50 protein-coding genes and 1 riboswitch (2 of these 51 only partly in view) are annotated in these 56,116 nt (G+C 71.6%); of the genes, 20 read left to right on the forward strand and 30 right to left on the reverse strand.

The genetic code is table 11. The annotated features are described in order from the left end of the window. From AB0I49_RS03840 to AB0I49_RS03850, 3 genes are all read right to left on the reverse strand, one after another. Positions 1–477, reverse strand: partial view of a hypothetical protein gene (locus tag AB0I49_RS03840; protein WP_363225204.1) — the 5' portion only. 105 nt of this gene lie to the left of the window's left edge; the window shows 477 of its 582 coding nt (coding positions 1–477); the start codon lies at positions 475–477; its stop codon lies beyond the left edge, outside the window. 39 nt (positions 478–516) lie between these two features. Then, a complete protein-coding gene (gene htpX / locus AB0I49_RS03845; RefSeq protein WP_363225205.1) occupies positions 517–1,422 on the reverse strand; it encodes a zinc metalloprotease HtpX in 906 nt (301 codons plus the stop codon). 179 nt (positions 1,423–1,601) lie between these two features. Next, on the reverse strand, positions 1,602–2,492 hold the full coding sequence (locus AB0I49_RS03850; protein ID WP_363225206.1) for an LLM class flavin-dependent oxidoreductase: 891 nt from the start codon (positions 2,490–2,492) through the stop codon (positions 1,602–1,604). Positions 2,493–2,611: 119 nt separating this feature from the next. Here AB0I49_RS03850 and AB0I49_RS03855 point away from each other — a divergent pair, with 119 nt between their 5' ends. Next, the gene (locus AB0I49_RS03855; protein WP_363225207.1) at positions 2,612–3,481 is read left to right on the forward strand and encodes an HAD-IIB family hydrolase; all 870 of its coding nucleotides are present in this window, start codon (positions 2,612–2,614) and stop codon (positions 3,479–3,481) included. A 25-nt stretch (positions 3,482–3,506) separates the two neighbouring features. Here the strand turns inward: AB0I49_RS03855 and AB0I49_RS03860 are convergent, their stop codons facing one another. From AB0I49_RS03860 to hisC, 8 genes are all read right to left on the reverse strand, one after another. Beyond that, positions 3,507–4,718, reverse strand: coding sequence for an amidohydrolase family protein (locus AB0I49_RS03860; protein WP_363225209.1), 1,212 nt, complete (start codon positions 4,716–4,718; stop codon positions 3,507–3,509). Further along, positions 4,718–6,109, reverse strand: coding sequence for a glutamine synthetase family protein (locus AB0I49_RS03865; RefSeq protein WP_363225210.1), 1,392 nt, complete (start codon positions 6,107–6,109; stop codon positions 4,718–4,720). The genes AB0I49_RS03860 and AB0I49_RS03865 overlap by 1 nt, the downstream gene beginning before the upstream one ends. A gap of 206 nt (positions 6,110–6,315) precedes the next feature. Then, the gene (locus AB0I49_RS03870; RefSeq protein WP_363225211.1) at positions 6,316–7,434 is read right to left on the reverse strand and encodes a M23 family metallopeptidase; all 1,119 of its coding nucleotides are present in this window, start codon (positions 7,432–7,434) and stop codon (positions 6,316–6,318) included. A gap of 200 nt (positions 7,435–7,634) precedes the next feature. Then, positions 7,635–9,380 carry a GAF domain-containing protein gene (locus AB0I49_RS03875; RefSeq protein ID WP_363225212.1) on the reverse strand — a complete coding sequence of 582 codons (1,746 nt, stop codon included), beginning with the start codon at positions 9,378–9,380 and terminating at the stop codon, positions 7,635–7,637. A gap of 10 nt (positions 9,381–9,390) precedes the next feature. After that, positions 9,391–12,999 carry a thiol reductant ABC exporter subunit CydD gene (gene cydD / locus AB0I49_RS03880; RefSeq protein WP_363225213.1) on the reverse strand — a complete coding sequence of 1,203 codons (3,609 nt, stop codon included), beginning with the start codon at positions 12,997–12,999 and terminating at the stop codon, positions 9,391–9,393. A gap of 30 nt (positions 13,000–13,029) precedes the next feature. Continuing rightward, positions 13,030–14,037: a cytochrome d ubiquinol oxidase subunit II gene (cydB, locus tag AB0I49_RS03885; protein WP_363225214.1), complete on the reverse strand. Its 1,008-nt coding sequence runs from the start codon at positions 14,035–14,037 to the stop codon at positions 13,030–13,032. Positions 14,038–14,059: 22 nt separating this feature from the next. After that, complete coding sequence (locus AB0I49_RS03890) at positions 14,060–15,646, reverse strand: cytochrome ubiquinol oxidase subunit I (RefSeq protein WP_363225215.1); 1,587 nt, start codon at positions 15,644–15,646, stop codon at positions 14,060–14,062. Positions 15,647–15,933: 287 nt separating this feature from the next. Further along, entirely contained in the window at positions 15,934–17,013 is a 1,080-nt protein-coding gene (gene hisC, locus AB0I49_RS03895) for a histidinol-phosphate transaminase (protein ID WP_363225216.1), read from the reverse strand. Between the two features lie 471 nt (positions 17,014–17,484). Between hisC and AB0I49_RS03900 the strand changes: the two genes are divergently transcribed. From AB0I49_RS03900 to AB0I49_RS03910, 3 genes are all read left to right on the forward strand, one after another. Then, entirely contained in the window at positions 17,485–18,594 is a 1,110-nt protein-coding gene (locus AB0I49_RS03900; RefSeq protein WP_363128632.1) for a LacI family DNA-binding transcriptional regulator, read from the forward strand. Positions 18,595–18,962: 368 nt separating this feature from the next. Further along, a complete protein-coding gene (locus tag AB0I49_RS03905; RefSeq protein WP_363225435.1) occupies positions 18,963–20,039 on the forward strand; it encodes a metallophosphoesterase in 1,077 nt (358 codons plus the stop codon). A gap of 183 nt (positions 20,040–20,222) precedes the next feature. Then, a complete protein-coding gene (locus AB0I49_RS03910; protein WP_363225217.1) occupies positions 20,223–21,110 on the forward strand; it encodes a hypothetical protein in 888 nt (295 codons plus the stop codon). A 141-nt stretch (positions 21,111–21,251) separates the two neighbouring features. On the opposite strand, the gene AB0I49_RS03915 is transcribed toward AB0I49_RS03910, so the two are convergent. Continuing rightward, entirely contained in the window at positions 21,252–22,472 is a 1,221-nt protein-coding gene (locus AB0I49_RS03915; protein ID WP_363225218.1) for an alpha/beta fold hydrolase, read from the reverse strand. Positions 22,473–22,574: 102 nt separating this feature from the next. Between AB0I49_RS03915 and AB0I49_RS03920 the strand changes: the two genes are divergently transcribed. Beyond that, a complete protein-coding gene (locus AB0I49_RS03920) occupies positions 22,575–23,159 on the forward strand; it encodes a TetR/AcrR family transcriptional regulator (RefSeq protein ID WP_363225219.1) in 585 nt (194 codons plus the stop codon). Positions 23,160–23,346: 187 nt separating this feature from the next. Here AB0I49_RS03920 and thiC read toward each other — a convergent pair whose 3' ends face one another. Further along, positions 23,347–25,140, reverse strand: a complete 1,794-nt coding sequence (thiC, locus tag AB0I49_RS03925) for a phosphomethylpyrimidine synthase ThiC (protein ID WP_363225220.1) — start codon at positions 25,138–25,140, stop codon at positions 23,347–23,349. Further along, positions 25,134–25,268, reverse strand: a riboswitch (TPP riboswitch). (Overlaps the previous gene by 7 nt.) Before the next feature lie 61 nt (positions 25,269–25,329). On the opposite strand from thiC, the gene AB0I49_RS03930 reads away from it, so the two are divergent. The 3 genes from AB0I49_RS03930 (at position 25,330) to AB0I49_RS03940 (ending at position 28,770) form a co-directional block, all read left to right on the forward strand. Then, positions 25,330–26,802, forward strand: a complete 1,473-nt coding sequence (locus AB0I49_RS03930; protein WP_363225221.1) for a YibE/F family protein — start codon at positions 25,330–25,332, stop codon at positions 26,800–26,802. Between the two features lie 92 nt (positions 26,803–26,894). Next, positions 26,895–27,095, forward strand: a complete 201-nt coding sequence (locus AB0I49_RS03935; RefSeq protein ID WP_362163545.1) for a hypothetical protein — start codon at positions 26,895–26,897, stop codon at positions 27,093–27,095. A gap of 112 nt (positions 27,096–27,207) precedes the next feature. Next, on the forward strand, positions 27,208–28,770 hold the full coding sequence (locus AB0I49_RS03940; RefSeq protein WP_363225222.1) for an SPFH domain-containing protein: 1,563 nt from the start codon (positions 27,208–27,210) through the stop codon (positions 28,768–28,770). Here the strand turns inward: AB0I49_RS03940 and AB0I49_RS03945 are convergent. The 4 genes from AB0I49_RS03945 to AB0I49_RS03960 all read right to left on the reverse strand — a co-directional run bounded on the left by AB0I49_RS03945 (position 28,767) and on the right by AB0I49_RS03960 (position 31,122). After that, positions 28,767–29,213, reverse strand: coding sequence for an SsgA family sporulation/cell division regulator (locus AB0I49_RS03945; RefSeq protein WP_030882293.1), 447 nt, complete (start codon positions 29,211–29,213; stop codon positions 28,767–28,769). The two genes, AB0I49_RS03940 and AB0I49_RS03945, sit on opposite strands and share 4 nt — an antisense overlap. A 103-nt stretch (positions 29,214–29,316) precedes the next feature. Next, positions 29,317–30,093 carry a helix-turn-helix domain-containing protein gene (locus AB0I49_RS03950; protein ID WP_363225223.1) on the reverse strand — a complete coding sequence of 259 codons (777 nt, stop codon included), beginning with the start codon at positions 30,091–30,093 and terminating at the stop codon, positions 29,317–29,319. 282 nt (positions 30,094–30,375) lie between these two features. Further along, positions 30,376–30,594 (reverse strand): DUF5326 family protein, encoded by a 219-nt coding sequence (locus tag AB0I49_RS03955; RefSeq protein WP_363128623.1) that lies wholly within the window; start codon positions 30,592–30,594, stop codon positions 30,376–30,378. Between the two features lie 210 nt (positions 30,595–30,804). Beyond that, positions 30,805–31,122, reverse strand: a complete 318-nt coding sequence (locus AB0I49_RS03960; RefSeq protein WP_363225224.1) for a cupin domain-containing protein — start codon at positions 31,120–31,122, stop codon at positions 30,805–30,807. A 62-nt stretch (positions 31,123–31,184) separates the two neighbouring features. On the opposite strand from AB0I49_RS03960, the gene AB0I49_RS03965 reads away from it, so the two are divergent. The 4 genes from AB0I49_RS03965 to AB0I49_RS03980 all read left to right on the forward strand — a co-directional run bounded on the left by AB0I49_RS03965 (position 31,185) and on the right by AB0I49_RS03980 (position 34,703). After that, a complete protein-coding gene (locus AB0I49_RS03965) occupies positions 31,185–31,565 on the forward strand; it encodes a phage holin family protein (protein ID WP_363225225.1) in 381 nt (126 codons plus the stop codon). Positions 31,566–31,692: 127 nt separating this feature from the next. After that, positions 31,693–32,856, forward strand: a complete 1,164-nt coding sequence (locus AB0I49_RS03970; protein ID WP_363225226.1) for a cystathionine gamma-lyase — start codon at positions 31,693–31,695, stop codon at positions 32,854–32,856. Between the two features lie 327 nt (positions 32,857–33,183). Continuing rightward, on the forward strand, positions 33,184–34,080 hold the full coding sequence (locus AB0I49_RS03975; protein WP_363225227.1) for a LysR family transcriptional regulator: 897 nt from the start codon (positions 33,184–33,186) through the stop codon (positions 34,078–34,080). Between the two features lie 98 nt (positions 34,081–34,178). Beyond that, entirely contained in the window at positions 34,179–34,703 is a 525-nt protein-coding gene (locus AB0I49_RS03980) for an NUDIX hydrolase (protein WP_363225228.1), read from the forward strand. A gap of 36 nt (positions 34,704–34,739) precedes the next feature. Here AB0I49_RS03980 and AB0I49_RS03985 read toward each other — a convergent pair whose 3' ends face one another. The 3 genes from AB0I49_RS03985 to AB0I49_RS03995 form a co-directional block, all read right to left on the reverse strand. Continuing rightward, positions 34,740–35,591, reverse strand: a complete 852-nt coding sequence (locus AB0I49_RS03985; protein ID WP_363225436.1) for a pyridoxamine 5'-phosphate oxidase family protein — start codon at positions 35,589–35,591, stop codon at positions 34,740–34,742. Positions 35,592–35,677: 86 nt separating this feature from the next. Continuing rightward, on the reverse strand, positions 35,678–37,492 hold the full coding sequence (locus AB0I49_RS03990) for a globin domain-containing protein (protein ID WP_363225229.1): 1,815 nt from the start codon (positions 37,490–37,492) through the stop codon (positions 35,678–35,680). Between the two features lie 430 nt (positions 37,493–37,922). Beyond that, entirely contained in the window at positions 37,923–38,555 is a 633-nt protein-coding gene (locus AB0I49_RS03995; RefSeq protein WP_363225230.1) for an HAD-IB family phosphatase, read from the reverse strand. Between the two features lie 297 nt (positions 38,556–38,852). Between AB0I49_RS03995 and AB0I49_RS04000 the strand changes: the two genes are divergently transcribed. Together AB0I49_RS04000 and AB0I49_RS04005 are read left to right on the forward strand one after the other, a co-directional pair. Further along, complete coding sequence (locus tag AB0I49_RS04000) at positions 38,853–39,350, forward strand: MarR family transcriptional regulator (RefSeq protein WP_363225231.1); 498 nt, start codon at positions 38,853–38,855, stop codon at positions 39,348–39,350. 56 nt (positions 39,351–39,406) lie between these two features. After that, positions 39,407–39,859: a GNAT family N-acetyltransferase gene (locus AB0I49_RS04005; protein WP_363225232.1), complete on the forward strand. Its 453-nt coding sequence runs from the start codon at positions 39,407–39,409 to the stop codon at positions 39,857–39,859. A 55-nt stretch (positions 39,860–39,914) separates the two neighbouring features. Here AB0I49_RS04005 and AB0I49_RS04010 read toward each other — a convergent pair whose 3' ends face one another. The 3 genes from AB0I49_RS04010 to AB0I49_RS04020 form a co-directional block, all read right to left on the reverse strand. After that, a complete protein-coding gene (locus AB0I49_RS04010) occupies positions 39,915–40,715 on the reverse strand; it encodes a helix-turn-helix domain-containing protein (protein ID WP_363225233.1) in 801 nt (266 codons plus the stop codon). 238 nt (positions 40,716–40,953) lie between these two features. Then, entirely contained in the window at positions 40,954–42,081 is a 1,128-nt protein-coding gene (locus AB0I49_RS04015) for an aminotransferase class V-fold PLP-dependent enzyme (RefSeq protein WP_363225234.1), read from the reverse strand. Between the two features lie 125 nt (positions 42,082–42,206). Continuing rightward, on the reverse strand, positions 42,207–43,610 hold the full coding sequence (locus AB0I49_RS04020; protein ID WP_363225235.1) for a serine hydrolase domain-containing protein: 1,404 nt from the start codon (positions 43,608–43,610) through the stop codon (positions 42,207–42,209). A 217-nt stretch (positions 43,611–43,827) separates the two neighbouring features. Here AB0I49_RS04020 and AB0I49_RS04025 point away from each other — a divergent pair, with 217 nt between their 5' ends. Next, positions 43,828–44,553, forward strand: coding sequence for a dienelactone hydrolase family protein (locus tag AB0I49_RS04025; RefSeq protein ID WP_363225236.1), 726 nt, complete (start codon positions 43,828–43,830; stop codon positions 44,551–44,553). An 85-nt stretch (positions 44,554–44,638) separates the two neighbouring features. Here AB0I49_RS04025 and AB0I49_RS04030 read toward each other — a convergent pair whose 3' ends face one another. Next, complete coding sequence (locus AB0I49_RS04030) at positions 44,639–45,631, reverse strand: AraC family transcriptional regulator (protein ID WP_363225237.1); 993 nt, start codon at positions 45,629–45,631, stop codon at positions 44,639–44,641. Positions 45,632–45,773: 142 nt separating this feature from the next. Beyond that, a complete protein-coding gene (locus AB0I49_RS04035) occupies positions 45,774–46,907 on the reverse strand; it encodes an FAD-dependent monooxygenase (protein WP_363225238.1) in 1,134 nt (377 codons plus the stop codon). A 539-nt stretch (positions 46,908–47,446) separates the two neighbouring features. Here AB0I49_RS04035 and AB0I49_RS04040 point away from each other — a divergent pair. Beyond that, positions 47,447–48,013 (forward strand): dihydrofolate reductase family protein, encoded by a 567-nt coding sequence (locus AB0I49_RS04040; RefSeq protein WP_363225239.1) that lies wholly within the window; start codon positions 47,447–47,449, stop codon positions 48,011–48,013. 56 nt (positions 48,014–48,069) lie between these two features. On the opposite strand, the gene dnaB is transcribed toward AB0I49_RS04040, so the two are convergent. Beyond that, the gene (gene dnaB, locus AB0I49_RS04045) at positions 48,070–49,524 is read right to left on the reverse strand and encodes a replicative DNA helicase (RefSeq protein ID WP_363225437.1); all 1,455 of its coding nucleotides are present in this window, start codon (positions 49,522–49,524) and stop codon (positions 48,070–48,072) included. Positions 49,525–50,008: 484 nt separating this feature from the next. Between dnaB and AB0I49_RS04050 the strand changes: the two genes are divergently transcribed. Then, positions 50,009–51,346, forward strand: coding sequence for an MATE family efflux transporter (locus AB0I49_RS04050; protein ID WP_363225241.1), 1,338 nt, complete (start codon positions 50,009–50,011; stop codon positions 51,344–51,346). Between the two features lie 195 nt (positions 51,347–51,541). On the opposite strand, the gene rplI is transcribed toward AB0I49_RS04050, so the two are convergent. The 4 genes from rplI to rpsF form a co-directional block, all read right to left on the reverse strand. Continuing rightward, positions 51,542–51,988: a 50S ribosomal protein L9 gene (gene rplI / locus AB0I49_RS04055; RefSeq protein ID WP_363225243.1), complete on the reverse strand. Its 447-nt coding sequence runs from the start codon at positions 51,986–51,988 to the stop codon at positions 51,542–51,544. Between the two features lie 18 nt (positions 51,989–52,006). After that, positions 52,007–52,243, reverse strand: a complete 237-nt coding sequence (gene rpsR, locus AB0I49_RS04060) for a 30S ribosomal protein S18 (protein WP_004950692.1) — start codon at positions 52,241–52,243, stop codon at positions 52,007–52,009. A gap of 41 nt (positions 52,244–52,284) precedes the next feature. Continuing rightward, positions 52,285–52,878: a single-stranded DNA-binding protein gene (locus AB0I49_RS04065; RefSeq protein WP_363225244.1), complete on the reverse strand. Its 594-nt coding sequence runs from the start codon at positions 52,876–52,878 to the stop codon at positions 52,285–52,287. Between the two features lie 81 nt (positions 52,879–52,959). After that, a complete protein-coding gene (gene rpsF / locus AB0I49_RS04070; RefSeq protein WP_003978891.1) occupies positions 52,960–53,250 on the reverse strand; it encodes a 30S ribosomal protein S6 in 291 nt (96 codons plus the stop codon). Between the two features lie 305 nt (positions 53,251–53,555). Here rpsF and AB0I49_RS04075 point away from each other — a divergent pair, with 305 nt between their 5' ends. From AB0I49_RS04075 to AB0I49_RS04085, 3 genes are all read left to right on the forward strand, one after another. Continuing rightward, the gene (locus tag AB0I49_RS04075) at positions 53,556–53,885 is read left to right on the forward strand and encodes a hypothetical protein (protein ID WP_363225245.1); all 330 of its coding nucleotides are present in this window, start codon (positions 53,556–53,558) and stop codon (positions 53,883–53,885) included. A gap of 250 nt (positions 53,886–54,135) precedes the next feature. Beyond that, positions 54,136–55,254 carry a peptidoglycan bridge formation glycyltransferase FemA/FemB family protein gene (locus tag AB0I49_RS04080; protein WP_363225246.1) on the forward strand — a complete coding sequence of 373 codons (1,119 nt, stop codon included), beginning with the start codon at positions 54,136–54,138 and terminating at the stop codon, positions 55,252–55,254. Between the two features lie 107 nt (positions 55,255–55,361). Beyond that, positions 55,362–56,116: the 5' portion of an alanine racemase gene (locus AB0I49_RS04085; protein ID WP_363225247.1), read on the forward strand. The gene runs 277 nt beyond the window's last position; 755 of the gene's 1,032 nt are visible here — the first part of the coding sequence; its start codon is at positions 55,362–55,364; its stop codon lies off the right edge, out of view.

Below are 56,116 nucleotides of genomic sequence, written 5' to 3' on the forward strand. Positions count from 1 at the left end.
CCGCTTGTCGCCGCCGGTCAGCGGCGCGAAGGGGTAGAACGTGCCCCGCTTGTAGAGGTAGACGAGCGCGAGCGAGCGCTGCCGCGCGTCCCGGAAACCCAGCAGGGAGCAGAGCAGCTGCGGCCCGAAGCCGCCGTCCTGGAGCAGCGTATTGACCGCGTGCAGGTCGTTGACCAGCCCCGCCACGTCGTCGGCCGGCTGCCGCGCGAGCAGCCACGTATAGCCGTACGAGTCCTGGCTGAACTCCACGGGCACCCCGCCGCGCTCCGTGTCCGCGTCGAGGAGCGCCCGTACGTCCTGCTGGAGCTGGGTGAAGGCGCCGCCCTCGACACTCGCGAAGCACACCGAGCCGAGCCCGGTGGGGGTGAATCCGGCCCCCGCCTCCAGCGTGATGGCGGCGGACGGCAGGGCGAAGAGCTGGTCGAGATCCGGCCGGACCGGCTTGCTGCGGCCGAGGATGGCGTCGAGAAAGCCCACAGGCGGTGGCTCCTGTCGAAGAGGGTGGGGGTGGGCGGGTTACGGGCGGCCGAGCTGGGCCGAGATCCGGCCGAGCTGGTCGAGCCGCTGCTCCAGCGTCGGGTGGGAGGAGAGCAGCCGGCTCAGGCTCTCCTTGGAGGAGAACGCGGGCGCGAAGTAGAACGCGTTGAACGGCTCGGCCTGCCGCAGGTCGCGGGTGGGGATCTGGGACATCTGCCCGGTGACCTTGGTCAGGGCGGAGGCCAGCGCCGAGGGCCGCCCGGTGAGCAGCGCGGCCGCGCGGTCGGCGGACAGCTCGCGGTAGCGCGACAGCAGCCGGGTCAGCAGAAAGCTGATGGCGTAGACGACGGCGCTGATCAGGGGGATCAGCAGCATCGCGATGGCCGCGTTGTTGTCCCGGCCGCCGGCCCGCCGGAAGCCGCCCCACAGCCCGATGCGGGTGATGACGCCCGCCAGCACGCCCAGGAAGGAGGCGATCGTCATGACCGCCACGTCCCGGTGGGCGACGTGCGACAGCTCGTGCGCGAGCACGCCCTCCAGCTCCTCCGGCTCCAGCCGCCGCAGCAGCCCGGTCGTCGCGCAGACCAGGGCCTTCTTCTGGCTGCGGCCCGTGGCGAAGGCGTTTGGCACGTCGCTGTCAGCTATCGCGACCCGCGGCTTCTCCATGTCGGCGAGCGCGCACAGCCGGTCCACGGCCCCGTGCAGCTCGGGGGCCTCCTCCGGGGTCACCTCGCGGGCGCCCATGCTGAAGGCCGCGATCCGGTCGCTGAACCAGAACTGCGCGATGAACAGCCCGCCCGCGATCACCAGGATGATCGGCCAGGCCCCGCGCAGCACCACCAGCAGCACGCCGACGAACACCACATAGAGCAGTCCGATGAAGAACATGGTGCTCACCATGCGGGTCGTCAGCCCCCGGTCGGGGGCGAATCGTGAGCGTTGCATGGGGAACCTCCAAGGCTCTGTGGACCGTGCCCCCCGCCGTGCCTCTCCCTCGATTGTCCCCCTGGAACGGCTATCAGCGGGATAAGGGACGGTGCGGGGAGCACCGCGAACCGTAAAAGGACGTCTCCGGAGAGGCTCGTGAAGACGCGTCTCGCACAGCCTCGTAGGAGAGACGCCGCTCAGGACAGCTGCGCCACCGCCTCCGTCGCGATCTTCTCGAAGACGGCGGTGTCCGCCTCGAAGACCGAGTCCGCGATCGGCCAGTGCACCACGATCTCGTCGAAGCCCAGCTCTCCGTGCGCCCCCGCGAAGTCCACGAAGGCCTCGAAGGACTCCAGCGGCCGGTCCGGGGTGAAGCCGGTCAGCAGGATCTTCCGCGGGGCGGCGCCCTCGCGGCCCACGGACTCGCAGGCCGCGTCCAGCCGCTCGGCCTGCCGGGCGATCGCCGCCCGCGACTCGGCCGGCGTGCCCGTCTCGAAGAGCTTCGGGTCCCCGGTGGTCACCCACGCCTGCCCGTACCGCGCGGCGAGCTCCAGGCCGCGCGGGCCGGTCGCGGCGACGGCGAAGGGCAGCCGCGGCCGCTGGAGGCAGCCGGGGATGTTGCGCACCTCGTGCGCCGAGTAGAACGTGCCCTCATACGTCACGACGTCCTGGCTGAGCAGGGAGTCGAGCAGCGGCACGAACTCGCCGAAGCGGTCCGCCCGCTCCTGCGGCGTCCAGGCCTCCTGGCCCAGCGCGGTCGCGTCGAAGCCGGAGCCGCCCGCCCCGATGCCCAGCGTGATACGGCCGCCCGAGACGTCGTCGAGGGAGATGAGCTCCTTGGCGAGGGTGACCGGGTGGCGGAAGTTGGGGGAGGTGACCAGGGTGCCCAGCCGCATGCGGGAGGTGACGGCGGCGGCCGCGGTCAGCGTCGGGATCGCGCCGAACCACGGCCCGTCGCGGAAGGTGCGCCACGAAAGGTGGTCGTAGGTGTACGCGGTGTCGAAGCCGAGCTCCTCGGCTCGCTGCCACGTCTGTCGGCCCCCGTCGGCCCAGCGTCGGTGAGGAAGGATCACAGTGCTCAGTCGCATGCCTGCGAGCGTAGGCGGTGGCACTGACAACACGCAGTGACCTGCGGTGACGCACAGCACGCGGACCTGCGCGGTGCACGTGGGCGCTGTGGCGCCCGCAGGCGCACGCGTATACGAGAATGGGCACCGTGACTTCAGCAACCGAGCAGCCAGGGCCCCCCTTCTCCCGGCGGCCGGCGGCCGCGCCCCGGCTGATCGCGACCGATCTCGACGGCACCCTGCTCCACGACGACAAATCCGTCTCGGACCGCACGGTCGCGGCCCTCGCCGCCGCCGAGCGGGCGGGCATCGAGGTCTTCTTCGTCACCGGGCGGCCGGCCCGCTGGATGGACGTCGTCCGTGATCATGTGCACGGCCACGGCCTGGCGATCTGCGCCAACGGCGCCGCCGTCGTCGATCTGCACGGCGGCGGCCGGTTCATCGACGTCCGCCCCCTGGGGACCACCGACGCCGCGGCCGTCGTGGAGACGCTGCGCGACGCCGCCCCCGGCACCACCTTCGCCATCGAGCGCACCAGCGGCATCGACTACGAGCCGAGCTATCCGCCCTTCCACCTCGACCCGGGCGCGGTGATCGCCCCGGCCGAGGAGCTCCTCGCCGAGGGCCGCGGCTCCACGGGGCCGATCCTCAAGCTCCTCGCCCACCACCCCGGGCTGGCGCCCGACGACTTCCTCGCCCTCGCCCGTACGGCCGGCGGGGAGCGCGCCTCGTTCACCCGCTCCAGCCCGACCGCGCTGCTGGAGATCAGCGGCCTGGGCGTCAGCAAGGCCAGCACCCTGGCCCGCTGCTGCGCCGAGCGCGGCATCGCGCCGCAGGAGGTGGTGGCGTTCGGGGACATGCCCAACGACCTGGAAATGCTCAGTTGGGCGGGGACCGGGTACGCGATGGCCAACGCGCACCCCGAGGTGCTGGCCGCCACGCCGCGCCACACCGCCGCGAACAACGAGGACGGCGTCGCGGCCGTCATAGAGAGCATCATCGCCGCCTGAGGGCCCGAGCCGCGCCGCCTTCTTCTCAACCCCGCGCGGCCCCGAGGCCGTACACCCGGTGCGCGTTGCGGGCGGCGATGAGCGCGGCGACCCGCTCGGCGTCCGGGGCCGACCACGCGCCCTCCTCGACCCAGCGGCCCAGCAGCGCGCGCAGCGCCGTACGGAACAGCTCGGCGCCGACGACGTACAGCTCCGGCAGGCCGTAGCCGTCGGTGGAGAAGAGGAGCTTGCCGAACGGCGCCAGCTCCAGGAACTCGGCCAGGACCGCCTCGGCGCGCGTCCCCGTGTGGGTGAGGGACAGGCCGACGTCGGCGTACACGTGCGGGAAGACGCTGGCGAGGTAGGCGGCTTGGCGGTGGTACGGATAGCCGTGCAGCAGCACCAGGGAGACGTCCGAACCGGCCGTCGCCCGTATGAAGTCCGTGAGCAGTATCGGGTCCGCGCGGTCGAGCCGCAGGTCGGGGTCGCCGAAACCGGTGTGCAGCTGAAGCGGCAGCCCGGTGGCCGCGGCCAGCCACAGCAGATGGCGCAGGAGCACCGGATCGGCGACCCGGCCGCCCGCGCGGCGGCCCGCGAGCCAGTCCGCGGCGGCGGCGTGGACCTCGTGCGGGGCGGGCGGTTCAGGGGCGAGGGCCAGCCCGTGGCGGTAGGCGGCGATCGATTTGAAGCCCACGGCCGTACGGGCCGCCGCGCGCACGGCCTCCTCGACGCCCGCGACGAAGGCGTCGGCGGCGAACGCGTCGGCGGCAAACGCGTCGGCGGCGCCGGAAGAGCGTCCCCTTGAGGAGCCCCCGGACGAGCTCCTGGACGACCCTTCAGGCATCAGCCCGTCCGCGATCCGCTCCGCCAGCGTCTCCAGGCGGACGATCTCGCGGGCCGTGCCGCCCCCGGCGCCCGCCAGCTCGTCCAGGTCCGTGAGGTCGCCGGGCAGCCCGGTGTCGACGAGATAGGCGCCTATCCCGGTGCCCCGCAGCAGCGCCCGGCGGCTCTTGTACGGGCCCAGTTCGCGGCGGCGCGCCAGGTAGGCGGCGGGCGGGCAGTGCGGCTCCAGGCCGAGCAGCGGCGGGCACCAGCGCCGCACCGCGAAGCCCGCCTGGGTGTCGAAGAAGGTGGTCCCCGGCGCGGCGGGGACGTCCGACTCCGTGAGGTACCCCTCGAAGGAACGGGCGTCCAGCTCGCCCCGGACCACTCCGTGGCAGTGGTGGTCCACCAGCGGCGGCAGCGGGAGCCAGGCCATCAGTACCGCCAGCGGGTCGCGGCCACGATCTCCTCCGGGCTGCGGCCCGCGCTGCGTTCCGCTTCCGCCCGCCGCACCGCGACGAGCGCCCCATGGAGGACTTCTCCCATCGCGTCGCGCAGTACTTCCTGTCGCTCGAAAAGGTCGGTGGCTTCGGAGAGCGTCGTCGGCAGCCGGTCGATGGCGCGCTCCCGGCGTTCCGTTTCGCCGAGCGCCCCCGGATCGCCGACGACCGGCGGGGGCAGTTTCGCGCCGGTGGAGATGCCGTTCAGGCCTTCGGCGATGACGGAGCCGACGAGCAGGTACGGGTTGGCCGCGGCGTCCACGCACTTGATCTCCGCGTTGCCGCCGTCCGGGTCGTCCCAGTCGCCGGTCACCAGCCGCAGCGCCGCCTCCCGGTTCTCCACGCCCCAGCAGCGGTAGGCGCCCGCCCACTGGGAGGGGATCAGCCGCAGGTAACTGGCGGGCGAGGGCGCGCCGACGGCGGACAGGGCCGGCAGGGCTTCGAGGACGCCCCCGAGGAACGCGACGGCCGCCGGGTCGAGCCCGTACGGGGCCCCGGTCTCGCGGTGCAGGCTCCGCCCGTCCCGGCCGAGGCTGAGGTGCAGATGGCAGCCGTTGCCGACGTCCCCGGCGACCACGGCGGGCGCGAACGCCGCGCGCAGCCCGTGCCGCGCGGTGACGGCCCGTACGGTCTCGCGGACGAGCACCGCCTCGTCCGCGGCCCGCACCGGGTCGGCGGGCGCGGTGGACACCTCGAACTGGCCCGCCGCGTACTCGGGGTGGATCTGGAGCACCTCGATGCCCTGGGCGTCGAGGGCCTCGGCGACGGCGCGGACGTAGTCGGACAGCTCGACGACGCGCGTCATGCCGTAGGCCGGGCCCGCGCAGGCGGCGTCGAACGCGTCGCCGGGCGCGGGCCGCGACACCGCCCACTCCGTCTCGAACCCCATGCGCACCTCGAAGCCCTCCGCGGCGGCCCGGTCCGCCATCCGGCGGGCGAACTGTCGCTGGCACGCGGCGTACGGCGCGCCGCCCTGTTCGTAGCGGTCCACGGGGGCCCAGGCCCAGCCGGGCTGGGCGGCGAGCACGGTCAGCCGGTCGAGGTCGGGGAAGAGCCGCAGATCGCCGTCGGGGCCGCCGAGGTGCGGGGAGGCGGTGATGAAGTCGTCGAAGGTGTAGACGTCGAAGACGGGCGACATGCCCACGCCCCGCTGCGCGACGGCCGCGAGCCGGGCGGTCGGCACGGCCTTGACGCGGGCGATGCCCGCGTTGTCGACCCAGGTGAGCGCGATGACGCGGACGCCCTCCGCGGTGAGCCGCGCCGCCTCCTCGCGGGCGGTCCGCCGTTGTTCCCCGATGCGTGCCGCCGTGGTGCTGCCGTCAGCCATGCGGTCTCCTCGTCCGGCCGGGCGCGTGCCGCCGGCCGTGCCTCGTCCGATGCGTGCCCGGCGTCCGTGGCGCGCCGTACCGGTGTCCTTGTCCCGATCGCACGCCTCTGACGCTCATTCGATCGGACGAACCGCCGCTTCGGCCATACGCGGTACCGCCCCCCTCACGGCGGTCGCCGCTGCCGGAGCCGCACGCCCGGCCGCCGTCACAGCCGCACGCCGCGCTCCTTCAGCCACGCCACCGGATCGACGGCCGACCCGTAGCCGGGCGTCTTGCGCACCTCGAAGTGCAGATGGGGGCCGGTGGAGTTGCCGGTGGAGCCGGACAGCGCGATCCACTCGCCGGTGCGCACCCGCCCGCCCGGCGCCACGTAGAGCGCCGACAGGTGGGCGTACTGCGAGTACCAGCCCCCTGGGTGCCGAATCACCGCGCTGATGCCGAAGGCGTCGCCACAGCCGACCGCGACGACGGTGCCCGCGCCGATGGACCGTACGGGCGTGCCGACCGGCACCGCGAAGTCCTGCCCGGTGTGCCCGTTCGCCCAGTGCGCGCCCGCGCCGCCGAAGCCCGCGGACAGCTCGTACGACGCCACGGGACGCGTCCAGCGCGAGTCCGCGGCGAGCGTGACGGCGTCCTCGTCCGCCGCCGGCGGGCGGGGCAGCGCGCCGCACCGGCCGCCGGAGGCCGCCGCCTCCGCCATCCACCGCAGCGAGCCGCGCGCCGTCTCCAGCCGCCGCTCCGCGCCCCGCTCCCGGCCGCGCAGCCGCGCGGTCCGCTGGGACAGCGCGTGCCAGGCGGCGGTCGCCGACCGCTCCTCGGCGGCCAGCTTGACGCTCGTGCGGCTCGTCTCGCCCGTCAGGCGCGCCAGGCGGTCCGCGCGGCGCCGCACCGCCGCCTGACGGTGCAGCAGCCCCCAGGGGCCGTTCCAGGCCGGTGTGCGGCCGGCGTCGGTGTTCAGGGCCGCCATGCGGCGGCGCTCCCGCGCGAGCGCCGCCGTGTCGGCGCGCAGCTCGGCCGCCGCGGTGCGGCGCCCCCGCAGCATGGCCGCGAGCCGCGCGGCCCGCAGGCGCTGCGCCCGCTCGGCGCGCCGCCCCTGCTCGTAGACGGCCTTGGCCCGCTGCGCCGCCGCGCCCAGCCGCAGCACTTCGGAGCTGGCCCGCGCCATCAGCTGAGGGGCGCTCATGGCGGCGGTGGGGCCGGAGCCGCTGAGCGAGATGAGCCCGGCGAGTACGAGGCCGAGCGAGCACAGGATGCCCAGGGGGCGCGGTGAACGGCGGCACGCCCGGCAGGGAGGGCGGTAGGGACGACGGTGGGAGCATCGCATGCTTGGGATCGTGGCCCGGCACGCGCGCGGCCGCCCGTGCAGAGGACCGATTGGCGCAACGGCCGCTCCACGGACGCGCCCAGCGTCTTCTTCTGACGCGGGCCCTCTTCAAAACCTGGCGCGGCTCCTCTTTAAGACCTGACGCGGGTCCTCTTTTAAAGAGGACCCGCGGTTCGCCCCTGAAGGGAAACCTCGCGTCCCTAGAGCGGCGCTTCCCACACCACCCGCGAGCCGCCCCCGTCCTCCCCGAGCCCCGGTCCGTGCGTGCTGGACCCGCCCAGCGACTCCGCGCGCTTGGCGAGGTTCTTCAGGCCGCTGCGCCGGCCGTTCTCGGGGATGCCCACCCCGTCGTCGGCGACCGTCAGCCGCACGCCGTCGCGCCCGTCCGGCAGCTTGGCGGTCGCGTCGACGACCACCTCGATCCGCGACGCCTGGGCGTGCCGGAACGCGTTCGACAGCGCCTCCCGGAGCGCGGCGATGAGGTTCTTGCCGGTCAGCTCGCCGACCTTCGAGTCGACCGGCCCGACGAAGGCCGCCGAGGGCTGGAAGCCGAGCGGCACGGCGGCCGTCCCGATCTCCCGCAGGACGCGGGTGCGCAGCCCGGCCGGGGCCTCCGTGGGCCCCTGCTGCAACGCGAAGATCGCCGTACGGATCTCCTGGATCGTCACGTCCAGCTCGTCCACGGCCTGCCCGACCTTCACCCGCACATCGGGCACGACCGCCTTGCGCTGCGCGCTCTCCAGCATCAGCCCGGTGGCGAACAGCCGCTGGATGACCAGGTCGTGCAGGTCGCGGGCGATCCGGTCGCGGTCCTCGTAGACGGCCAGCCGCTCCCGGTCGCGCTGCGCGTCGGCCAGTACGAGAGCGAGCGCGGCCTGCGCGGCGAACTGGGCGGCGAGCGTGCGCTCGGTGTCGGTGAACTTGCGGTCGCCGCGGCTTCTGGGCGTGGCGAGGGTGCCCAGCACCCGGTCGCCGTTCTTGAGCGGCAGCAGCATGCTCGGGCCGAAGAGCGGCGCGGCGTCCGTGATCATGCGGTCGTCGGTGGCGGAGTCGTCCACGTACACCGGCTCCCCGGCGAGGAGCTGGGAGACGACCGGGCTGTGCGGCGGTATCACCGTCCCGAGGAGCCCGGCGGAGTTCTCGGCGCTGACCGCCACCATCTCCAGGCCGCCCTCGTCGTCGGGCAGCAGCACGATGCCGGCGGCCGAGTCGGCGAGGCGGCGGGCCTGTTCGGCGACGACGGCGAGCGCGTCCTCGGCGTCGCTGCCGGAGAGCAGCGCCGTGGTCACGGCCACCGAGCCGTCGATCCAGCGCATCCGCTGGCGGCCCTCCTCGTAGACGCGCGCGTTGCCGATGGCGATGCCCGCCTCGGTGGCGAGCACCCGCACCATGTTCAGGTCGGCGTCGCTGAACAGCCCGCCGCCGCGCTTCTCGGCGAGGTAGAGGTTGCCGAAGGTCTCGCCCTGCACCTTGATCGGTACGCCCAGGAAGGTGTGCATCGGCGGGTGGTTCGGGGGGAATCCGGCGTAGCGCGGGTCGGCGGTCAGATCGGCGAGTATGACCGTCTCGGGCCGCCGGATGAGGGCGCCGAGGAGCCCGCGGCGCCCGTCGGGCAGGTCCCCGATCAGCGCCTGCTGCTCCTCGGACACGCCGTGCGTGATGAACTCCGACAGGCCCTCGCCGGCGGCGTCGATGACGCCGATCGCCGCGTACTCGGCGTCGGCCAGCTCCGCGGCGGTCTCCGCGATCCGGTCGAGCGTGGTGCGCAGTTCGAGCCCGTTGCCGACCGACCGCATGGCCTCCAGCAGCCGCGGCACGCGGGCGGTCAGCTCCGTGGACAGGCCCTGGAGGCTGCGGTTCGCCTCGGTGGCGATGTCCAGCGGGTCCGGGGGGCCCACCGGACCCTGAGAGTCCGGTGAGTCCTGTGGTGCTGACGTGGCTGCCATGGACCTGAGACTAGTAAGTCCCATTTGCAAGTGAAAGTCGTCTATGGCTGGTGTCCGGACCTTCCGTCTCCCGCTCGCGCTCCAGCATCCCCCGGAACGGCCCGTCCGCCGCCGCCAGCTCCGCGTACGCGCCGCGCTGCACGACCCGGCCCCGCTCCAGCACGACCACCTCATCGACCGCGTCGAGCCCCGCCAGCCGGTGCGTGATCAGCACGGTCGTACGGCCCTCGGTGGCCGCCAGCAGATCCGCCGTCAGCGCGTCCGCCGTGGGCAGGTCCAGATGCTCGGCGGGCTCGTCCAGGAGCAGCACCGGGAAGTCGGCCAGCAGCGCCCGCGCCAGCGCGAGCCGCTGCCGCTGGCCGCCGGACATCCGCGCGCCGTGCTCCCCGACCAGCGTGCCGAGCCCCTCGGGAAGGCCGTCCACCCACTCCAGAAGCCGGGCGGCGCGCAGCGCCTCCCGCAGCTCGGCGTCGCTCGCGCCCGTACGGGCCAGGCGCAGGTTCTCGCGCACCGAACTGTCGAAGATGTGCGCGTCCTGCGCGCACAGCCCGACCAGCCGGCGCACCGCGTCGCCGTCCACCGACGCCGCGTCCCGGCCCTCCGCGCCCAGCGTGTACGAGCCGGACTCGGCGTCCAGGAAGCGCAGCAGCACCTGCGCGAGCGTCGTCTTGCCCGCGCCCGAGACGCCCACCACGGCGACCCGCCGCCCGGCCGTCAGCTCCAGCGAGAAGCCGTCCAGCGCGGGCTCCGGCTGCCCCGCGTGGCGCGCCGTCAGGTCCTGTACGCGCAGGGGGAACGGGGACGCCGGAGCGGGCAGCGGCGCCGCGGGCTCGGCCACCGGCTCGGGCGCGTCCAGCACCTCGTACACCCGCTCCGCGGAGCGCCGCACCCGCTGCCGGTACTGCACCGCCAGGGGCAGCCCCGCGACCGCCTCGAACGCCGCCAGCGGCAGCAGCACCACCACCGCCAGCCACACCCCGCCCAGCCGGCCGTCGTGCAGCGCCTGCACGCCCGCCCAGGCCGCACCCGCCACGGTCAGCCCGGCCGCCAGCGCGGACAGCCCGGCGCCCAGCGCCGTCGCGGCCGAGGCGCGCCGGGCGATGCCGGTCAGCTCGGCGTCGGCGGCGCGCACCGCCGCGACCCGGCCCGGCAGGGCGCCCGCGACCGTCAGCTCCGCCGTGCCGCTGAGCAGGTCGACCACCCGCGTCGACAGCGCGCCGCGCGCCGGGGACAGCCGCCGCTCCGCGCGCCGGGCCACCGCGCCGGAGACCAGCGGCACCGCCACGCCCGCCGTCAGCAGCCCGGCGGCCAGCACCGCGCCCGCCTCCGGCAGCAGCCACCCGAGGAAGCCGACCGAGGCCGCGCCGACCAGGACCGCCGACCCGACGGGCAGCAGCCAGCGCAGGAAGTAGTCCTGCAACGCGTCCACATCGGCGACCAGGCGGGAGAGCAGGTCGCCGCGGCGCGCCTCGCGCAGCCCGGCCGGCGCGAGCCGTTCCAGTCGCCCGTACACGGCCACCCGCAGCCCGGCCAGCACCCGCAGGACGGCGTCGTGCGAGACCAGCCGCTCGGCGTAGCGGAAGACGGCGCGGCCGATGCCGAAGGTCCGCGTGGCGGTGACGGCCACCATCAGATAGAGCACGGGCGGCTCCTGGGAGGCCCGCGAGATCAGCCAGCCGGAGACGGCCATCAGCCCCACCGCGCTGCCGAGCGCGAGCGCCCCGAGCAGCAGCGCGAGCGCGAACCGCCACCGCAGGGGGCGGCCCGCCGCCCGTACGGAAGCGAGCACACCGCCTCGCCGTTCCTTCGGAACGGCCCAAGGGTCAGGTCGAGCGCCTTCCTGGGCGGCTTCCTCCACGACCCCGGCGACGGCGCCTGTACGCGTGTCATCAGCCCCCGTCCGTACGGCGGCAGCACCCGCGTCCGTACGTGCCGCGGCGTCCTCGTCCGTCCTGCCGCCCGGCACCGCCGCGCGCTCGGGCCGCTCCAGGCGCACCACGCGGTCGGCGAGCGCGAGCAGGGCCGGGCGGTGCACGACGAGCAGCACCGTGCGGCCCACCGCCAGCCTGCGGACCGCGTCGACGACCGACGCCTCCGTCTCGCCATCCAGGTTCGCCGTCGGCTCGTCGAGCAGCAGTACCGGCCGGTCCGCGAGGAACGCCCGCGCCAGCGCGACGCGTTGCCGCTGCCCGGCGGAGAGCCCCGCTCCGTCCTCGCCGAGCCAGGTGTCAGTGCCGTGCGGCAGCATGGACACGAAGTCGAGGGCACCGGCCTCGCGCAGCGCGTCCCGCACCTGCGCGTCGTCGGCGTCCGGCCGCGCCAGCCGTACGTTCTCGCCGACCGTCCCGGCGAAGAGGTACGGCCGCTGCGGCACCCAGGCCACCTGGTCGTGCCAGCTTTCGGGGGAGAGCGATGAGAGGTCACTGCCGCCGACGAGCACCCGCCCGCCCGCGGGCCGCTCGAAGCCCAGCACCGCGTTCAGCAGCGTGGTCTTGCCGACCCCGCTCGGGCCCACGACCGCGACCGTCTCGCCGGGCGCGACCTCCAGCGAGGTCTCGGCCAACGAGGCCCGCGCGCGCCCTTCGTGCCGGACCACGAGCCGTTCCACCGTCAGTGCGGCCTCGCCCGCCCGCGGCGCGGGAGCGGTGCCGGGCGCGACGGCCGGCTCGCTCTCCAGGACCGCGAAGACCTCATCGGCGGCCGACAGCCCCTCCGCCGCCGCGTGATACTGCGCGCCGACCTGCCGCAGCGGCAGATACGCCTCGGGCGCGAGCACCAGCACCATGAGGCCCGTATAGAGGTCGAGTTCGCCGCGTACGAGCCGCAGTCCGATGCCGACGGCGACCAGGGCGACGGACACCGTGGCGAGCAGTTCCAGCGCGAAGGAGGAGATGAAGGCGATCCGCAGGGTCCGCAGCGTCGCCCGCCGGTAGTCGTTCGTGATCGAACGGATCGACTCGGCCTGCGCCTTGGCGCGCCCGAAGACCTTGAGCGTGGGCAGCCCGGCGACGACGTCGAGGAAGTGCCCGGACAGCCGGGACAGCAGCCGCCACTGCCGGTCCATGGTGGACTGCGTGGCCCAGCCGATGAGGATCATGAACAGGGGGATGAGCGGCAGCGTGATGACGATGATCAGCGCCGAGACCCAGTCGGCGGTGACGATGCGGGCCAGGACGGCGACGGGCACCACGATCGCGAGCCCCAACTGGGGCAGATAGCGGGCGAAGTAGTCGTCCAGGGCGTCGATGCCGCGGGTGGCGAGGGTGGTCAGTTCGCCCGTACGTTGCTTGCTGAGCCACCCCGGGCCCAGCTTCGCGGCGTGGGCGAGCAGCCGCACCCGCAGTTCGGACTTGACCGAGGCGCTCGTCCGGTGCGCGGCCAGTTCCGTCAGCCAGGAGACGACGGCCCGGCCCACCGCGACCGCGCCGAGCAGCAGCAGCCGCCCGACGAGGTCGCCGGCGGTGCGGCCGTGCTGGAAGGCACCGACCACGATGTCGGCGATGAGCATCGCCTGGGCGATGACGAGCCCGGCCCCCGCCAACCCGAGGGCCACGGTCGCGACCAGGAACAGGCGGGTCGCCTTCGCGTAGGTGAGCAGGCGGGGGTCGACAGGTTTCACGTGGAACCGTCCCTCGTCAGTGCGCGGCCGTCAGTGCGCGGCCGGGTCGGGAATGTGCTGGGTGCCGATCCGCTTGCGGAACACCCAGTACGTCCATGCCTGGTAGGCCATGACCAGCGGCGTCATGATGACCGCCACCCACGTCATGATCTTCAACGTGTACGGCTTGGACGCCGCGTTGGCGGCCGTCAGGCTCCATTCCGGGTTGGTGGACGACGGCATCACATCGGGGAACAGGGCGAGGAAGAGCATCGCGACCGCCGCCGCGATGGTCACCCCGGACAGGGCGAACGCCCAGCCCTCGCGCCCCAGCCGGTTCATGACCAGCGCCACCACCAGCGCCACGACCGCGACGATCATGGCGGCCAGGCTGCGCACGTTGCCGGTGTGCACCTGTGTCCAGATCAGGAAGACCAGCGCCAGCACCGCGGCGGCCAACCCCAGCACGGTCGCCATCCGCCGCGCCCGTACCCGGATGTCGCCGACGGTCTTGAGCGCGGCGAACACCGCGCCGTGGAAGGTGAAGAGCACCAGCGTGACGACGCCGCCGAGCAGGGCATACGGGTTGAGCAGGTCGAGCACGTTGCCGGTGAAGTTCTTGTCCGGGCCGATCGGCACGCCCCGCACGATGTTGCCGAAGGCGACGCCCCACAGGAAGGCGGGGAGCAGGGAGCACCAGAAGATGGCGTGTTCCCAGTTGCGCTGCCAACGCTCCTCGGGCCGCTTCTGCCGGTACTCGAAGGCGACGCCGCGCACGATGAGGCAGACCAGGATGGCGAGCAGCGGCAGATAGAAGCCGCTGAAGAGAGTCGCGTACCAGTCGGGGAAGGCGGCGAACGTCGCGCCGCCGGCGGACAGCAGCCAGACCTCGTTGCCGTCCCAGACCGGGCCGATCGTGTTGATCAGCACCCGGCGCTCCTTGCGGTCCTTGGCGAGGATCTTGGTCAGGACGCCGATGCCGAAGTCGAAGCCTTCGAGGAAGAAGTAGCCGATCCACAGGACGGCGATCAGCAGGAACCAGAAGTCGTGAAGATGCATGGTCGTTCTCTCCCTTCCCGTGTCAGTAGGCGAATGTCATCGGCTTGTCGGCGTCCTCGGGCTCGGCGCCGTCACCGCCGCTCCCGCCGGACGGGGGCCGCAGCCGGGGGTCCTTGGCCGGCGGCTGTTCGCCGAAGTCCGGGCCGGCCTTGATGTACTTGATGAGCAGCCTGGCCTCGACGACCGCGAGGATCCCGTAGAGCAGGGTGAAGATCACCATCGAGGTGATGACCTCGCCGGTGCTCACGCCGGGCGACACCGCGTCCTTGGTCTTCATCAGCCCGTAGACGACCCAGGGCTGGCGGCCCATCTCCGTGAAGATCCAGCCAAAGGAGATCCCGACGATCGGGAAGAGCATGGTGAGCATGCCGATCCGCCAGGACCACTTGGTGAAGAAGGTGCTCATCTCGGTCCGCTTGGTGAGCATCAGCCGTGGCACCTCTTCGTCGCCCGTCCGGAACTCCGGGGCGAGCCAGCGCTTCTTGCGGGTCGTCCACAGCCCGATCAGGCCCGCGACGAACGAGGTCATACCGACGCCGATCATCAGCCGGAAGCCCCAGAACGCCACGAAGATGTTGGGGATGTAGTCGTCCGGCTCGCCGCCGTACTTCTCCGCCTCGGCCTTGGCGGTGTCGTGGATGCCGGGGACCGAGTCGGTGAAGTTGTCATGGGCGAGGAAGGACAGCACGCCGGGGATCGACAGCTCGACGGTGTTGTGGCCCTTGTTGACGTTGCCGACCGCGAAGATGGAGAAGGGCGCGGGCTCCTTGGTCTCCCACAGCGCCTCGGCCGCCGCCATCTTCATCGGCTGCTGCTCGAACATGACCTTGCCGAGGGTGTCGCCGCTGATGGCGGTGCCGAGACCGGCGATGACCGTGACGATCAGGCCGACCCGCAGCGAGCTGCGCATCGCGCCGATCTTCTTGCGCTCCTTCTCCCCCGGCGCCTGTCCGGCGGCCTGCCGCCGCTTGGCCTTCCACAGGTGGTACGAGGCGACGCCGATGACGAACGCGCCGCCCGCGAGGAAGGCCGCGGTGAGGGTGTGGAAGAACTGCGTCAGCGTCGTGTTCTGGGTCAGAACGCGCCAGATGTCGGTGAGCTGCGCCTTGCCCGTCGACTTGTCGATCGTGTAGCCGGTCGGGTGCTGCATCCACGAGTTGGCGGCGAGGATGAAGTACGCCGAGAGGACCGTGCCGATCGCGACGATCCACATACAGGCGCAGTGGATCTTCTTCGGCAGCTTGTCCCAGCCGAAGATCCACAGCCCGATGAAGGTCGACTCGAAGAAGAAGGCGATCAGCGCCTCCATCGCGAGCGGCGCGCCGAAGACGTCACCGACGAAGCGCGAGTAGTCGGACCAGTTCATGCCGAACTGGAACTCCTGGACGATGCCGGTCACGACGCCCATCGCGATGTTGATGAGGAAGAGCTTTCCCCAGAACTTGGTCGCGTGGAAGTACTTCTCCTTGCCCGTACGGACCCACGCCGTCTCCAGTCCGGCGGTGATCGCCGCGAGACTGATCGTGAGTGGGACGAAGAGGAAGTGGTAGACGGTGGTGATGCCGAACTGCCATCGCGCCAGGGTCTCCGGCGCCAAAGCAAGGTTCACGTCGGACTCTCCTTCACCTTTCGTACCGCTCTCGCTCAGCCGCAGTGTGCCCTTTTTGTCTGATCGCAAGTGGGACGCAAGGCAGACATAACGGGACACGCTTGTGAACGCGTTCACATTCACAAGCAATTATGACGCACACACCCGCGCGACCGTCGAGCGGGGGGCCGAAAAGCGACGTCCCGCGCCGGAAAGCGGCGCGGGACGTCTGGAGGGAAGCCTGTGAGTCTGCTAGAGGGGGCTACCGAAAAGCCTCAACAAGCGGATAAAAGGCAACAAAAGGGGCGTCACAGCTCCTTGCGGAACGTCGCGGCCGCCTGGAGGAAGAGGTCGTTCGCCTCGGTCTCGCCGATCGTCGCCCGCATGCCCTCGCCCGGGAACGGCCGGACGACCACGCCCGCCCGCTCGCACGCCGCGGCGAACTCCGCCGTACGGTCCCCCAGCCGCAGCCACACGAAGTTGGCCTGCGACTCCGCGACCGTCCAGCCCTGGCCGACCAGCGCGTCCACCACCCGGCGCCGCTCCGCCACCAGCGCGTCGACCCGCTCCTTGAGCGCGTCCTCGCTGCGCAGCGAGGCGACCGCCGCGTCCTGCGCGAGCTGGCTGACGCCGAACGGCACCGCCGTCTTGCGCAGCGCGGCCGCGACCGGCTCGTGCGCGACGGCGAAGCCGATACGGAGCCCGGCCAGCCCGTACGCCTTGGAGAACGTGCGCAGCACGCAGACGTTGGGGCGGTCGCGGTAGAGGTCGATCCCGTCCGGCACGTCCTCGTCGCGGTTGAACTCGCGGTACGCCTCGTCCAGCACGATCAGTACGTCGGACGGGACCCGGTCCAGGAAGGACTCCAGCTCGGCCCGGTGCAGCACGGTGCCCGTGGGGTTGTTGGGGATACAGACGAAGATCAGCCGGGTCCGGTCGGTGACCGCCGCCAGCATCGCCTCCAGGTCGTGGCCCTCGTCCTCGGTCAGCGGCACCTGCACCGACGTCGCGCCCGAGACCTGGGTGATGATCGGGTACGCCTCGAAGGACCGCCAGGCGTATATGACCTCGTCGCCGGGGCCGGCCGTCGACTGCACCAGCTGCTGCGCGACGCCGACCGAGCCGGTGCCGGTGGCCAGGTGCTCCACGGGGACGTCGAAGCGCTCCGACAGCTCCGTCAAGAGTTCCGTACAGGCCATGTCCGGGTAGCGGTTGAACGCTCCGGCCGCCGTGACCGCGCTCTCCAGGACACCGGGCAGCGGCGGGTAGGGGTTCTCGTTGGAGGACAGCTTGTAGGCGACCGGACCGTCGGCCGCGGCCCGCTTGCCCGGCTTGTACGTCGGCAGGCTGTCCAACGCCGCGCGCAGCCTAGGGGTCTTCTCAGTCACCGCAGGTCCTCCTCGACGTCCCGTGCCACTCAATACTCCATACCTTATGAGGATTGCCCCCGGTCCCGTCCAGAGCTGCCGACCCCGTCCAACGGCCCCGCCCCCCTCCCCGAGCCGTCGCCCCCGCTCAGCGGCCCCGGCCCGGCACGGCGCCGCCGGCTCTCCACAGCATCACCGGTTCCGGCGGCCCCAGGCGGCTCGCACCGATGGGGGGAGCGCTCTCCGCCCTGGCGCACGCCGGTGGCGAGCGCCGTGGCGCGCATCGCCCGTACAGGTGAGTTGAGACCTCTTCGAGACCTGGACCATTCGGCGGGCGTGGATATGCCAGATGCCTACGGGCCACTGTCACAACCCCCAACCGCCTTGGCTTCCATGGTCATTGATCGGGCGCACACATGCAGAAACGTGCCTGTCAACAGCCAAATAACGAGCCCTGCCATCCAACCAATCGCGCCCTACTATCGGCACGCCATGACAGCAGCAGGGAAGCATCAGGTGAGCCGGTCAACCGGCCGTCGGCTGGGGCGGGCGGGCATCCGCGACGTGGCCGCCGCGGCCGGCGTCTCCATCACGACCGTCTCCGACGCGCTCAACGGCAAGGGCCGGCTACCGGACGCGACCCGCCGCCACGTCCGCGAGGTCGCCGATCGGCTGGGCTACCGCCCTTCCGCGGCGGCCCGCACGCTCCGTACCGGCAAGTCCGGCCTCATCGGCCTGACCGTGACCACGTACGGGAATGAACCTTTCACCTTCACCGAATTCGCCTACTTCGCCGAGATGGCCAGGGCCGCCACCTCCGCCGCTTTAGCGCGCGGCTACGCCCTCGTCATCCTCCCCGCCACCTCCCGCCACGACGTCTGGTCCAACGTCGCGCTCGACGGCACCGTCGTCGTCGACCCCTCCGACCACGACCCCGTCGTCTCCGAACTCGTCCACCACGGCATCCCCGTCGTCTCCGACGGCCGCCCCGCGGGCGCGCTGCCCGTGACCGCCTGGGTCGACAACGACCACGAGGCCGCCGTCCTCGACATCCTCGACCACCTCGCCGCCGCCGGCGCCCGCCGCATCGGCCTGCTCACCGGCACCACCACCGACACGTACACCCGCCTGTCCACCACCGCCTATCTGCACTGGTGCGAGCGGGTCGGCCAGGACCCGGTGTACGAGGAGTACCCCGCCCACGACCCGTGCGCGGGCGCCGTGGCCGCCGACCGGCTGCTCGCCCGACCCGACCGGCCCGACGCCGTCTACGGGCTCTTCGACCCCAACGGCACCGACCTGCTCGCCGCCGCCCGCCGCTACGGGCTGCGGGTCCCCGACGACCTGCTCCTGGTGTGCTGCAGCGAGTCCATGGTCTACGCCACCACCGAGCCGCCCATCACCACGCTCTCCCTCAAACCCCGCCGCATCGGCACCGCGGTGGTCCAGCTCCTCATCGACGCCATCGAGGGGCTCGACACGGGACGCCCTGTGGAACAGGTCATACCAACCGAACTGATCGTGCGCACGTCGTCACAGCGCCGCCCGCCGCGCACCACGGTCAGCCCTCCCCGCAGCCCCCGCAGCAGCGGCCCGGCGTAGCGGCAGCCCGGCGCAGCCCCCGTAAAACCCATGGCCCCGTCGACCCGACGACCCGCGGCCCCGTAAAAAGGGCCGCGGAGCGGGAGAAGCGGAAGGTCCGGTCCGGGCTTCCGTGCGCCGCCCGGCCCTTCCGCGCGCTCCCCGCCCCTGTGCATGAAGCCCCTGACGCAGGCAACAACCGGGCTGGGGCAGAATTAAGGGGAGGGAGCGAACGGTTCAATTGGGGAGAAAAGCACGGAGAAGTCCTGCCGTCCCCGATTGACAGCCCCCTGGTGCGTCGCACGCCGCGACGGTCATTCCTATGATGGGCGCACGACACCACGGACCGCCATCGACCAGGCAAGGTCCACAAGGTGCACGGCGGCGCGATGGTGGAGGGGTCGATGACTCAGGGGGCCGGTCTGGGACCCACGGCACGGACCACGGCGGCACTGTCGCCCTTCCCTGCGTACGCGCAGCCCGCGCCGCACGAGAATCCCCCCGCACCACCCGTACCGGGAGACGCGATGACCCCCGGCTACACGCCCACCGAGCGGGACCTGCCGGTCATCGTCGCGGACCCGGACGTGCCCACCGTCGAGCTCACCCCGCTCGCCGACCCCGAGGCCCCCGTCCCCACGAACGGGCCGGGCCCCCTGTACGTCGTCGGCGACGTCCACGGCTACCTCGACGAACTCCACGAGGCCCTGGCCGCCCAGGGGCTGATCGACGCCGACGGCCACTGGGCCGCCGGCAACGCCCGCCTCTGGTTCCTCGGCGACTTCACCGACCGCGGCCCGGACGGCATCGGCGTGATCGACCTCGTGATGCGGCTCTCCGCCGAGGCCGCGGCGGCCGGCGGCTACTGCAAGGCGCTCATGGGCAACCACGAGCTCCTCCTCCTCGGCGCCAAGCGGTTCTACGACACCCCCGTCAACTCCGGCGCGGGCACCGCCTCCTTCCAGGCCGCCTGGCTCATCAACGGCGGCCAGCGCACCGACATGGAGCGCCTCCAGGACCACCACCTGCAGTGGATGGCCCGGCTCGACGCGATGGCGGAGGAGGACGGCCATCTGCTGGTGCACTCCGACACCACCGCCTATCTCGACTACGGCGACTCGATCGAGGCGGTCAACGACGCCATCACCGAGGCGTTGCAGCGCAGCGATGCCGACGAGTGCTGGGATCTGTTCCGGAAATTCACCAAGCGCTTCGCGTTCCGCGACGAAGCCGGCCCGACGGCCGCCCGGGAACTGCTGACCGCCTTCGGCGGCTCCCGTGTCGTCCACGGCCACAGCCCCATTCCGTACCTCCTCGGGGAGGTGGGGTCCGAGGACGGCGAGGACAACGGCGCGGCGGCCGTGGACGGTCCGCATGTGTACGCCGACGGCCTGGCGGTCGCGATGGACGGCGGCGTCACGATGGCCGGAAAGCTACTGGTGGTTCAACTTCCTCTGTCTGTCTGACGATTCATTGGGCAGGGGTAGGGGCAGGTAGGAAATTCCACCGCGCGGGGGGAATTCGGGAAACAGACTGTCACCCCGTGCCAGAACGGCTCTACCATCGGCCTTATCCGTAGCAGGCTCTCCTCCGTTTCCGCCCAACTGCCCGGTGTAGGCCGGCTACAAGGCCCTACGGAGCATCGGGGGATGCACATGAACAGCGCTCCGCACCTGCTGACCGAGGATCGCCCGGAATTCGAGCGAGTCCTCGATGAGGCGCTGCGTACCGCAGACCATGACCCGGAACTGGCCGCCCTAGGCCGGCGGCTCAACACTGAACAGCTGCGCACCATGGCGTTGGGCGCCGTGGCCGCCATCACGGCATGCGCGGCAGCCGAGTACCGCACCTACGTACAGGCGCGCGACGAACTGCGCGCGCCCGCGAACGTCGCCCGGCCGCAGCCGGTCGGCGGCGGAAGCGGCGGCGGTGATCAGGGCGACGACCATTCGGCCGCCGTCGGGATCGCCACCGCCATGAGCGAGGCCGCCGAGGCCGGAGCGGGTGCGGGAGCGGTGCTCGCCGTGCTCGCCCCGGTCCTCGCGGGCATCGCGGCTCTGCTCTTCCTCGTGATCGGATATGTACTGCGCACCGTCAGCTCCGACGCCTCGGTCGCCGACCCGATGATCACCATCGGCTGGTGGTTCGGCGGTCTCACCGCCGCGGGAATCCTCGTCGCCATGGGCGCCATGCTGCTGACCGCACTGCGCAACAACGGCCCCGCGGGCCGCACGGGACGTGCGGCGAACAAGCAGGTCGAGGTGGTGGCACAGGCCAGGGAAGCCTGGCGGCAGGCGCTGCTGCACCAGGGCGTACTGCCCTTCCTGCGCGAAGCGCTCGCCACCGCGGGTCCGCCGGCACCGCAGCCGACGTCCGTGCCGAGGGCTTCGGGGGTCCACCGGACACCCCACCTCGGCTACTCCCGTCCGGGCTTCTCCAGCCCGGACGCCAACAATGAGCACGCCTCCCGGCCCCGGTTCTCCAGCCCGGACTTCACCAGCCCGGACTACGGAGGCCCGGACCACCGGCCCGAGTAGCGCCGGAAGGCCGGCCCCGACGGGGCCGGCCCTCACCGGTCGCGAGCACTCGGCGCCGTCCGGCACACCGCCCGTGCCGGACGGCGCCGCTCGTGAACGGGTACGTACGCACGTACCGACAGGCTCGGCGCCCGGCGCTGCTCAGTTGCTGTGCCCCAGGGTGTCGTCCAGCCAGTCGTAGACCTCGGCGTAGGCGAACCGCTGGCCGCCGGCCTGGCAGTGGCCGTCGGCGCCCATGTCGGCGGTGAACTCGAGGAAGGTCTTCGGGCCGGTCAGGTGCTCGAAGAGCTCCTCCGGCTGGCCCTTGAAGAACACGTCGGTGGCTCCGGAGCAGATCAGGGCGGGGGAGGTGATCTTCTCGGCGACGCCGTCGCCCAGGTTGTAGTCGAGGAAGGTGGCGGCGAACTTGCGCGGGGTGTCGGCGCCCATGACGTACATGCCCTGTTCCATGGCCCAGCGCATCTTGGGGCTGACTGCCATGGCCTGCGCCAGCCCGGCGTCGACCTCGGGGTCCTCGTCGGCGCGGAGCCGCCGTGCGATCTCCTCGCGGTCGCCGGGGAATGCCTCGAGCACTGCGGCGGCCATGTCGTAGACGCCGTCGAAGGCGATGACGGCGGCGATGCGGTGTTCGAAGGCGGCGGCGCGCGGCGCGAGCAGCCCGCCCATGCTGTTGCCGAACAGGGCGATCCGGTCCGGGTCCACCTCGGTGCGGGTGAGGGCGTAGTCGATGACGGGGGTGACGACCGCTTCCCAGTCGGGGCGGAAGACCATGCCGTGGCGGTGGCGGGTGCCCGGCTGCCCCGGCCCGTCGAAGGTCAGCACGTTGTAGCCGCGCTCGACGGCCGCGGCGGCACCGCCGAAGTGCATCTCCTCGGCCGTGCCGTCGAACCCGTTGAACATGAGCACGGTCGGCCGGACGGCGCCCGAGTCGTCGGGCCGGTAGAAGTAGCCGGGCAGGACGGTGTCCTCGTACGGGATCTCGACCAGTTCGATGGGCGGGGTGAACAGGGCGGCGGCCTCGCGGAAGCAGGCGACCGAGGCGTCGTACGCGGCCAGGATGCGGGGGTCGTCGGGGTTGCCGTGCAGGAAGAACTCGGCGCTGCGGTAGTAGTTCGAGGCCCGCAGGAAGGCGTCGCGGGCGCTGATCCGGTGCCCGCCGGCCTTGGCCTTGCGTGCGACGGCCGCCACGCGCTCGCCCATGGCGAACCACTCGTCGTGCCAGCTGTCGTAGTCACCGGGGGTGATGCGCTCGGCGACGACCGCCGCCTCGCCGAAGTCGCCGCCTCCGTAGGCGCTGTGCCCGAAGACTCGCAGCGTCTCGAACCAGAACTGGCTGTTCTCCGGGAAGAAGACGGGCTTCATGACCCCTCCTAAAAGTGGTTGGTGACTGCGTTAACGACGACGTTAGACCCATGCGGATGACAAACGCAAGTCTCAGCTGCCTTAAGGGCTAGAATGGGGACCATGAAGGAAGAGGAAGAACAGGAGCGGGCCCGCCGACCGGGCGGCCGCAGCGCCCGCGTCCGCGCGGCAGTGCACCAGGCCGTCATCGCCCTGGTCGCCGAGCGCGGCTACGGCAACTTCACCGTCGGCGAGGTCGCGGCCCGCGCGGGCGTGGCCGACACGAGCGTCTACCGCCGCTGGGGCAATCTCGAAGCCCTGACCACGGACGTGGCGATCTCCTGGCTGACCGCCCAGTCACCGATCCCCGACACCGGCAACCTCAGGGACGACCTGCGCACCTACGCGGCCCACGTCGCGCGCGACGTCACCGGCCCCGACGGCCTGGCGGTCCTGCGCCTGGTCGTCTCCCTCTCCGTGGGCGGCCAGAGCGGCGAGCGGGCCCGCGACGACTTCCTCCTGGAGCGCAAGCGCCAGATGGACACCATGCTCGAGCGGGCCCGAGCCCGCGGCGAACGCGCGCCGGAGTTCATGGACGTCGTCGACCACATCCTGGCCCCCATATACGTCCGCGTCCTCTTCGGGGTCTCCCCCTACGACCCGGAATACGTCGACGAACTGGTCGACCACTTGCTGCTCCGCCTCTGAGGGGCGTGACCCGACGGGGAGGGGGCGGGCACGGCCGGGAGGGGGCGGGCACGGCCGAAGGGCCCGCAGCCGCGAGAGAAGGTCGCGGCTACGGGCCCGGCTGTACGTACGTCCGTATTCCGTATGGAAGCGGACGTACAGCGATGGACGTACGGCAAGGAACGTACGGCCGTGGCCGTACGGTGCGTCAGTCCGCGATCGGCAGGTACACGCGGTTGCCCGCCGCCGCGAACTCCCGTGACTTCTCCGCCATCCCCGCCTCGGCCTCGGCGTCGAGGGCCAGCTCCCCACCGTGTTCACGGCGGATGTCCTGGGAGATCTTCATCGAGCAGAACTTGGGACCGCACATGGAGCAGAAGTGCGCGGTCTTCGCCGGCTCGGCCGGGAGGGTCTGGTCGTGGAACTCCCGCGCGGTGACCGGGTCGAGGGCCAGGTTGAACTGGTCCTCCCAGCGGAACTCGAAGCGCGCGTCGGAGAGCGCGTCGTCCCATTCCTGGGCGCCGGGGTGCCCCTTGGCCAGGTCCGCCGCATGGGCAGCGATCTTGTACGTGATCACGCCGGTCTTCACGTCGTCCCGGTCCGGGAGGCCGAGGTGCTCCTTGGGGGTCACGTAGCAGAGCATCGCGGTGCCCCACCAGGCAATCATCGCCGCGCCGATGCCCGAGGTGATGTGGTCGTAGGCGGGGGCGACGTCCGTGGTCAGCGGGCCGAGCGTGTAGAACGGGGCCTCCTCGCAGATCTCCTGCTGGAGGTCGATGTTCTCCTTGATCTTGTGCATCGGGACGTGCCCCGGGCCCTCGATCATGGTCTGCACGCCGTGCCGCTTGGCGATGGAGTTCAGCTCGCCGAGCGTACGCAACTCCGCGAACTGCGCCTCGTCGTTGGCGTCCGCGATGCAGCCGGGGCGCAGCCCGTCCCCGAGCGAGTACGTGACGTCGTACGAGGCGAGGATCGAGCACAGTTCCTCGAAGTTCTCGTACAGGAACGACTCCTTGTGGTGCGCCAGGCACCACGCGGCCATGATCGAGCCGCCGCGCGAGACGATGCCGGTCTTGCGGCGCGCGGTCAGCGGCACGTACCGCAGCAGCACGCCCGCGTGGACGGTCATGTAGTCCACGCCCTGCTCGGCCTGTTCGATGACCGTGTCCTTGTAGATCTCCCAGGTCAGCTCCTCGGCCTTGCCGTCGACCTTCTCCAGCGCCTGGTAGAGCGGCACGGTGCCGATCGGCACGGGGGAGTTGCGCAGCACCCACTCGCGGGTGGTGTGGATGTTGCGGCCGGTGGAGAGGTCCATGACCGTGTCGGCGCCCCAGCGGGTCGCCCAGGTCATCTTCTCCACCTCCTCCTCGATGGAGGAGGTGACGGCGGAGTTGCCGATGTTGGCGTTGACCTTGACCAGGAACTTCTTGCCGATGATCATCGGCTCGATCTCCGGGTGGTTCACGTTGGCCGGCAGTACGGCCCGGCCCGCCGCGATCTCCTCCCGTACGGTCTCGGGGTCGACGTTCTCGCGGATCGCGACGTACTCCATCTCCGCCGTGATCTCGCCGCGCCGGGCGTACGCGAGCTGCGTGACGGCCCGTCCGCCGTGGCCCCGACGGGGCTGGCGCGGGCGGCCGGGGAAGACCGCGTCGAGGTTCTTGAGGCCACCGCGCGGGGTGGTGTGCTTGAGGCCGTCGTCCTCCGGGCGCAGCGGGCGCCCGGCGTACTCCTCGGTGTCGCCGCGGCCGATGATCCAGTTCTCCCGGAGCGGCGCGAGGCCGCGCCGGACGTCCGTCTCGACGGCCGGGTCGGTGTACGGGCCGGACGTGTCGTACAGCCGCACGTCCCGGCCATTGGTGAGGTGCACCCGGCGCACCGGAACCCGCAGGTCCGGGCGCGATCCGGTCACGTGGTCCTTGTGCCAGCCGAGCTCGGCGGAGCCGCCGCTCCCCTCGGAGCCGCTGGTTTCAGGCGTGCGTGCATCCTGCTGCGAGGTCATAAGACCCAACTCCCTACGCCGGCATTACCCGGTAACAGGTTCGGCGGTCGACGCAGCGGCTTCCGTACGTCCCGTACGGAGTTCAGCGCCCTCTCAGCCCGGTGCTCCGAGCTCCCGCGATTGCAAAGGTGTCACTACGCTAACGGTTCGCCGCCCCCGGCGGCCAGGGGGCCTTGCGATGATCGGGCGGTGACACGCACCCAGCCCGATCCCCCGGCGCACCCGCAGGATCCGGCGCATCCTCAGGATCCCGCACACCCGCAGGTCCCCGCGCCTCAGCAAGCCCAGGGGCACCCGCAGCCCCACAGCCACAGCCACAGCCACGGGCACTCGCACGGCCACGGGCCGGCCGCTCCCGTCTCCGGCCGGCTGCGCAAGGTCATCGCCGCCGTGCTCATCCCCTTCGCCGTCGCCGTCGTGGCCGGGCTCGTGGTGCTGTGGCCCGGCGGGACCCCGCCGCACCAGCACAGCGGGCTGGGGTTCGACCAGCAGACGGAATCGGGCCGCGTGGTGAAGATCGAGGAGGTGAGCTGCGCGGATGTGGGCGCGCAGGCGCAGGCGCCGCCGCCCGGCGGCGGAAACGGACAGCCGCCTCCGGGGACGGGACCGGAGACGGGGCCGGAGGCGGCTGGCAGCGGGGCCGCATCCGGGAAGAAGTGCGAGAAGGCCACCCTCGAAGTCACCTCCGGCAAGGACAAGGGCCGCCCCTTCACCGAGATCGTCCAGCCGAGCGCCTCGCGCCGCTACTCGGTCGGCCAGGAGGTCGTCCTCGCGTACGCGCCGAAGGCCCCGAAGGATCTCCAGTACTCCGTCACCGACGTGGACCGCACCCTGCCGATGGCGCTGCTCGGCGCCGTCTTCGCGCTCGCCGTCGTGGTCGTCGGACGGCTCCGCGGCCTCTTCGCGCTCGTGGCGCTGGCCATCAGCTTCGGTGTGCTGACGCTGTTCATCCTGCCCGCGATTCTGCAAGGGTCGAACCCGCTGCTCGTCGCGGTGGTCGGCGGCAGCGCGATCATGCTGATCGCGCTCTACCTGTGCCACGGCCTGACGGCCCGTACGTCCGTGGCGGTCCTCGGCACCCTGCTGTCCCTGATGGTCATCGGCCTGCTCGGCTCGGTCTTCATCGACTGGGCGCAGCTGACGGGGGACACCGACGACCAGACGGGGCTGGTGCACGGCCTCTATCCGCACATCGAGATCCGCGGGCTGCTGCTGGCCGGGGTCATCATCGGCTCGCTGGGCGTGCTCGACGATGTGACGGTCACTCAGACCTCCGCGGTGTGGGAGCTGAAGGAGGCGGACCCGGCGGCGAGTTGGCGCAAGCTGTACGGGGCCGGGATGCGCATCGGGCGGGACCACATCGCGTCCGTCGTCAACACGCTCGTACTGGCCTACGCGGGCGCCTCGCTGCCGTTGCTGCTGCTGTTCTCGATCGCGGACAGCGGGGTGGGAACGGTCGCGACCAGCGAGATCGTCTCGGAGGAGATCGTACGGACCCTGGTGGGCTCCATCGGGCTGGTGGCCTCGGTTCCCGTCACCACCGCGCTGGCCGCCCTCGTTGTCAGTGCCGACCGGCACAATACGAGTACTGGGGTGAGGGCCGGGGCGAGGACAGGGGCAAGGTCCGCGACGCGGGGCGGCAGGCGACGCCGCGCCAAGTGACCGTGGGGACGGGGACAGCGGGGACGGCGGGGACAGCGGTTTGGCCAGGGGAGCGGGCGTGGCCGCCGCACCAAGCGATCGGGGGGCTGCCGGTGGTCGGCGAGCAGGGCAGGGTGACGGGGACGGTCGGGCCGGGGCTGGTCGGCGAGGTGATGGTGCGGGTGCGGGGCGGCTCCGAAGCCTTTCTCGCGTACGCGGTGGAGCCGGGCGAGCGGCTGGAGCGGGGCACGGTGGTGCTGGTCGTGGAGTATCAACCACCGCGCACGGTCTACGTCATGGCCGCTTATGGGTGATGTATCAAAAGCGCACCAAGGATGCGGATGCGCCTGCACCGGGGCGCCGGGCGGGAGCAGACTTTTGTGATCGCGGGTCCCTTCAGGGACCCGGCAAAGGGGGCGTGAGCGCATGCTGATCGGCATCGTGGCGGGGATCGTCGTCGCCGCAGTGGTCATCCTGATCGGTCTCTTCAAACTCATGTGGCGGGTCGCCGAGCCGAACGAGGCGCTCGTCATCTCCGGCTCCAAACACCGCACGGAGGGCCTTGAGGAGGGCATGGGTTTCCGGATCGTCACCGGGCGCGGGACGCTGGTGATGCCCGGGGTCCAGGTGGTGCGGAAGCTGTCGCTCGACCTCAACGAGGCCGAGCTGAATGTGGACTGCGTGACCCAGCAGGGCATTCCGCTGCGGGTGCACGGCGTGGTGATCTTCAAGGTGGGCGACGACTTCGTGTCGATCGCCAACGCGGCGCGCCGCTTCCTGGACCAGCAGAAGTTCATGGGCGAGCGGGTGCACAACGTCTTCGCCGGCCATCTGCGGTCGATCGTCGGCGGGTTGACGGTCGAGAACATGATCCGGGACCGGGAGCGGCTGACGGGCGAGACGCGGGCCGCTTCGGGCACCGAGATGGAGAAGCTCGGTCTGATCATCGACTCGTTGCAGATCCACGAGATCCAGGACCCGACCGGGTACATCAAGAACCTCTCCGCGCCGCACGCGGCGGCCGTGCACCGGGACGCGCGGATCGCCCAGGCGGAGGCGGACCGGCTGGCCACGGAGGCCGAGCAGCAGGCGTCGGCCCGGATGGCGCAGGCGACCCGTGACAGCGAGATCCTCCAGGCCGGCTATCAGGCGGAGCGGGACAGCGCCGCCGCCAAGGCCCGGCAGGCGGGCCCGCTGGCGGAGGCCGCGGCCCAGCAGGAGGTCGTGGTCCAGGAGACGCGAGTGGCGGAGCTGGAGGCGCAGCGCCGCGAGCAGATGCTCCAGGCCGATGTGCGCAAGCCGGCGGACGCCTCCGCGTACGAGAAGCGGACGCTGGCCGAGGCGGAGCGGGACGCCCGTATCTCGGGTGCGGAGGCGAAGGCGCGGGAGACGGAGCTGGCGGCGGTGGCCGAGGCGAACCGCGTGAAGACGGCGGCGGTGGCGGAGGCCGAGGCCACGAAGGCGCGCGGCAGCGCCACGGCGGCGGCGACGCGGGCGACCGGTGAGGCGGAGGCCGCCGCGGCGCAGGCCAAGGGGCTTGCGGCGGCCGAGTCGGCGCGGGCGCGGGGCCTGGCCGAGGCGGAGGCCATCAAGGCGCGGGCGGCCGCCCTCGCGGAGAACCAGGAGGCGGTCGTCGCGCAGCAACTCGCCGAGAAGTGGCCCGAGATCGTCCGGGCGGGCGCCGGGGCGTTCGGGAGCGTCGATCACATGGTGCTGCTCAACGGGGCGGACGGGATGTCCGACATGTTCGCGAAGGCGCTCACCATGGGCGGTACGGGCCTGGGGCTGGCCCGCCAGCTGCTCGCGTCGATGGGCTCGGCGCAGGGGGGCGCCGAGGGCGCCGACGGCGCCGCGGCCGGCCGTTCTCCCGCCGCGGACGGCGCGGCGGCCCGCTCGGAGGGCGGGGAGTCGGCGGCCGCGCCTTACGGCGCGTCCCCGCGTACCGAGCGTGTGCCGATCCGGGAGGAGGGCGGGGCATCCAGCCGCTAACCGGCGTTCTGCCCCTCGGTGTTGCCGGCGAGGATGCGGTCGAGCGCGGTGGTGAGGTCGCACTCCAGGTCGGCGACCGATCGCTCCTCGCCGAGCGGGGCGATGCGGTCGGTGCGGTCGAGGAAGGCCACGAGGGGGGCGGCGCCGGCCCGGAACAGGGCCCTTTCGCCGCCGACTTGCAGCCGGATGAAGACGTCGGAGAGGTGTTCGGAGGAGGCCGGCGCGATGTGCACGTCGCCCTCGCCGGAGGGCTGGCTCAGCCCGTCGAGCAGTAGTTCTCTGGCGAACGCCCACGTTACGGGCGCGTCGCCGGGGAGATGGAAGGTGAACGTGATCGCGTACGGGTCGTTGCTGTCGTACGTGAGTTCCACCGGGATACGGAAAGCAAGCTCCTCGGAGACGAGAAAGGTCATGGTTACTTCTGCCTGAACCGTGTCGCGCATAGCCCTATGCCCCGCGTTCGTCGGATTTGGCCGGGATTGAATCCTCATGGCCCTATTGACGCCATCGTCTGACAACGACTAACGGATCACAAGGAGTGATTTTTCAGATACTGATAGAGAACGAGAGTGAGCTTACGAGCTCACCGACTCTGGAGCGTAACGACTCGACCACAGGACGGAGTTGTTCCACCCGATTCGACGGAAGCGAGACCGCCATGGTCGCCACGGCGGTCCCCGCGACTATGGGGAAGGCCGCGCAGACCGTCCCGAGCGCGTACTCCTGCTGTTCGAACACCGGTTGGAGGCGGTGCCGGTTCTCCAGCCTGCGCAGCAGGTCGGCGCGGTCGCGCGCGGAGTACGGGGTGAGGGGCCGTACGGGGTGGCGGGCGAGGTAGTCGTCGCGCTCCTCGTCGCCGAGCTGGGCGAGGAGGCACTGGCCCAGCGCGTGGGCGTGCGCGGTCTCGCGGAAATCCGCCCATTCCTGTACGGCCGGGAACTCGGGGCCGTCCGCGACGGCGAGGACGTCGACCTCTCCCTCGCGGTACGCCGCGAAGTAGAGGGGAACACCCAGTTCTTCGCCGATCCCGGCCAGCGTGCCGGTTATTCCGGCGCGCCGCTCCTCGCGGCCGTCCACACCGCCGAGGCTCATCGCGGCGTCGCCGTAGAGGAAGACGCCGTTCTCCCGGCGCAGATACCCCTCGTGGGTCAGCGTGCGGAGCAGGTGGTAGGCGGTGGGCAGCGGCAGACCCGCCTCACGGGCGAGCTGCTTGGCAGGCGCACCGTCCCGGTGCGCTCCCACGGCTTCCAGAAGACGCAGCGCACGCTGCACCGATCCGATCAGAGTCGGCTGGGAGGAAGCCCCGATATTCGCAGTCGCCAACGTTCACCCCCAGGCGTGCCGACGGGTGTCGTACCCGTCTGCGGGGGCCGCCCCCGCCACTACTGCGCCGCCCAGGGGCCGTAAGAATTCACGAGCGATGTCGGCGTCGCGGCCGGGCCGAGGGTCGACCGGCCCGCCCGAGCCACCGCCACAAGGAGGCGTCAGCGATTCGCACTCTAACCGGAGTAACGCCTTCAAGTTGATGTTTGACGTGGGGTGTCCCTCAGCCGGGCTACCCCGGAAGGCGGCGGGGCGGGCCGCCTCGGAGCGTCCGGCGGGCGGCTACCAGTCGCTGTGCGACGAGGACGAGGAGGTGAACTTCCTTACCACGTAGATGAGTCCGCCGACGAGCGCGACCAGCAGCAGGGCCTTGAAGAGCAGGCTGACGACGAAGCCGAGCACGCTCATGATCAGACTGCCGAACACCAGTAGGACGAGGAGCGGCACCGCGATCCACTTCACCCATCCCGGCAGGCCCCCGAATATCCCCTTCTCAGCCATTTCGTCCCCTGCTTTCCATTCGCTTCGGTCGCATCAGCCGCGTCGGGCGCGTCTGTCGCTTCGATCGCATCGACTGCGCCAGTCGCGTCAGTCGCGTTCTCGCCAGGTCTCCCTCGCACCTTCGATGCTAGGCGGCGGGGCGCGCCGACGGGGGCCCCGCGGCCCCCGTCCTCCCCTGACCGGACCCCTACGGGGAGCCAGGAGCGCAGGTCAGCTCTCAGGGGGAGAGAAGACCACCATGACCCTCAGGTCCTCGGCGATGTGGTGGAACCGGTGCGTCACCCCGGCCGGCACATAGACCACGCTGCCCCGCGCGACCTGCGTCGTCTCGGCGCCCACCGTGATCGACGCCCGCCCGCTCAGCACCAGATACACCTCGTCCTGGGCGTGCGGGCTCTGCGGGTCGGCCTCGCCCGCGGCCAGGGCGTAGAGCCCGACCGACATGTTCCGCTCGCGAAGAAACTGCAGATACGCGCCGTCGTTCGCGGCCCGCTCCGCCTCCAGCTCATCCAGCCGGAACGCCTTCATGCTCGTCCACCCCTTGCTGTGCCGACCCTTCCCGGGCCGATCCCGTCTGCAACGATCTCACCATGAAGAATTTCGTAGTCAAGACGATCGCCAACGCGGCCGCACTGGCGGTCGCCATCTGGCTGCTCAAAGGCATCACCCTGTCCGGTGAGAACACCACCCGCAAGGCGTTCACGCTGATTCTCGTGGCGCTGGTCTTCGGCGTGGTCAACTTCGTCGTCAAACCGATCGTGAAGGTGCTGTCGTTCCCGCTGTTCATCCTCACGCTGGGGCTGTTCACTTTGGTGATCAACGCCCTGATGCTGCTGCTCACCTCGTGGCTGGCGGGCAAGCTCGACCTGTCCTTCCACGTCGAGGGGTTCTGGTCGGCCCTGGTCGGCGGGGTGATCATCTCGATTGTGGCCTGGGCGATGCACATGATCCTGCCGGACGACAACGACTGACGGCGGTACCCGCACGGCGGGCCGGAGCCGATGGGGCACAGGGGTGTCCCGTCGACTTCGGGCCCCGGGCGGGCCCCGCTTCCCGGAGCGAGCGGGCCGGCCCCACTTCCCCGAGCAAGGAGAGCGCATGACAGGCGACGGCACGCGGGCCGTACGAGCGGGACTGCCCGAGGCGGCGGCGAACGAACCGACCCTGCCCGGCCCGGTCTTCGCCGCCCACTACCACCTGCCCGGCGACGGCGGCGGCCCGTACACCTACGGCCGCGACACCAACCCCACCTGGACGCTGCTGGAGCGGGCCATCGCGGAGCTGGAGTCGCCCGGCGCCGAGGCGCCGCCCGCCGAGACCGTCGCCTTCGCCTCCGGCATGGGCGCCATCTCCGCCGTGCTCATGTCCCAACTGCGGCCCGGCGACGCGGTCGTGCTCCCCGACGACGGCTACAACCTCCTCATCCCCACCCGCGAACGGCTGGCGGGGATCGGCGTCGAGGTCCGTACGGCCCCCACCTGCAACAACGGGCAGCTCGCCGAACTCGACGGGGCCGCGCTGCTGTGGATCGAAACCCCGTCCAACCCCGGCCTCGACGTGTGCGACATCCGCCGCCTCGCCGACGCCGCGCACGCGCGCGGCGCGCTCGTCGCCGTCGACAACACCCTCGCCACCCCGCTCGGCCAGCGCCCCCTCGACCTCGGCGCGGACTTCTCGGTCGCCAGCGCGACCAAGGCGCTCACCGGCCACGGCGACGTCCTGCTCGGCTGCGTCACCACCCGCGACCCGCACCTCGCGGCCGGAGTGCGCGCCTGGCGCAAGACCATCGGCGCCATCCCCGGCCCGATGGAGACCTGGCTCGCGCACCGCTCGCTGGCCACCCTCCAACTGCGCGTCGACCGCCAGGCCCAGAACGCGCTCGCACTCGCCAAGGCGCTGCTGACCAGGGACGAGATCAGCGGGGTACGCCACCCCGGACTGCCCTCGGACCCCGCGCACGAGATCGCGAGCGCGCAGATGCTCGGGGGACGGTTCGGGTGCGTGGTCTCCTTCGCGCTGCCCGACAAGGCGCACGCGGACCGCTTCCTGGCCGCCCTGCGGCTGGTCGACGATGCGACGAGCTTCGGCAGCGTACGGTCGAGCGCCGAGCGGCGGGCGCGGTGGGGCGGCGACGCGGTGCCGGAGGGATTCATCCGCTTCTCCGTCGGCGTGGAGGACTCCGCCGACCTGGTCGCCGACGTGCTGCGGGCCCTGGACGAGGCCGCCGGCCGACCGGGGGCCGGGACCCACGAGACCTACTAGCGGGGTCAGCGGGGCGGTACCGGCAAGCTCGCCCGACTGGCACGGCCCACCAGCGCGCCCTACTAGCGCTCCCTACTAGTGCGTCCTACGCATGGCGGACGGCTCAAGCCTCCCCCCTCGTGGCTTGAGCCGCCCCGGTTCAACGCATGATGAACCGCGCGAACAAGGCTAGTTGACTCTGCGTCAGTGTCCAATCACGCTAGCACCACCGTCCTATCGACTTATTTATAGTTCCGCCGAGCTGGACAGCGGGACGCGGGTCGCGGACGACGGACGGCGAGCGGTAAGCAACAAGCGGCGAGCGACATCGCCCCTAGGGGAGAATGCATGGATTTAGCCCTCTTACGCACCTTCGTCACCGTGCACCGAGCCGGGTCCTTCACCCGCGCCGCCGCCCTCCTCGGCCTCTCGCAGCCCGCCGTCACCGGCCAGATCCGCACCCTGGAGCGACAGCTCGGCCGCCCCCTCTTCCTCCGCCAGGCGCGCGGCGTCTCCCCCACCACCTCGGGCGACGAACTCGCCCACAAGGTCGCACCCCACCTCGACGCCCTGCTGAAGATCACCGAGGCCGGGATCGACGAGCAGTCGCCCGCCCGCACCCTGCACCTGGCCGGCCCGCCCGAGTTCACCGCCCTGCGCGCGCTGCCCGCCCTCACCCCGCTCGTCGACCAGGGCCTCGCCGTACGCGCCGCCCACGGCACCACCGAGGAACTCCTCACCGGCCTCGCAGCCGGCCACCACGACCTCGTCATCACCACCGCCCGCCCGCGCGGCCGGCTGCTGACCCCCACCCCCCTGTGCGACGAGGAACACGTCCTGGTCGCCGCGCCCCGCTGGGCCGCCCGGCTCGGCGGACCGGCCGTCCTGCACGCCAAAGGCGCGCCGCTCCTCGATCACCTCCCCGTCGTGGAGGTGCACGAGTGCCTGCCCCTGGTAGCCCGCTACTGGTCGTCCGTCTTCGACGCCGAACCCACCGCCCCCGGCGCCGTCATCGCCCCCGACCTGCGGTCCGTACTGGCCTGCGTCACCGCCGGCGCCGGCATCGGCGTACTGCCCCGCTACCTGTGCGCCGAGGCCCTCGACAGGGGCGAGGTCGTCGCCCTCCTCGACCCGCCGGTGCCGCCGCTGCGCACCTACTACCTGGTCGTACGCGCCGGGACGCTCGGCCACCCCCATCTCGCGCGGGCGCACGAATGGCTGCTGCGGGCCGCCGACGGCTGGTGACGGACACGCGCCCGCAGGGGCGGCCCGCGGTACGGGGCTGCTGCCGTTCCCTGGTGGCGATGGGTTTCGAGGGCCGTCCCGCGCGGCATCTGTCACCTATGACCGAACGTCCAGTGGTCAAGCGCACCGCCCGCGCCATCCTGCTCGACAGCGCCGCCGAAACCGGCTCCGGTGCCGGAAGCGGTGCGGACGACGCCCTCGAAATGATCCTCATCAAGCGCACGAAACCCGGCGAGGCCCCGTACTGGATCACCCCCGGCGGCGGCGTCGAGCCCGAGGACGGGACCGTGGTCGACGCCCTCCACCGGGAGGTCGACGAGGAGCTCGGCGCGAAGGTGACCGACGTGGTCCCGGCCTTTGTCGACACCGTCACGCACCCGGACGGCGCCGACGACCGAGGCGTGAAGGTGCAGCACTTCTTCGTCTGCCGCCTCGCGTCGATGGACCTCTCCCAGCGCCACGGCCCGGAGGTCGACGAGCCCTGCGGCACGTACGACGTGGTGCGCGTCCCCTTCACACGCGCGGGCGTCGCCTCGGTGGAGGTGGTGCCGCCGTCGCTGCGCGCCTACCTGGACGCGAACATCGAGGGCGTACGGTCGCTGCTCGCGGCGGACCTGAGCTGAGGCGGGGCGGCCTCGCGCCTCTGGCCCCTGCGGGCCTTACCCGAACCAGCCTCTGAACGGCTCGCGCTGCTCCTGGGGCTCCAACGGCTGCCAGCGGCGGGCCTGTTCCAGCACCCGTTCGGCCTGGCGCTGCCACTCCTGAGCCTCCGCACGCCCGCGTGACTCGTGCTCGTAGGGCTCGTGGCGCTGGTAGGACTCGTGGCGCTGGTAGGACTCGTAGGCCCCCTGGTCGGCGGCGTGTACGGCCTGTCGTTCGGTCTCTCGCTCGGCCTCTCGCTCCGCCGCCTGGGCGGCCGCGCCGAAGAAATCGCCGCCCTTGCGCCGCGAGTCGTCCGTGCCCCAATCCCCCTCGCTCCGCTCGCCGTCGCCGCGCTCACGCCGCTCGGCTTCCCGTTGCCGGGGGTCCGCCTTCACCAGGTGCGGGATGTGCTTGCGGCAGTGGATGTACGCCTCCTCGACGCCGACCTCCACCCACAGCCGGGCGCGGCGGCCCGGAACGGGGTCCACGGGAAGGCCGGGGTGGCTCACGCGCAGTTCGGCGTCGGAAACGGTGCGGGCCCTGCCATTGATGTGCAGCCCTATCCGGTCATGCGTGAAGTCGACCATGAGAATGCCGAGATGGGGGTTTTCGGAAAGATTGCCCAGGCTGGCATGGACTCCGTTGCCCCGGTATTCGGGGTAGATCAGCGTGCGTTCGTCCAGGACCCGCAGAAAGCCGGGCGGGCCCGCCCGGAAACTGTTGTCGCATTCGCCGCGCCGATCGGCGGTGGCCAGGAAGAACATCTCCTGCCGGGCCACGAAATCCCGCATGCGCGCATTGAGATGGTCCAGCACTTGATCGCCGTAGAACTTCTCGGCCCGCCGCACCGTTCCCATGCGCCGCTGCATCTCGTGCTCGCCGTCGCTTCCCGGCAAGGGCGCTTTCGCCGCCGGTAGGGCAGTCAGCTGCTCGGGTCCGACTCCGTACAAAGACCTCAACCCCCTGCCGCCACAAGCTCTTCGAGGGAGTCGTGCCGTATTCGATGGGACGGAATACCAATGCCCTTCAGTGTGTCCACCCCGCTGCGGATCATGCCGGGCGGGCCGGAGAGGTAAGCGTCGTAGGCGTTCCACGGCCCGTACTCCCGGACGGCGTCCGGGAGCGGTCCCGCGATGCCGCCGGCGGTGGGCCCGTCGGAGACCACCGGGTGCACCGAGAGCCAAGGGTGCGTCCGCTGGAGCCGCAGCATGGTGTCGATGTCGTACAGGTCGTCGTCGTGACGCGCGCCGTAGAAGACGTCCATCGGGCGGCGCCGGCCGTGTTCGGCGACGTCCTCGACCAGGGCCTTGATCGGGGCTATTCCGGTGCCGCCGCCCAGGCACAGCAGCCCGTTGTCAGTGGTGTGGTCCACAATCATGGAACCGGCGGGGGGCCCGAGCCGGATGACGTCGCCGGGGCGGGCGCGGTGCACCAGGGCGCTGGACACCCAGCCCGCCGGCACGGCTTTGACGTGGAAGGAGAGCAGTCCGTCCGGGCGGGGCGCGGACGAGAAGGAGTAGTGCCGCCATACGCGCGGCCACCAGGGGGTTTCCAGGCTCGTGTACTGGCCCGCGAGGAAGGCGTAGGGCTGGTCGGGCCGTACGGTCACGACGGCGATGTCCGGCGTCCGGCGTTCGTGGGAGACGACTTCGGCCTGCCACCAGGCGGGGGCGTGGCGCTCGTTCTCGGCCGCCGCGTCGATCATGATCTGCGAGATCGCCGTGTACGCGCGCACCCACGCGGCCTCGGCGGCCTCGCTCCAGGTCTCCGGCGCGTACCGGGTGAGGGCGGCGAGCAGGCACTCGCCGACGGCGGGGTAGTGCTCGGGCAGGGTGCCGTACTTCCGGTGCCCGCGGCCCAGGTGGGAGAGGTACTCGGTGAGGATATCCGGGTCGTCGACGAGCTTGGCGGCGGTGAGCAGCGCCCGAAAGAGCCGGTCGCGCTGGGTGTCCATGGCCGCGGGGAAGAGGGCCCGCAGGTCGGGGTGCTGGACGAAGAGGAGCGCGTAGAAGTACGAGGTGACCTTGTCCGCGATGGGCTCGATCTCGGTCAGCGTGCGCCGGATGAGCACGGCGTCGGGCGAGGCGGGAACGGCGTCCGCCGACTCGAACACCGAGGGGGTGGGGGTGGTTGTGGGTGCGGGGGTGGGCGCGGAGAAGGGGGCGGGTGTGGGCGTGGATGCGCGTGCGGGCTCGGGTGCGCGTGTGGGGGGCGCTGCGGAGGCGGCCGGGGCTGCGGAGGAGGTCGGGGCAGTGGCGGGGGCCGGGGCTGCGGCGGGGGCCGGGACCGGGGCTCGGTCGGCCTCGGGGCGCGTTCCCTGGACGGGTACGCGCTCGGCGGCGCGCTGGTGCTCGTCCGGTTCATCCAGCTCGTCCAGCTCGTCCGGTTCGGGGGACGACGGTGTGGCGGCCCATGAGGGGGTGTGCTTGGAGGCCGGCGCGGGGGACGGCGGTGTCGAGGCGCCGGGCCCGCCGGGGCCGTCGGGCGCACCCGGTCCGCCGCGCTCATTGCCCCTTCCAACCGGCCGTATCGGACTGACCGAGCGACTCGGGCGGCTCGGGCGGCTCGGTATCCGCTCCGCGTCGCGCACGCCGTCGTCACGCTCGTCCTCGTCGCGGTCGCCGTCATCCCCGTGGGGGCTGCGCGGCTGGGGCTGCGGCGGGCGGGAAGGCTTCCTGCTCGGGCTGAACCAGCCCCACTCGCCACCGCCATTGCCGTCGTCGCCGCCGGAACTGCCGCCTTCGGCCGACATGGTGGTCGGAGCGTCCATAGTTGCCTCGCCTCGAACATCTTTCAGTCGGTCTTCGCACTTCCGAAGCCGGAAGGTGCCCGCAATTCCCCGTTTCAGGTCCGCTTCGGTATCCGCTTCCGGAGCAGAATTCCCAACTACGTCCGACCAGCCTCACAGTTCGCCACAGAACGGACAACGCCCGAAGTCATGTGACATTGAACGCAGTTCTCTGCCGCGCAGCATGCCACCTTCCTTCCCGCCTCCGGACAATCATCAGGAAGTCCGGGTAACAGCAGCCGTGTTCCTCTATGGTGAGACCATCCGGCGCGGCCCGCGAGCAGCCCACGCCGGGTCACGATTGTGCATCGCGGCCAACCGGGCACGACCATACCGGGCGTCGTTGAATACACAACCCTTCGACCGTCGGCGGCGACGACTTCTTGTCGCGTTCCGCGCGCGGTACGGCCAATTACCGTGGGTCACCGACCAATTCGTATGCCTCCCGGAGATCACGCCCGGTATAGGCATGCGTGGCGGCATCCCGCACATGATGATCCGCGTTCACCGCGACCGACACCGGCAATGCGGCGAACAACGCCACGTCCGACATCGAGTCCCCGTACGCTACGCAGTCCGTACGGTTCAGACCGAACTTCTCACAAAGTTCATCCGCAATCCTCACTTTCGCCGCCACGTCGAGGATGCCCGCGGGGTCGACCGGTTCCCGGAACGGAACCGAGGGCCAGCGCGAGCCGTGCGCCTCGTCCACGCCCCAGTCCAGCAGCCGTTCCACGAAGAACGACGGCGAGAGCGAGATCACCGCGCACCGCTCGCCGCGCGCCCGGATCGCGGCCCAGACCTCCCGGATGCCCGCCAGCCACGGCGCGTTCGCGAAGGCCGCCGCGACCTGCTCCTCGCGCAGCTCGCCCCACAGCTCGCAGGCGCGCACCGCGAACTCCGGCGGCGTCATGCCGCCGGCCAGGAACGCGCCCTCCAACTCGGCGATCTCCCGCTCCACCCCGAGCTGCCGCGATATCTCGATCGCGGCAGCCGTGCCGTACAGCAGCGTGCCGTCCATATCGAACAAGTGCAGTCTGGTCATGGAACCGAGCCTAGATCTTGTACGGACGCGGGAACGAGGCTCGGCGAGGGGCCCAGGAGGAGGGGGCGGACGCTAACGCGGGCGCGGGCGCGGGCGCGGACACGAGTGCGGGCGCGGGTGCGGACACGAGTGCGGGCGCGGGAACGCGGAACCGGAAGCCGACAGAGGCATTGCGCACGGCGTCACGAGCGCCCACAATAATTGCAGGCGCAGAATATTGTGGTATCGAGGTACCCTGACCGGGACGCGCCGCGAAAGCCGACGGAGAAGCGGACGAAGCCGAAGGGGGAGCCCCTCATGTCTCAGCAGGTCACACCGGTCGCACCGGCTCCGGCGGACGAGGCCCGCGCCCCCCTCGCGCCGGGACTCGCCCAGAGCTGGTGCGCCCTCTCCTCCCTCCACGGCCGGATCGAGGCGCACATCGAGCGCGCGCTCCAGGCCGGGCACGAGCTGAGCGTGCGCGAGTTCTCCGTGCTGAGCGTGCTCGGCGACCAGCACGACGGCGAGGGCGGCCATCTGCGCATGAACCAGGTCGCCGAGTCCGTCGTCCTCAGCCAGAGCGCGACCACGCGCCTGGTCAGCCGGCTGGAGGACCGCGGCCTGCTGTCCCGCTACCTCTGCCGCACCGACCGCCGCGGCATCTACACGGACGTCACCGACGCCGGCCGCGCGCTCCTCGACGCGGCTCGGCCGACGCACGACGCCGCGCTGAACGAATCACTCGAAGAGGCCGCGAACCACCCCGAACTGGCCCCGCTCGTCGCCGCGGTACGTTCCCTCGCGCCCGTTTCCTGACCGGAGCCCGACCGGGCACTTGATCATTTCGCGGGCCGCCCGCGTAAGGTCCGGGCATGAGTGACATCGAGATCCGGCGGGCGACCGCCGACGACATCCCGGCCATCGTGGCCCTGCTCGCCGACGACGAGCTCGGCGCGCTGCGCGAAACCCCCGACGACCTCACTCCCTACCGCGCCGCTTTCGCCCGGCTGGCCGACGATCCCCACCAGTACGTGGCCGTGGCGGTCCGCGAGGGCCAGATCATCGGCACCCTCCAACTCACCATCATTCCGGGCCTGTCGCGGCAGGGCGCAACGCGCTCGATCATCGAGAGCGTGCGCATACACGCGGACGCGCGCGGCAGCGGCCTCGGCACCGAGCTCATCGAGTGGGCCATCGCCACCTCGCGCGCCGAGGGGTGCCGGCTGGTGCAGCTCACGTCGGACGCGGTGCGCGTGGACGCGCACCGGTTCTACGAGCGGCTCGGCTTCGAGGCATCGCACCTCGGCTTCAAGTACCAGCTCTAGGCGCGGGCCCCCGCGACCGGGGGCCTACGCACACGACTCACCCATTTGGTACCGGTCAGCCGTCGCCGCTCGGTCTCCGGCCCGCCTCCGAGGCGCCCCGGCCCCGTGCCCGCTCGCGGTGGGCCTTCTGACGGCAGGCGCCGCCGCAGTAGCGGGCGGGCCGGCCCGTACGAGCGGCGGACACGGGCGTGCCGCATGCCGCGCAGCCGGTTTCGTTACGCACATGACGCCTATTACGGTCCTTCTGGACCTTTTGCTGCTCGGCCACCGGAAGTTTCGTTACATGCGGCCCCGGCCGCAGGCTGTCGGACAGCAGCGCCACACCACGCCCCGGAACAGCGCCCGCGCCCCTCCGGCGCTCCATCGACAGACACGCCAGCAGCAGCGCCCGCACGTCGGCGATATCCACGTCCCGCCGTACGTCGTCCGCTTCCTGAGCCCGCGTCAGGAGTACGTCCAGGGCCTGCGCGAACTCCCGGATCAGGCCGGCGGACGCGCCGAACCGCTCCTCCCCGCCCGCCTCCAGCGCGTCGCACAGCGCCTTGTTCCGCGCGGTCAGCCGCACCACCGACGCCAGGAAGCGGAAGAAGACCGGACCAGGGTCCGGCACGTCCGCCAACTCCCGTGCCGTATCGACGAACAGCCGTATCCGATCCACGACGGCCGCCTCGAACAGCGCTTCCTTTGACGGGAAATGGCGGTAGACCGTGCCCGCGCCGACCCCCGCGCGCCGCGCGATCTCCCCAAGCGGAACGTCCATCCCCCGTTCCGCGAAAGCCGATCGGGCCGCCGTCAGCACGAGCGCCCTGTTGCGCCGCGCGTCGGCGCGGGAGGGTGCGGCGACGGGTTCCGTCATCTGTCGGGGCTCCTGAGGGCGCGGGCGAAAACCGGGGTGACCGCCCCGCGAGGCAAGCGGGTGGGGCGTTCCGATTATAGCCAGGCCGTAGAACATGATCGCGACCCAGCGCTCTCCAGTTCAACGATCCGCCTCGGAGGCGCGTCGCGCATCCGCACACAGGGAACTGGTGTTCGATTCGCAGGCCAAAAAAAGGGGGAGGGGTGGGGGCCGCCCCCCCCACCCCTCCCTCAACCCCTCAGCCCGCCACCTCGGACCAAGCGGCCCCCGCCGCCTCCGCCGCGGCGTCGGCCCCCGACGCGTCCGCTCCCAGCACACGCAGCCCCTCGGCCAGCGCCGCCAGCGAGGCGAGCACGACGGACCGGTCGGCGGCGCGCCCGTAGTGGTTGACGCGGATCATCTCCGTGGCGAGCTCGCCCGCCGCCGCCTGCACCGGTACGGCCGGGTCGGCGGCCAAGGCGGCAGCGACCAGTTCGCGCGCGTCCATTCCCTCGGGGGCCCGCACCGTCGTGGCGACCGGGGCGGCATCCTCGTCACGGGTGACGTACGGGGCAAGGGCGCCCAGTGTCCGTACACCTGCGCGGGTGGCCGCGGCCGCTCCCCGGTGGCGGGCGATGACGGCGTCCAGGCCCGCCGACTCGACGCGGTCAGCGGCCTGTTCCAGGGCGAGCATCTCCATCTGGGCCGGCGCGTGCGGCAGCGCGGCCCGGCCGCCGTCGATCCAGCGCTCCTTCCAGTCCAGGAGCGAGAGGTACGAACGGCGCGGGGCCTGCGGGTTCGCGGCGATCCGCGCCCAGGCGCGGTCGCTGACGGCCACGGCGGACACCCCGGCGGGCCCCGCCATCGCCTTCTGGCCGCCGATCACGCACAGGTCCACGCCCCACTCGTCGGTCAGCAGCGGCTCGGCGGCCACGGAGGCGACGGCGTCGAGCATCAGCAGCGCGCCGTGCTCGCGCACCACGGCCCCGATCTCGGCGACGGGGTTGGTGTTGCCGGTCGCGGCCTCGGCGTGCACCAGGCACACGAAGTCGATCTCGGGCCGCCCGCGCAGCGCGTCGGCCACCTGCTCCGGAGAGACCGCGCCGCTGAACGGCGCGGTGACGGTGACCACCTCCGCCCCGCAGGAACGCAGCCAGCCGCCGAACGTCTCACCGTACGGGCCGGTGACCACGTTCAGCGCCGTGGAGCCGGGGCGCACGGCCGAGCGGATGCACGCCTCCAGCGGAAGCAGCGCCTCGCCCTGCATGGCGACGACGTCGGCGCGCGTACGCAGCAGCGAGGCGATCTTGTCCTCGATGCGCGCGAAGTGGCCGGCGGTGAGCGGTGGCAGGTCGAGCAGGGCCGGGACGGGGTTCGCAGTGGTCACGGTGGCCTTCCAGGTGATACGCCGCGCACGGCGGCCCGATATCTCGTTGTTCCGGGTTCCGGTCTTCCGGAATCGAGCGTACGTCCGCTGCCCGCTGTACACCGAGGCCCGCCCCGGCCCGCTTCCTACCGCCAGCCCTCGGGGTGGACGCCCCCCGGAACCGCCGCGTCCCCCGGCTCGTACGGCTGCCGGGTGAAGACGAACGTACCGATGTCGAGGTGGCCGACCTCGCCCGTCTCGGTACGGACCACCCGCAGCACCTCGCCCGCGTAGTAGCCGTCCAGGCCGGTCCAGGTGCCGTCCGCCTCCGCCCGGAAGCGCGACGCGCGGCCCTGCGCGGCGAGGGGCCGGAGCTCCAGCCCGCGGTCCGCTCGGAGGCGGAGCGCGAGCGGGGTGGCGCCCCAGTACCAGGGCCCGGTCAGGGCCAGCAGCTCCGGGTCGGCGGCGGGCAGCGGCTGCCACGGCCGCGGGAAGCGCGGTTCGTACTCGGCGACGATCCGTACGAGGTCGGCGGCGACGGCCCCGGTCGGCGGCCCGGAGGTGACGTTGGCGAGCGCGATCCCGCCGACGGCCTCCGCCGCGTTCACCCACAGCGCGGCGACGAAGCCGGGCATGGAACCGGTGTGCCCGAAAAGCAGCCGGCCCTGCGCGCGGGTCAGCTGCACACCGAGCCCGTAGCCGCCGTCCCAGTGCTCGCCCTCCGGCCCGGCCGCGGGCTCACGCATCTGCGCCAGCGTGTCCGCGCTCAGCACCCGCTCGTCGCCGCGCAGCAGGAACGCGGCGAAGCGCGCGAGGTCACCGGCCGTGGACCACAACTGTCCCGCGGGCGCCATCAGCCCCGTGTCGACCACGTTCTCCGGCTGCATCACGTCGGCCCACGGGTGGACCGCCCAGCCGTCCGCGTGCGGCGCGGCGGGCAGCGGCGTCGTACGGCGCATGCCCAGCGGTTCCAGCACCTCGCGCCGCAGCACCTCGTGCCACGGCGCGCCGCCGCGCAGCCGCTCGACGAGCGCGCCCAGCAGCGCGAAGCCGGGGTTGGAGTAGTGGTGCCGCCGTCCGGCCGGGTGGGGCTGCGGCCCCTCGCCGAACACATCCGCCAGCGCGGGCCGCAGCGCGCCGTCCGTCCGCTCCCACCAGGGCCCGCGCGCCTCGGCGGCCAGCCCCGCGGTGTGCGAGAGGAGCTGGGCGACCGTCGCCTCCGCCGCCCCGGTCGGGGCGCCGGCCAGGTCCAGGTGCTTGCGCAGCGGGTCGGCGAGGTCGAGCAGCCCCTCGTCGCGCAGCCGCAGCACCAGGACGGCGATGAACGTCTTGGTGATCGAGCCGATCCGGTACTGCGTGTCGGCGTCGGGGACCCGCCCGTCGACCGTCCCGCACGCCCCGGACCACACCATCTCCCCCTCCCGAACCACCGCCCCCACCAGGGAGGGCGAACGGCCCTCGGACTGGGCGACGGCGATGCGGTGCGCGAGGGCCCGGCGGGTGGCGGGCAGCACATCATGGAACTCTGCGTCTGCGAAGGAAGCGGTCATGCCCGCACCTTAGGACGTCCCTACCGCGCGCTCACCGGCGTTGCGGGGCCCCTGCCTCCCCCCTGACTCCCCTCGCGCACCTTTTACGCTTCTTGAAGCCCTTTGGAGCTCTTTGGGGGACTTTATAGCCATTTGAAGCCCTTTAAGCCCTCTGATGCTTTCTGCCGACGGTGAAGACCGGTCCGATCAAACCCGACGCTCATTAAGGTCCGGTCCCATGACGACGATCACAACGCGTACGGTCGAATACCCGGCCGACGGCCTGACGATGGTCGGGCACCTCGCGCTGCCCGCCGGTTCCGACCGTCGGCCCGGGGTGCTGATAGGGCCCGAGGGCCCCGGCCTGAACGACTTCCAGCGCCGCCGGGCCGACGCCCTGGCCGAACTGGGCTACGCGGCGCTGGCCTTCGACATCAACGGCGGGCGCTGGTTCACCGACCCGCAGGAGATGATGGCGCACGTGACCCCGCTGCTCGCCGACCCCGAGCGGATGCGGGACATCGGCCACGCGGCCCTCGACGTACTCCGCGCCGAACCCCGGACCGACCCCGACCGGATCGCCGGCATCGGCTACGGCACCGGGGGCGCGATCCTCTTGGAGCTGGGCCGCGACGGCGTCGACCTGCGCGCGATCGGCACGGTCAACGCGCTGACCACGGGCCGGCCCGGCGAGGCCGCGCGCATCCGCTGCCCCGTATGGGCCGGCGTCGGCTCGGAAGACCCGATCATGCCCGCCGAGCAACGCGCCGCCTTCGCCGCCGAAATGCAGGACGCGGGCGTCGACTGGCGCCTCACGGTCTACGGCGGCGCCCAGCACGCCTTCCACCATCCCAACGTCGCCCACACCGTCCGCCCGGGCGTCGGCCACCACCCGCGACACGCGCAACGCGCCTGGCGTGACGTCATCGACCTGCTCACCGAGTGCCTGCCCGTGGCGGAGTGACCAGGAGCGCCGGGGCTGACGCGATGACAGGCAGACGGGCGGACGCGTCAACGGGGGACAGCGGGGGCAGGGGCAAGGTGTCGGACTACCTGCGGGCCGCGGTCTCCGAGGGGAGTTCGGCGAACCGGGCGCGGTAGTCGGCGGCGAAGCGGCCGAGGTGTGAGAGGCCCCACCGGTAGGCGATCGTGCCGACGGAGTCGGTGGAGGCGAGGATGTCCTCGCGAATACGGTCGAGTCGCAGGTGACGGACGTAGGTCATGGGCGAGAGGCCGAGCCGGGCGCGGAAAGCGGAACTGAGGGTCCGCGGGCTGCACCCCGCGGCGTCGGCGATGTCGCCGACGGCGATGTGTCCGGCGAGGTTCGCGTCGATGAACGCGAGGGCTGCCCGCAAGGAGCGCGGAAGACCGGGCCGCGGGCCGTCGCGCAGTTCGCCGGTGTGCGAGTGGGGCTGGGCCAGGAGCAGGGCGCTGACGAGGCAGCGCAGTTGGCCGCGCTGCAACTCCGCGCGCTGGAACAGCGGGTCTCCCGAATCCAGCTGTGCCAGGAGGGAATCCACCAGCAGCCGGACCGCCCGGCCCTCGGACCCGGCCAGGTCGAGGGCGAAATCGAAGCGTACGGGGGACACCGGCGGACGCCCGGCCAGCGCCGCGAACTCCTGCTCAACCAGGGCGGCGTCGATCCGCAGCCCCAGGAACCGCGTCCGCCGGCTGCGCAGGGGCCGCAGTTCCTGGGTGTCCCCGGGGTTTGCGACCCCCGCCGTCCCACCGTCGAGGGTCGCCCGCAGGCGGCCGCACGATGCCGAGATGGCGCCGGTGACGCCGATGTTGACGAAGTAGGAGCCGCGGTCGCGGCCCCCGGCCGAGGAGGCGACGCGCACATCCAGCGGCGAAGCGAAACAGCCCACCGCGAAGCCGTGTCCGGCGACGCCGCGCAGTTCGTGTTCGCCGCCGCACCACTCGTCCAGCGGCGATGTGGCGATCGAGCCGCCGAACAGGCGGGTGGCGGCGTTGAGCAGGTCGGCGGGGTTCCGGGATCTGGTGATGAGGTGGTTGCGCAGCGGCGTCGGCACGGTGGTCACGAGGGCGGGGGCACCTCCCCGGGGGCCGGGACGCCGGCGATATCGAAGTGCCGCGGCGGGCGGGTGATCAGACCGCTGTCGCTCATGACGCGCTCCCTTGATTGCTACGCGCTCCCTTAATCGCTACGCGCTCCCTTGGTCGCTAGACCGGCTCGGCCATGAGCCGGTGACAGGAATCGACCAGCGGATACATCTCGCGGTACTGCTGCGCCTGCTCCAGGCCGACGATCGCGACCGAGGTCTCCACGAGCGTTCGGCACCGCTGCGTACGCCGGTCGACGAACGCCTGGAGCCCCGCGCCGACAGACCCGTGTCGCCCGAGTTCACGGGCGAGTACGAGCCCGTCCTCGATGGCCAGGGCGGCGCCGCTGGCCATATGCGGTGCGGGCGCGTGCGCGGCGTCGCCGATGACCACGCCGTTGCCCCGGTTCCAGCCGCCCTCCAGGAACGTCGTCAGCATCGGGCGGCGCACCACCGATTCCGACGCGGAGACCAGGGAGCGCATCTCCTGCACCCGGCCGGAGAAGCTCTCCAGAAGCCGCCGCATGCGCGGGGCGAGTTCGGCGTCGGGCAGGGCGCTGCGCTCCGCCCCGTTCTCCGTCAGGAACACGTACGCCTGACTGTCCGAGATGGGCACGATGCCCGCCGTGTCGGCCTTCCCCGCGAACTGATGGATCCCGGAGGCCCACGGCGGGCGGGGCACCAGGGCCCGCCAGATCATCAGCCCGTGGTAGTCGAGCGAGGTCTCGAACCCCAGCAGGCCCCGCACCGACGACTTGACCCCGTCCGCGCCCACCAGCAGCGCGACCTGCCGAACCGTCCCGTCCGACAACCGCACGCGGACCAGCTCCCCCTCCTGGTCCTGCTCCACCGCGGCAGCGGTCACTTGGTGGCGAATCACCACACCGCACCGCTCGGCCTCCTCGTACAGGATGCGGTGCAGTACGGGCCGCGCGATGCCGGCCGCCGCCGGCCGCCCCGCACCGATCAGCCGCGGCAACTGGGTCTCGCCCGCGGGTTCGCCGTCCACGTACACGTGCGTGATCGTGCTCATGCCGTACCCCTCGGCCAGGCACGTGTCCGCGAGCCCCAGCTCGTCCAGGGCGCGCAGCGAAGGACCGGTGAGGCACAACCCCCATCCCGCAGCCGCCCGCGTCGGGGCGGCCTCGGCGACCTCGACCTGCCACCCGTCGCGTGCCAGAGCGATCGCCGCTGTCAGCCCGGCCATCCCCGCACCCACGATCAAGGCCGTCCGCACACCGCGATAGCTGTCCATATGCGCCTCCAGAGCTCTCCAGAGCGTTGATTTCCCCACACCGTAGGCCGCGCCGCCCCTCCGCCTCATCCGAATCCGGCAGCGGCCGTCCCCTGTCGGCGATCAGGCGATCGGGCAACCAGGCAATCGGGCGATCGGGCGATCGGGCCCTCGAAAAACGGCGCCCCTGCGACGGCGGAAGCTGCGCGAAGGCCGCGAACTCCCGATCACCGTCCGACATTGACGGTGACGGCTGCTGCCCAAGGGGCCCAAGGCGGCCCAAGGTGACAGCGGCCGGCTGCGATTCCCCACTGGAGGCCGGTCAGTGAGGAGGCGCCTGTACGCGTCCGAGTCGGCGCAGCAGCTTGGGATCGCGCGTGGAGGGGGCGGGGTCGAGGACACGGGGTCGAGGCCGAGATCAGGCAACTTGCCCGTGTCGGCCGGGTACACCACGCTGAGCCCGAACACGAGGACTACCGGCGAGCCCAGACCGCGCACCGCTGAGTTTTCCGCGCCCCGCTGGTCCATACGCCGGCCACCCACGGACGGAAGGCCGCGCCATGCGGAAACTGATCTACGGCATGAACCTGACCCTGGACGGCTACATCGCCGCGCCCGGCGACGACATCGGCTGGAGCGGACCGCCGAGCGACGAGCTGTTCCAGTGGTGGCTCGACCACGAGCAGGCGAGCGGCCTGTCGCTATACGGGCGCAAGCTGTGGGAGACGATGACCTCCTACTGGCCGACCGGCGACCAGCAGCCGGGCGCCACCCCGGCGGAGATCGAGTTCGCGCGGAACTGGCGGTCCACGCCGAAGGTGGTGTTCTCCTCGACGGTCGACAAGGTCGACTGGAACACCCGCCTGGTCACCGGCGACGCGCTCGCCGAGATCACCCGGCTCAAGGCCGAGGACGGCGGCCCGATGAACATCGGCGGCGCGACGCTCGCCGGAGCGGCCATGCGCGCCGGGCTGATCGACGAGTACGTGATCGCCGCCCATCCGGTCCTGGTGGGCGGCGGCACGCCGTTCTTCACCGCCCTGGACAGCTGGGTGAACCTGAACCTGGTCGAGACGCGGATGTTCCCCGGCGGCGTGGTCCTGACCAGGTACGAGCCGAGGCGCTGAGCAGCTTCCCGCTGGCTGGCGGCTTGGCTGGGAAATCTGAGACCCGCACGCCCGAATCAGGTCTGCGCCATATCCACGAACCGCGAGTAGTGCCCCTGGAAAGCGACCGTGATCGTGGCCGTGGGGCCGTTTCGGTGCTTGGCCACGATCAGGTCCGCCTCGCCCGCGCGGGGCGACTCCTTCTCGTACGCGTCCTCGCGGTGCAGCAGGATGACCATGTCCGCGTCCTGCTCGATCGAACCCGATTCACGCAGGTCGGAGACCATCGGCTTCTTGTCCGTGCGCTGCTCGGGGCCGCGGTTGAGCTGGGAGAGGGCGATGACCGGCAGCTCCAGCTCCTTGGCCAGGAGCTTGAGGTTTCGGGACATGTCCGAGACCTCCTGCTGGCGGCTCTCGGCGCGCTTCGAGCCGCCGGACTGCATCAGCTGGAGGTAGTCGATGACGACGAGCTTGAGCTCGTTGCGCTGCTTGAGGCGGCGGCACTTGGCGCGGATCTCCATCATCGACAGGTTCGGGGAGTCGTCGATGTAGAGGGGGGCGGCCGATACGTCCGGCATGCGGCGGGCGAGGCGCGTCCAGTCCTCGTCCGTCATGGAGCCGGAGCGCATGTGGTGCAGGGCCACCCGCGCCTCGGCGGAGAGGAGGCGCATCGCGATCTCGTTGCGGCCCATTTCGAGGGAGAAGATCACGCTGGGCAGGTTGGACTTGATGGAGCAGGCGCGGGCGAAGTCCAGTGCCAGGGTCGACTTGCCCATGGCGGGGCGGGCCGCGATGACGATCATCTGGCCGGGGTGCAGGCCGTTCGTCAGGGCGTCCAGGTCCGTGAAGCCCGTCGGGACGCCCGTCATCTCGCCGCTGCGGGAGCCGATCGCCTCGATCTCGTCGAGCGCGCCCTCCATGATGTCGCCGAGCGGGAGGTAGTCCTCGCTGGTGCGCTGCTCGGTGACGGCGTAGATCTCGGCCTGGGCGCTGTTGACGATGTCGTCGACGTCGCCGTCGGCCGCGTATCCCATCTGGGTGATGCGGGTGCCGGCCTCGACCAGGCGCCGCAGCACCGCCCGCTCGTGGACGATCTCGGCGTAGTACGCGGCGTTGGCGGCCGTCGGGACGGACTGCACCAGGGTGTGCAGATACGCGGCTCCGCCGACCTTGGTGATCTCGCCGCGCTTGGTGAGCTCCGCCCCGATCGTGATGGGGTCGGCCGGCTCGCCCTTGGCGTAGAGGTCGAGAATCGCCTGGTAGACGGTCTCGTGCGCGGGGCGGTAGAAGTCATGGCCCTTGAGGACCTCGACGACCTCCGCGATCGCGTCCTTGGAGAGCAGCATGCCGCCGAGCACGGACTGCTCGGCGTCGAGGTCCTGCGGCGGTACGCGCTCGAAGCCGCCGCCCTGCCAGGAGGAGCCCTCGTCGCCGCGGTCGTGCTGCTCGCCGCGGCTCCTGCCCTCGCCGCGCCGGGGCCGGGAGACCGGGAGCCGGTCGCTGGGACCGGCGTCCGTCCAGGGGTCTTCCATGGGCGGCTCAGGCATAGGCATGCTCACCCCGCCACCTCCTCCCGTCCGCGACGCGGACCTCGCCATGCCCTTCTTTCTTACGGCACGGCTCTGACAAATAGGACACCCGACTCCGGTTACGGCGCGTCGAGTTCACGAGTCGCGGGGGCCGGAACATGCGGCGGGCGCCGGACCACGGTAGGCCCGTGGAGACCGTGCGCCAATCTTGTTATCCACAGACCATGTGGATGACGGGCCCCATCCTGTGGAGAAGTCGCCGATACCTGTGCACGGGATGGGGGAAATCTCTGTGGACAAACACACAATCGCTTCAATCTCACCGCCCCGACCTGCGGTTTCTTCATCCAGGGCCTGTTGAGAAGAAAAACTTCCCCACCCGGCTCAAGATCACGACAAACGGCGCACCGGCGAGCGCCCGACACCACATGCCGTAAGGGCCCCTATCACCTTGCAGCACTTACCTGTGGAAGATTAGATTGGCCACATGCCCCAGGCCCCCACGCGCGAGCAGCGCAGCGCCCGCCGCCACGACCGCGAGATCATCGCGCTCGCCGTGCCCGCCTTCGGCGCGCTCGTCGCGGAGCCCCTCTTCGTCATGGTCGACAGCGCCGTCATCGGCCACCTCGGCACCCCCCAGCTCGCCGGCCTCGGCGTCGCCGCCGCCCTCCTCACCACCGCCGTCTCGATCTTCGTCTTTCTCGCCTACGCCACCACCGCGGCCGTCGCCCGCCGCGTCGGCGCGGGCGACCTCCCGGCCGCCATCCGCCAGGGCATGGACGGCATCTGGCTCGCGCTCCTCCTCGGCGCCGCCGTCATCGCCGTCGTGCTGCCCACCGCCCCCGCCCTCATCGACCTCTTCGGCGCCTCGTCCACCGCCGCCCCCTACGCCGTCACCTACTTGCGCATCAGCGCCCTCGGCATCCCCGCGATGCTCATCGTCCTCGCCGCCACCGGCGTCCTCCGCGGCCTCCAGGACACCCGCACCCCGCTCTACGTGGCCGTCGGCGGCTTCGCGGCCAACGCCGCCCTCAACATCACCCTCGTCTACGGCGCCGGACTCGGCATCGCCGGCTCCGCCTGGGGCACCGTCATCGCCCAGTGCGCCATGGCCGCCGTCTACCTCGCCGTCGTCATCCGCGGCGCCCGCCGGCACGGCGCGTCCCTGCGCCCCGACGCCGCCGGCATACGGGCGTGCGCCCAGGCCGGTGCGCCCCTCCTGGTCCGTACGCTCTCGCTGCGCGCCGTCCTGATGATCGCGACCGGCGTCGCCGCCCGGCTCGGCGACGCCGACATCGCCGCCCACCAGATCGTGCTCACGCTGTGGAGCCTGCTCTCCTTCGCCCTGGACGCCATCGCCATCGCCGGCCAGGCCATCATCGGCCGCTACCTCGGCGCCGCCGACACCGACGGCGCCCGTGCCGCCTGCCGCCGCATGGTGCAGTGGGGCATCGCCTCCGGGGTGGTGCTCGGCGTGCTCGTCGTGGCCGCCCGCCCGCTGTTCATCCCGCTGTTCACCACCGACCCGGCCGTACACGGCGCGCTGCTGCCCGCGCTCCTCGTGGTGGCGCTGACCCAGCCCGTGGCCGGCGTCGTCTTCATCCTCGACGGCGTGCTCATGGGCGCCGGCGACGGCCCGTACCTCGCCTGGGCGATGCTGCTCGTACTCGCCGTCTTCGCGCCCGTCGCGCTGCTCGTCCCCACCCTCGGCGGCGGCCTGACCGCCCTGTGGTGGGCCATGGCCCTGATGATGGCCGTCCGGATGGCGACCCTGTGGCTGCGCACCCGCTCCGGCCGCTGGCTCGTGACGGGCGCGACCCGCTGACGGCACGGGCCCCGGCGCCCTTACGGACACGAGGCCGGTACGACCCCGGCACCACGTACGAGCCCGGACCGGCCACCCCCACCCCGCCCCGCCCCGCCCCCGAGAACGCCGAAGGGCCGTACCCCGCGGGGTACGGCCCTTCAGTCGCGCTTCAGCGTGAGCCGAGCGCCATGACTCAGGCGCGAGCGCCGTGAATCAGGCGGCGACGACCTCGACGGCCACCTTGGCGGCGACCTCGGCGTGCAGACGCACGGACACCTGGTGCGAGCCCAGGGTCTTGATCGGCGAGCCCAGCTCGATGCGGCGCTTGTCGACGTCCGGGCCGCCGGCCGACTTGATCGCCGTGGCGATGTCGGCCGGGGTGACGGAGCCGAACAGGCGACCGGCGTCACCCGAACGGGTGGCCAGGCGCACGTTCACGCCCTCGAGCTGAGCCTTGACCACATTGGCCTGCTCGATCGTGGCGATCTCGCGGATCTTGCGACCGCGGCGGATCTGAGCGACGTCCTGCTCGCCACCCTTGGTCCAGCGGATCGCGAAACCGCGCGGGACCAGGTAGTTGCGGGCGTAGCCGTCCTTGACGTCGACGACGTCGCCGGCGGCGCCGAGGCCGGACACCTCGTGGGTGAGGATGATCTTCATTGGTCGGTCATCCTTCCCTTATCGCGCGGACGAGGTGTAGGGCAGCAGCGCCATCTCACGGCTGTTCTTCACGGCCGTGGCGACGTCACGCTGGTGCTGAGTGCAGTTGCCGGTCACGCGACGGGCACGGATCTTGCCGCGGTCGGAAATGAACTTCCGCAGCATGTTCGTGTCCTTGTAGTCCACGTAAGCGGTCTTGTCCTTGCAGAACGCGCAGACCTTTTTCTTAGGCTTGCGCGGAGGCGGCTTCGCCATTGTCTCTCTCCTGTGTGATCAAGAAGTTTTCTGCCGCCGCCCTAGAAGGGCGGCTCGTCCGAGTAGCCGCCGCCGGAGCCGCCGGCGTTGCCGGAGCCGCCGCCCCAGCCGCCACCGCCGCCGCCCTGCTGGCCGCCGGACGGAGCGCTGGTCGCCCAGGGGTCGTCGGCGGGAGCACCGCCGCCGCCCTGCTGCTGGCCGCCGCCGGGGCCGCCGCCCCAGCCGCCGCCCTGCTGGCCACCGCCGCCGTAGCCACCCTGGCCGCCACGGCCGGTGGTCTTGGTGACCTTGGCCGTCGCGTTCTTCAGGCTCGGGCCGACCTCTTCGACGTCGAGCTCGTAGACCGTGCGCTTGACGCCCTCACGGTCCTCGTAGGACCGCTGCTTCAGCCGCCCCTGCACGACGACACGCATGCCGCGCTGAAGCGACTCGGCGACGTTCTCCGCCGCCTGACGCCACACCGAGCACGTGAGGAAGAGGCTCTCGCCGTCCTTCCACTCGTTGGTCTGGCGGTCGAAGGTGCGGGGAGTGGACGCGACGCGGAACTTCGCGACCGCCGCACCGGACGGGGTGAAGCGCAGCTCGGGGTCGTCGACGAGATTGCCGACGACCGTGATGACGGTCTCGCCTGCCATGGGTGAACCTCTCGGCGGGTGTGCTGCTGGCTGCTTGCTACTCGTGGTGACGCAGCCCGATTACCGCTGAATCGCTGGGATTCAGTGGGTCTCGGGACGAAGGACCTTGGTCCGGAGAACCGACTCGTTCAGGTTCATCTGGCGGTCGAGTTCCTTGACGACCGCAGGCTCGGCCTGGAGGTCGATGACCGAGTAGATGCCCTCGGGCTTCTTGTTGATCTCGTACGAGAGACGACGACGGCCCCAGGTGTCGACCTTCTCGACCTTTCCGTTGCCCTCACGGACGACGGAGAGGAAGTTCTCGATCAGGGGAGAGACAGCGCGCTCCTCCAGATCGGGGTCGAGGATGACCATCACCTCGTAGTGACGCATGTGGAACCCACCTCCTTTGGACTCAGCGGCCACGGTCGTTCCGTGGCAGGAGGGTCGTGATGCGTGAGCAACGGTATCGGCGACCACTGACAACAGCGCAAAAGCGCTGGCAGCGCGGACGGTGCGGCCGGTCTCGACCGGGAAACCCCGGAGAGCCATGACATGCCCGGCCGACACCGGTGCAGACCGACCAGCGTACCCGCACCCCGCCTTCCGGTTGAAATCCGCCCGCAGGCACCCGCACTCTGGACGCATCGGGTGTGACCGGCGCTACAGTGCGCCGCTTTGCCTACAGGAGGTGCCTCATGGCACAGGCAGCACGGCAACACCACGGACCCCTCGCCCTCATCAACACCGCCATCAACAGCGACGGCAAGGCGCATCCCGTCGAGAACAGCCTCGCCGCGGCCACGGTGATCCTCGGCGCGATCGCCGTGATCTCCTCGGCCTTCCACGGCCTGCACCTGCTCAGCTCCTGGTCGGGCCTGGTCGGCATCCTCACCGGGGCCTGGGGACAGTTCATCTCGGCCACCACCGGAGAACGGTTCCTGCTGATCATCGGGATGGGCGCGGCCGCTGTGGGATTCTTCATCGGCATGGCGCACGGCGGGCTGTTCGGCGGCGTGGTCGGCTAGCCGCGGCCCGGCGCACCTCCGGCCGGCGCTCGTACGGGCTCCCCAGGTCAGGCCCGTACGAGCGGCCTTGTACGGGCCCGGCGTCCCCGGCCCGTACAGGTAACGGCCGACGGGCCCCGGCGGCCCGTACGACCGTGAGCCGGGCCACTGCCCGCATACGCCCAAACAGGGCGCTCCCCTGTGCCAGTAGGCTTCGGCGCGAGAGCCGGAGCCCCGCCCCTGGGGACAAACCTGCCGAGGAGCGCCCCGCATGAGCCTGACCCTGAGGACCATCAGCCGAGAACAGCATCTGGCGTACATCCAGAGTCTGCCCTCGGCCAGCCACATGCAGGTCCCGGCATGGGCGGACGTCAAGTCGGAGTGGCGCTCGGAGAGCCTGGGCTGGTTCGACAAGACGGGCGAGCTCGTCGGCGTCGGCCTCGTCCTCTACCGGCAGCTGCCCAAGATCAAGCGGTATCTGGCCTACCTCCCCGAGGGCCCGGTCATCAACTGGTACTCGCCGCACCTGGAGGACTGGCTGCGGCCGATGCTGGCGCACCTCAAGGGGAAGGGCGCCTTCTCGGTGAAGATGGGCCCGCCCGTCATCATCCGCCGCTGGAACGCCACCGCCATCAAGGCGGGCATCGCCGACCCCGACGTCAAGCGGCTGCGCGACATCGAGGCCAGCTTCATCGAGCCGCGCGCCTTCGAGGTCGCCGACAAGCTGCGCCGCATGGGCTGGCAGCAGGGCGAGGACGGCGGCGCGGGCTTCGGCGACGTCCAGCCGCGGTATGTCTACCAGGTGCCGCTGGAGGGCCGCTCCCTCGAAGACGTGCACAAGGGCTTCAACCAGCTGTGGCGGCGCAACATCAAGAAGGCCGAGAAGGCCGGCGTCGAGGTCGTCCAGGGCGGCTACGAAGACCTGGCCACCTGGCAGCACCTCTACGAGATCACCGCCGAGCGCGACCACTTCCGTCCGCGCCCCATCGGCTACTTCCAGCGCATGTGGACCGCCCTCAACACCGAGGACCCCAACCGGATGCGGCTGTACTTCGCCGTGCACGAGGGGGAGGCCGTCGCCGCCGCGACGATGCTGATCGTCGGCGGCCACGTCTGGTACTCCTACGGCGCGTCCGCCAACCACAAGCGCGAGGTCCGGCCGTCGAACGCGATGCAGTGGCGGATGCTGCGCGACGCGTACGCACTCGGCGCCAGCGTGTACGACCTGCGCGGCATCAGCGACTCGCTGGACGAGACGGACCATCTCTTCGGCCTGATCCAGTTCAAGGTCGGCACGGGCGGGCAGGCTGCCGAGTACCTCGGCGAGTGGGACTTCCCGCTCAACAAGCTGCTGCACAAGGCGCTCGACATGTACATGTCGCGGCGCTGACCGTTTTCACCCGTACACCCTGTACACCCGTACGCCCCCGTGCGGACCGCATGCGTCCGCACGGCCTCACACTCCGATCAGGCACAGGAAAGGTTCCGGGACCGGCCATGGCGCTCACGCTCTACGTCGACACCGCGCGTTGGCGGGCACACCAGCAGACCGTTCTCCAGCAGTTCCCGGGCATCGTCCCGGTCTGCAAGGGCAACGGCTACGGCTTCGGCCACGAGCGGCTGGCCGACGAGGCCGCGGCGTTCGGCTCCGACATCCTCGCCGTCGGCACGACGTACGAGGCGGCCCGGATCAAGGACTTCTTCAGCGGCGACCTGCTGGTGCTCACCCCCTTCCGGCTCGGCGAGGAGCCGGTGCCGCTGCCGGACCGGGCCATCCGCTCCGTCTCCTCGGTCGAGGGCGTGCGCGGCCTCGTCGGCGCCCGCGTCGTCATCGAGGTCATGAGCAGCATGAAGCGGCACGGCATCAGCGAGGAGGACCTGCCCAAGCTGCACGCCGCCATCGAGGACGTACGGCTGGAGGGCTTCGCGATCCACCTGCCGCTGGACCGTACGGACGGCTCCGACGCCGTCGAAGAGGTCATCGGCTGGATGGACCGGCTGCGCAACGCCCGGCTTCCGCTGCACACGATGTTCGTCAGCCACCTCAAGGCCGAGGAGCTCGCCCGGCTCCAGCAGCAGTTCCCGCAGACGCGCTTCCGCGCCCGCATCGGCACCCGGCTGTGGCTCGGCGACCACGAGGCGACGCAGTACCGCGGCGCGGTCCTCGACGTCACGCACGTCTCCAAGGGCGAACGTTTCGGCTACCGCCAGCAGAAGACCGCCGCCGACGGCTATCTGGTCGTCGTCGCGGG

The sequence above is a fragment of the Streptomyces sp. NPDC050617 genome, from assembly GCF_040654795.1.
GTDB lineage: Bacteria > Actinomycetota > Actinomycetes > Streptomycetales > Streptomycetaceae > Streptomyces.

Bases quoted from the DNA above. Each gene is read 5' to 3' on its own strand.
- htpX (WP_363225205.1), bottom strand. From the start codon at position 1,422: ATGCAACGCTCACGATTCGCCCCCGACCGGGGGCTGACGACCCGCATG.
- AB0I49_RS03850 (WP_363225206.1), bottom strand. From the start codon at position 2,492: ATGCGACTGAGCACTGTGATCCTTCCTCACCGACGCTGGGCCGACGGG.
- AB0I49_RS03855 (WP_363225207.1), top strand. From the start codon at position 2,612: ATGGGCACCGTGACTTCAGCAACCGAGCAGCCAGGGCCCCCCTTCTCC.
- AB0I49_RS03860 (WP_363225209.1), bottom strand. From the start codon at position 4,718: ATGGCCTGGCTCCCGCTGCCGCCGCTGGTGGACCACCACTGCCACGGA.
- AB0I49_RS03865 (WP_363225210.1), bottom strand. From the start codon at position 6,109: ATGGCTGACGGCAGCACCACGGCGGCACGCATCGGGGAACAACGGCGG.
- AB0I49_RS03870 (WP_363225211.1), bottom strand. From the start codon at position 7,434: ATGCGATGCTCCCACCGTCGTCCCTACCGCCCTCCCTGCCGGGCGTGC.
- AB0I49_RS03875 (WP_363225212.1), bottom strand. From the start codon at position 9,380: ATGGCAGCCACGTCAGCACCACAGGACTCACCGGACTCTCAGGGTCCG.
- cydB (WP_363225214.1), bottom strand. From the start codon at position 14,037: ATGCATCTTCACGACTTCTGGTTCCTGCTGATCGCCGTCCTGTGGATC.
- AB0I49_RS03900 (WP_363128632.1), top strand. From the start codon at position 17,485: ATGACAGCAGCAGGGAAGCATCAGGTGAGCCGGTCAACCGGCCGTCGG.
- AB0I49_RS03905 (WP_363225435.1), top strand. From the start codon at position 18,963: ATGGTGGAGGGGTCGATGACTCAGGGGGCCGGTCTGGGACCCACGGCA.
- AB0I49_RS03910 (WP_363225217.1), top strand. From the start codon at position 20,223: ATGCACATGAACAGCGCTCCGCACCTGCTGACCGAGGATCGCCCGGAA.
- AB0I49_RS03915 (WP_363225218.1), bottom strand. From the start codon at position 22,472: ATGAAGCCCGTCTTCTTCCCGGAGAACAGCCAGTTCTGGTTCGAGACG.
- AB0I49_RS03920 (WP_363225219.1), top strand. From the start codon at position 22,575: ATGAAGGAAGAGGAAGAACAGGAGCGGGCCCGCCGACCGGGCGGCCGC.
- thiC (WP_363225220.1), bottom strand. From the start codon at position 25,140: ATGACCTCGCAGCAGGATGCACGCACGCCTGAAACCAGCGGCTCCGAG.
- AB0I49_RS03940 (WP_363225222.1), top strand. From the start codon at position 27,208: ATGCTGATCGGCATCGTGGCGGGGATCGTCGTCGCCGCAGTGGTCATC.
- AB0I49_RS03945 (WP_030882293.1), bottom strand. From the start codon at position 29,213: ATGCGCGACACGGTTCAGGCAGAAGTAACCATGACCTTTCTCGTCTCC.
- AB0I49_RS03955 (WP_363128623.1), bottom strand. From the start codon at position 30,594: ATGGCTGAGAAGGGGATATTCGGGGGCCTGCCGGGATGGGTGAAGTGG.
- AB0I49_RS03960 (WP_363225224.1), bottom strand. From the start codon at position 31,122: ATGAAGGCGTTCCGGCTGGATGAGCTGGAGGCGGAGCGGGCCGCGAAC.
- AB0I49_RS03965 (WP_363225225.1), top strand. From the start codon at position 31,185: ATGAAGAATTTCGTAGTCAAGACGATCGCCAACGCGGCCGCACTGGCG.
- AB0I49_RS03970 (WP_363225226.1), top strand. From the start codon at position 31,693: ATGACAGGCGACGGCACGCGGGCCGTACGAGCGGGACTGCCCGAGGCG.
- AB0I49_RS03975 (WP_363225227.1), top strand. From the start codon at position 33,184: ATGGATTTAGCCCTCTTACGCACCTTCGTCACCGTGCACCGAGCCGGG.
- AB0I49_RS03980 (WP_363225228.1), top strand. From the start codon at position 34,179: ATGACCGAACGTCCAGTGGTCAAGCGCACCGCCCGCGCCATCCTGCTC.
- AB0I49_RS03985 (WP_363225436.1), bottom strand. From the start codon at position 35,591: ATGCAGCGGCGCATGGGAACGGTGCGGCGGGCCGAGAAGTTCTACGGC.
- AB0I49_RS03990 (WP_363225229.1), bottom strand. From the start codon at position 37,492: ATGGACGCTCCGACCACCATGTCGGCCGAAGGCGGCAGTTCCGGCGGC.
- AB0I49_RS03995 (WP_363225230.1), bottom strand. From the start codon at position 38,555: ATGACCAGACTGCACTTGTTCGATATGGACGGCACGCTGCTGTACGGC.
- AB0I49_RS04000 (WP_363225231.1), top strand. From the start codon at position 38,853: ATGTCTCAGCAGGTCACACCGGTCGCACCGGCTCCGGCGGACGAGGCC.
- AB0I49_RS04005 (WP_363225232.1), top strand. From the start codon at position 39,407: ATGAGTGACATCGAGATCCGGCGGGCGACCGCCGACGACATCCCGGCC.
- AB0I49_RS04010 (WP_363225233.1), bottom strand. From the start codon at position 40,715: ATGACGGAACCCGTCGCCGCACCCTCCCGCGCCGACGCGCGGCGCAAC.
- AB0I49_RS04020 (WP_363225235.1), bottom strand. From the start codon at position 43,610: ATGACCGCTTCCTTCGCAGACGCAGAGTTCCATGATGTGCTGCCCGCC.
- AB0I49_RS04025 (WP_363225236.1), top strand. From the start codon at position 43,828: ATGACGACGATCACAACGCGTACGGTCGAATACCCGGCCGACGGCCTG.
- AB0I49_RS04035 (WP_363225238.1), bottom strand. From the start codon at position 46,907: ATGGACAGCTATCGCGGTGTGCGGACGGCCTTGATCGTGGGTGCGGGG.
- AB0I49_RS04040 (WP_363225239.1), top strand. From the start codon at position 47,447: ATGCGGAAACTGATCTACGGCATGAACCTGACCCTGGACGGCTACATC.
- dnaB (WP_363225437.1), bottom strand. From the start codon at position 49,524: ATGGAAGACCCCTGGACGGACGCCGGTCCCAGCGACCGGCTCCCGGTC.
- AB0I49_RS04050 (WP_363225241.1), top strand. From the start codon at position 50,009: ATGCCCCAGGCCCCCACGCGCGAGCAGCGCAGCGCCCGCCGCCACGAC.
- rplI (WP_363225243.1), bottom strand. From the start codon at position 51,988: ATGAAGATCATCCTCACCCACGAGGTGTCCGGCCTCGGCGCCGCCGGC.
- rpsR (WP_004950692.1), bottom strand. From the start codon at position 52,243: ATGGCGAAGCCGCCTCCGCGCAAGCCTAAGAAAAAGGTCTGCGCGTTC.
- AB0I49_RS04065 (WP_363225244.1), bottom strand. From the start codon at position 52,878: ATGGCAGGCGAGACCGTCATCACGGTCGTCGGCAATCTCGTCGACGAC.
- rpsF (WP_003978891.1), bottom strand. From the start codon at position 53,250: ATGCGTCACTACGAGGTGATGGTCATCCTCGACCCCGATCTGGAGGAG.
- AB0I49_RS04075 (WP_363225245.1), top strand. From the start codon at position 53,556: ATGGCACAGGCAGCACGGCAACACCACGGACCCCTCGCCCTCATCAAC.
- AB0I49_RS04080 (WP_363225246.1), top strand. From the start codon at position 54,136: ATGAGCCTGACCCTGAGGACCATCAGCCGAGAACAGCATCTGGCGTAC.